General features: G+C 49.7%; 35 protein-coding genes, 1 other RNA gene and 1 pseudogene. 24 read left to right on the top strand and 13 right to left on the bottom strand.

Features of this window, described 5'->3' with window-relative positions; translation table 11 throughout:
• From MJZ26_10035 to MJZ26_10020, 4 genes are all read left to right on the top strand, one after another.
• On the top strand, positions 1–1,165 hold a 1,165-nt coding region (locus tag MJZ26_10035), incomplete at its 5' end, for an iron-containing alcohol dehydrogenase (protein ID MCQ2106118.1).
• A 106-nt stretch (positions 1,166–1,271) separates the two neighbouring features.
• Positions 1,272–2,321 carry an SDR family oxidoreductase gene (locus MJZ26_10030; protein ID MCQ2106117.1) on the top strand — a complete coding sequence of 350 codons (1,050 nt, stop codon included), beginning with the start codon at positions 1,272–1,274 and terminating at the stop codon, positions 2,319–2,321.
• A gap of 335 nt (positions 2,322–2,656) precedes the next feature.
• Positions 2,657–3,016, top strand: a transfer-messenger RNA (tmRNA) gene (ssrA, locus tag MJZ26_10025).
• Positions 3,017–3,118: 102 nt separating this feature from the next.
• A complete protein-coding gene (locus tag MJZ26_10020) occupies positions 3,119–3,514 on the top strand; it encodes a hypothetical protein (protein ID MCQ2106116.1) in 396 nt (131 codons plus the stop codon).
• 259 nt (positions 3,515–3,773) lie between these two features.
• Here the strand turns inward: MJZ26_10020 and ilvN are convergent, their stop codons facing one another.
• Together ilvN and ilvB are read right to left on the bottom strand one after the other, a co-directional pair.
• Positions 3,774–4,268: an acetolactate synthase small subunit gene (ilvN, locus tag MJZ26_10015; protein MCQ2106115.1), complete on the bottom strand. Its 495-nt coding sequence runs from the start codon at positions 4,266–4,268 to the stop codon at positions 3,774–3,776.
• A 20-nt stretch (positions 4,269–4,288) separates the two neighbouring features.
• The gene (gene ilvB / locus MJZ26_10010) at positions 4,289–6,007 is read right to left on the bottom strand and encodes a biosynthetic-type acetolactate synthase large subunit (protein MCQ2106114.1); all 1,719 of its coding nucleotides are present in this window, start codon (positions 6,005–6,007) and stop codon (positions 4,289–4,291) included.
• Positions 6,008–6,353: 346 nt separating this feature from the next.
• Here ilvB and radC point away from each other — a divergent pair, with 346 nt between their 5' ends.
• The 8 genes from radC to MJZ26_09970 all read left to right on the top strand — a co-directional run bounded on the left by radC (position 6,354) and on the right by MJZ26_09970 (position 15,864).
• Complete coding sequence (gene radC, locus MJZ26_10005; protein MCQ2106113.1) at positions 6,354–7,079, top strand: DNA repair protein RadC; 726 nt, start codon at positions 6,354–6,356, stop codon at positions 7,077–7,079.
• Between the two features lie 197 nt (positions 7,080–7,276).
• The gene (locus MJZ26_10000) at positions 7,277–9,916 is read left to right on the top strand and encodes an OmpA family protein (GenBank protein ID MCQ2106112.1); all 2,640 of its coding nucleotides are present in this window, start codon (positions 7,277–7,279) and stop codon (positions 9,914–9,916) included.
• Between the two features lie 111 nt (positions 9,917–10,027).
• Entirely contained in the window at positions 10,028–10,285 is a 258-nt protein-coding gene (locus tag MJZ26_09995; GenBank protein MCQ2106111.1) for a hypothetical protein, read from the top strand.
• 184 nt (positions 10,286–10,469) lie between these two features.
• The gene (locus MJZ26_09990) at positions 10,470–11,282 is read left to right on the top strand and encodes a thymidylate synthase (GenBank protein MCQ2106110.1); all 813 of its coding nucleotides are present in this window, start codon (positions 10,470–10,472) and stop codon (positions 11,280–11,282) included.
• A gap of 110 nt (positions 11,283–11,392) precedes the next feature.
• Positions 11,393–11,881, top strand: coding sequence for a dihydrofolate reductase (locus MJZ26_09985; GenBank protein MCQ2106109.1), 489 nt, complete (start codon positions 11,393–11,395; stop codon positions 11,879–11,881).
• A gap of 26 nt (positions 11,882–11,907) precedes the next feature.
• A complete protein-coding gene (locus tag MJZ26_09980) occupies positions 11,908–13,596 on the top strand; it encodes a GGDEF domain-containing protein (protein MCQ2106108.1) in 1,689 nt (562 codons plus the stop codon).
• Positions 13,597–13,712: 116 nt separating this feature from the next.
• Positions 13,713–15,044 carry an MgtC/SapB family protein gene (locus MJZ26_09975; protein ID MCQ2106107.1) on the top strand — a complete coding sequence of 444 codons (1,332 nt, stop codon included), beginning with the start codon at positions 13,713–13,715 and terminating at the stop codon, positions 15,042–15,044.
• Between the two features lie 79 nt (positions 15,045–15,123).
• Entirely contained in the window at positions 15,124–15,864 is a 741-nt protein-coding gene (locus tag MJZ26_09970) for a hydroxymethylpyrimidine/phosphomethylpyrimidine kinase (protein ID MCQ2106106.1), read from the top strand.
• A gap of 102 nt (positions 15,865–15,966) precedes the next feature.
• Here MJZ26_09970 and typA read toward each other — a convergent pair whose 3' ends face one another.
• Positions 15,967–17,799 carry a translational GTPase TypA gene (gene typA / locus MJZ26_09965; protein ID MCQ2106105.1) on the bottom strand — a complete coding sequence of 611 codons (1,833 nt, stop codon included), beginning with the start codon at positions 17,797–17,799 and terminating at the stop codon, positions 15,967–15,969.
• 214 nt (positions 17,800–18,013) lie between these two features.
• Between typA and MJZ26_09960 the strand changes: the two genes are divergently transcribed.
• Positions 18,014–18,466, top strand: a complete 453-nt coding sequence (locus MJZ26_09960; GenBank protein MCQ2106104.1) for a hypothetical protein — start codon at positions 18,014–18,016, stop codon at positions 18,464–18,466.
• A 107-nt stretch (positions 18,467–18,573) separates the two neighbouring features.
• Here the strand turns inward: MJZ26_09960 and MJZ26_09955 are convergent, their stop codons facing one another.
• The 3 genes and pseudogenes from MJZ26_09955 to MJZ26_09945 form a co-directional block, all read right to left on the bottom strand.
• Positions 18,574–19,806, bottom strand: a complete 1,233-nt coding sequence (locus MJZ26_09955) for a lamin tail domain-containing protein (GenBank protein ID MCQ2106103.1) — start codon at positions 19,804–19,806, stop codon at positions 18,574–18,576.
• Between the two features lie 95 nt (positions 19,807–19,901).
• Positions 19,902–20,180, bottom strand: a complete 279-nt coding sequence (locus MJZ26_09950; GenBank protein MCQ2106102.1) for a hypothetical protein — start codon at positions 20,178–20,180, stop codon at positions 19,902–19,904.
• A 36-nt stretch (positions 20,181–20,216) separates the two neighbouring features.
• Positions 20,217–20,369: pseudogene (locus MJZ26_09945) on the bottom strand (peptide chain release factor).
• On the opposite strand from MJZ26_09945, the gene MJZ26_09940 reads away from it, so the two are divergent.
• From MJZ26_09940 to MJZ26_09915, 6 genes are all read left to right on the top strand, one after another.
• Positions 20,298–21,137 (top strand): hypothetical protein, encoded by an 840-nt coding sequence (locus tag MJZ26_09940; protein ID MCQ2106101.1) that lies wholly within the window; start codon positions 20,298–20,300, stop codon positions 21,135–21,137. The pseudogene MJZ26_09945 and the gene MJZ26_09940 sit on opposite strands and share 72 nt — an antisense overlap.
• Before the next feature lie 144 nt (positions 21,138–21,281).
• The gene (locus MJZ26_09935) at positions 21,282–22,139 is read left to right on the top strand and encodes a hypothetical protein (protein MCQ2106100.1); all 858 of its coding nucleotides are present in this window, start codon (positions 21,282–21,284) and stop codon (positions 22,137–22,139) included.
• An 85-nt stretch (positions 22,140–22,224) separates the two neighbouring features.
• A complete protein-coding gene (locus tag MJZ26_09930; GenBank protein MCQ2106099.1) occupies positions 22,225–26,256 on the top strand; it encodes a C25 family cysteine peptidase in 4,032 nt (1,343 codons plus the stop codon).
• 2 nt (positions 26,257–26,258) lie between these two features.
• Complete coding sequence (locus tag MJZ26_09925; GenBank protein MCQ2106098.1) at positions 26,259–27,167, top strand: hypothetical protein; 909 nt, start codon at positions 26,259–26,261, stop codon at positions 27,165–27,167.
• Positions 27,168–27,492: 325 nt separating this feature from the next.
• A complete protein-coding gene (locus MJZ26_09920) occupies positions 27,493–27,834 on the top strand; it encodes a P-II family nitrogen regulator (GenBank protein MCQ2106097.1) in 342 nt (113 codons plus the stop codon).
• A gap of 15 nt (positions 27,835–27,849) precedes the next feature.
• Positions 27,850–29,259 (top strand): ammonium transporter, encoded by a 1,410-nt coding sequence (locus MJZ26_09915; GenBank protein MCQ2106096.1) that lies wholly within the window; start codon positions 27,850–27,852, stop codon positions 29,257–29,259.
• Positions 29,260–29,407: 148 nt separating this feature from the next.
• Here the strand turns inward: MJZ26_09915 and MJZ26_09910 are convergent, their stop codons facing one another.
• The 3 genes from MJZ26_09910 to MJZ26_09900 are packed head-to-tail and all read right to left on the bottom strand — an operon-like array spanning position 29,408 to position 32,527.
• Complete coding sequence (locus MJZ26_09910; protein ID MCQ2106095.1) at positions 29,408–30,682, bottom strand: hypothetical protein; 1,275 nt, start codon at positions 30,680–30,682, stop codon at positions 29,408–29,410.
• Positions 30,683–30,718: 36 nt separating this feature from the next.
• A complete protein-coding gene (locus tag MJZ26_09905) occupies positions 30,719–31,702 on the bottom strand; it encodes a hypothetical protein (GenBank protein ID MCQ2106094.1) in 984 nt (327 codons plus the stop codon).
• Between the two features lie 9 nt (positions 31,703–31,711).
• Positions 31,712–32,527, bottom strand: a complete 816-nt coding sequence (locus MJZ26_09900) for a TIGR02147 family protein (GenBank protein MCQ2106093.1) — start codon at positions 32,525–32,527, stop codon at positions 31,712–31,714.
• Positions 32,528–32,759: 232 nt separating this feature from the next.
• Between MJZ26_09900 and MJZ26_09895 the strand changes: the two genes are divergently transcribed.
• Positions 32,760–33,845, top strand: coding sequence for a hypothetical protein (locus MJZ26_09895; GenBank protein ID MCQ2106092.1), 1,086 nt, complete (start codon positions 32,760–32,762; stop codon positions 33,843–33,845).
• A 63-nt stretch (positions 33,846–33,908) separates the two neighbouring features.
• On the opposite strand, the gene MJZ26_09890 is transcribed toward MJZ26_09895, so the two are convergent.
• Together MJZ26_09890 and MJZ26_09885 are read right to left on the bottom strand one after the other, a co-directional pair.
• The gene (locus MJZ26_09890) at positions 33,909–34,403 is read right to left on the bottom strand and encodes a hypothetical protein (GenBank protein ID MCQ2106091.1); all 495 of its coding nucleotides are present in this window, start codon (positions 34,401–34,403) and stop codon (positions 33,909–33,911) included.
• A 53-nt stretch (positions 34,404–34,456) separates the two neighbouring features.
• Positions 34,457–34,864, bottom strand: coding sequence for a DMT family transporter (locus tag MJZ26_09885; GenBank protein MCQ2106090.1), 408 nt, complete (start codon positions 34,862–34,864; stop codon positions 34,457–34,459).
• Between the two features lie 140 nt (positions 34,865–35,004).
• Here MJZ26_09885 and MJZ26_09880 point away from each other — a divergent pair, with 140 nt between their 5' ends.
• Complete coding sequence (locus tag MJZ26_09880; GenBank protein ID MCQ2106089.1) at positions 35,005–35,625, top strand: xanthine phosphoribosyltransferase; 621 nt, start codon at positions 35,005–35,007, stop codon at positions 35,623–35,625.
• Positions 35,626–35,707: 82 nt separating this feature from the next.
• Positions 35,708–37,039: a purine permease gene (locus MJZ26_09875; protein MCQ2106088.1), complete on the top strand. Its 1,332-nt coding sequence runs from the start codon at positions 35,708–35,710 to the stop codon at positions 37,037–37,039.
• Between the two features lie 114 nt (positions 37,040–37,153).
• On the opposite strand, the gene MJZ26_09870 is transcribed toward MJZ26_09875, so the two are convergent.
• Positions 37,154–37,723 carry a 6-carboxytetrahydropterin synthase gene (locus tag MJZ26_09870; protein ID MCQ2106087.1) on the bottom strand — a complete coding sequence of 190 codons (570 nt, stop codon included), beginning with the start codon at positions 37,721–37,723 and terminating at the stop codon, positions 37,154–37,156.
• Positions 37,724–38,267: 544 nt separating this feature from the next.
• Here MJZ26_09870 and MJZ26_09865 point away from each other — a divergent pair.
• Entirely contained in the window at positions 38,268–40,406 is a 2,139-nt protein-coding gene (locus MJZ26_09865; protein MCQ2106086.1) for a hypothetical protein, read from the top strand.
• 52 nt (positions 40,407–40,458) lie between these two features.
• Here MJZ26_09865 and MJZ26_09860 read toward each other — a convergent pair whose 3' ends face one another.
• Positions 40,459–40,836, bottom strand: a complete 378-nt coding sequence (locus MJZ26_09860) for a hypothetical protein (GenBank protein ID MCQ2106085.1) — start codon at positions 40,834–40,836, stop codon at positions 40,459–40,461.
• A 40-nt stretch (positions 40,837–40,876) separates the two neighbouring features.
• Between MJZ26_09860 and MJZ26_09855 the strand changes: the two genes are divergently transcribed.
• Positions 40,877–41,581 carry a hypothetical protein gene (locus tag MJZ26_09855; protein MCQ2106084.1) on the top strand — a complete coding sequence of 235 codons (705 nt, stop codon included), beginning with the start codon at positions 40,877–40,879 and terminating at the stop codon, positions 41,579–41,581.
• Positions 41,582–41,679 lie beyond the last annotated feature (98 nt).

The raw sequence follows: 41,679 nt of genomic DNA, 5'->3' as shown, positions 1-41,679 counted from the left end.
TTTCAACTTTTACAGCCCCACGGAATTCGTATTTGGTAAGGACCGCGAAAATGAATGCGGTGCTTTGGTCAAGAAGTATGGTGGTACCAAGGTTCTTGTTCATTTCGGTGGTGGTTCCGCTGTAAAGTCCGGCCTTATCGGTCGCGTGTTGGCTTCCTTGGATGCTGCTGGCGTTCCTCATGTGGAACTGGGCGGCGTTCATCCTAATCCTATTGACACTAAGGTTTACGAAGGTATTGAAATTTGCCGCAAGGAAGGCGTGGATTTCGTTCTCGCTGTAGGTGGCGGTTCCTCTATCGATAGCGCCAAGGCCATTGCCATGGGCGTTCCCTACGAAGGCGACTTCTGGGACTTCTACAGCGGCAAGGCTCCGGCTGCAGCCCTTCCGGTGGCAACCGTCTTGACTATCGCTGCCGCAGGTTCCGAAGGTTCCGGCGACTCTGTGATTACCAAGGTTGACGGCATGCTGAAGCGTGGTGCTGGTAGTGACCTAATTCGCCCCCGTTTCTCTGTGCTTAACCCGGCTCTTACTTGCACTTTGCCGGCTTACCAGACTGCCTGCGGTGTCACCGACATTATGGCACATGTATTTGAACGCTACTTCACCAACACTACTGAAGTGGAAATTACCGACCGTCTTTGCGAAGCTGTCCTCATGACCATGGTGAAGGAAGCTCCTCGTGTCATTGCTGACCCCAACAATTACGAAGCCCGCGCCAACATCATGTGGGCTGGCATGGTGGCTCACAACAACGTCTGCGGTGTAGGTCGCGGCCAGGACTGGAACAGCCACGCCATCGAACATGAACTTAGTGCCAAGTACGACTGCGCCCACGGTGCTGGTCTCGCTGTGATTATGCCTTCCTGGATGGAATACGTGGTGGACCACAATCCCATGCGCTTTGCCCAGATGGCTTCTCGCGTGTTCGGCTGCGCCATGAATTTCGAAAATCCCAAGGCAACAGCCCTCGCTGGCATCAAGGCTTTCCGCAGCTTCCTTAAGAGCATCGGCATGCCCATTAACTTTGCAGAACTGGGCGCCAAGGAAGAAGACATTCCCGAAATGGTGCAGAAGCTGAATCCGGGTGACGGTTGGGGCTTCCAGCCGTTGAAGGCCGCCGACGTCACCAAGATCTACCAGATTGCAGCAAATGCTCGCCTGTAAGGCGAGCAAGTTACAAATTATAAAGTACGAATTATAAGATTGGCAGACTCTTTACTGTGGTTGTAGGTCTAGTAATTCGTACCTCGTAATTCATAATTAGGTATTTATGCGTGCACTTTTTATTGGTGGAACAGGAACCATCAGCATGGCTATTACTCGCCTTGCTGTGGAACAGGGCTGGGAAATCTATTTGCTGAACCGTGGCAATCGCAATGCAGCGGACTTGCCGTCGAGCAGTCTCGCAGATGGTTCTGCCGCGGTCAAGCAGATTATCGCTGATGTTTACGACGAAGCTGATGTGGCATCAAAGATTGCCGACTTGAATTTCGATGTGGTCTGCGATTTTATCGCTTTCCACTACAGCGCGTTGGAACGCGACTACCGACTGTTCAAGAATAAGACCAAGCAGTTCATGTACATCAGTTCCGCCAGCGCCTACCAGAAGCCTCTCTCCGATTACCGCGTGACGGAAGCAACTCCTTTGGTTAATCCCTACTGGGAATACTCCCGCAATAAGATAGCGGGGGAGGAGTTCCTGATGCGCATGTATCGCGAAGAAGGTTTCCCCATTACTATCGTCCGTCCTAGCCACACATACGATGAACGCCGCATCCCGCTGGGCGTCCACGGCAAGAAGGGAAGCTGGCAGGTGGCCAAGCGCATGCTTGAAGGCAAACCTGTCATCATTCACGGTGACGGAACCAGCCTCTGGACCATGACCCACAACAGCGACTTTGCCAAAGGATTTGTTGGCCTTATGGGAAACATTCACGCTATCGGCGAGTCCTTCCAGATCACCAGTGACGAAACGGTTACCTGGAATCAGGTTTACCAGGCAATCGCAAATGTGCTGGGTGTAGAATTGAAGGCCGTTCATGTTGCTTCCGAATTTCTGGCTGCTGCTGGCGATCCGCTGGGCTTTGATTTTACCGGCAGCCTCATTGGAGACAAGGCAAATTCCGTGGTGTTCGACAACTCCAAGCTGAAGAAGGCGGTGCCGGGCTTCAGCGCCACCATCCGCTTCGACCAAGGTATCCGCAGGACCATTGAGAATGTGTTGGCTCATCCGGAACTTCAGGAAGAAGATCCCGAATTTGACGCCTGGTGCGACAAGGTGATCGCTGCGTTGGAACAGGCGAAGAAATTAGTCCCTTAGTTTGGCTTTCGCTACCTCTGTATTTTTTCATTCAGCTGTTATCACGGGATTGTTGTTCCCTTTGGAACTTGTTTTCAGCGCTTGTTAACGTTTTCGTTAACAAACAATGGCGATTATGATTGAAAATGGATGTATTGGTTAACGTTTTCGTTAACAAGCGACAAATAGCCTTATCCTTCTCGAAGTAGTCCGCATGGGAATGAGCGTTTTGTTTGTGGATAAAGCTGTTTGATTATAGATTTTGTCGACAGGCCTGTCTCAACCAGATCACGAGTTGGGGGAGTTGGCGTTTAAGCGAATAGTTTACTATATTTAAAGTCAATCCACTAATTAACGGGGGTGATCTGGTTTCGACAGGGTTACTGAAGTGTTAGTTGCAAGCCGGGGTCTCAGACGAGGGCACCCGTAAAAAAGTCTGAAAAAAAATAAGTGCTGAAGAAAACTACGCACTCGCAGCCTAATTAGCGGCTACGCCGGGCCTCGACTCACTCCCATTGGGTAGTACGTCCGGACGCAATATGGGATAGGTTTCTGTAATACCTGGGTGCAGGGATCGAGATTTACTAGGCTGGTCGAAGTTTGCGCCGACCTTCTTGGGCGTGAATTAGGCGAGATCTCAAATACGAAGGGAAAGCTTGTAGGAATGGACAGGGATGATATCTTGGACAGGGGTTCGACTCCCCTCACCTCCACTGAAAAAAGGCTCCGCATCGCAGCGGGGCCTTTTTTGCTTTTTGTTCAAAATCGTGTTATATTTATACTAAACGATTGGAGAAAAAATGTATTGTAGAGTCTTGATGCGTTTTGTCGGTGTAAGCGATCAGCTAGCCGCCGTCTATGACGCCATTATGGAACAGTATCCCGAAGCAGAACTCCCCAGTGAAGATTGTGGGGATTGGTATTCTGTGGACGACGTGATGATGGACGAGTACGAGTGCCGCTTCGAGGAATTGCCCGAAGGCGAGCTCTTGGCTATGGACGGAAGCATCATGATCGAAGAGGATATGCCCGAGGACTTTTTCTCCGAACTCATGGAACGTTTTGAGAAGGTCTTTGCCGCCTTCAAGTGGTCTAGCCTTGATGTAGGCATTGGCTGCGGTACCAGCGACGGCTGGGGAGAATTCAATCCTGACTATGCCGACAATGGCTCCGACGAGGCAAATGAAATCTCTGAAGCAGTGCTGGGGTTCTAGATTCCAAGCCGAAGTCCCGCTTGCACATCATTCTGAAAAATCCGCATAATTCAGAACGCACCATTATTACGTCATTCTGAACACCGTAGGCGTGAAGAATCCATAGCAGTTCCGTAACTCGTAACTCGTAATTCATAATTACTTAAGCCATAGTCGCGCTGCAATCTGTCGTATGCAAAAAAGCCCCCGGTTCATCACCGAGGGCTTTCTCGTAATTCATACTTCGTAATTCATAATTACTTAAAATCGCGTAGCGATTTTAAGTCTTGTCTTCACCGCGGAGCATGATGACCTTACCGGTGCGGATGTATTCGACGATTTCGAACTTCTGGCACAGGCTCTTCATGGCATCGATCTTATCGGAGTTGCCGGTAATCTGGATGATCATGGAGTTTTCGGTCATGTCAACGGTAACAGCCTTGAAGTGATCGCAGAGCTGCAGGATTTCGGTACGCTGTTCGGGAGCGCAACGAACCTTGATCAAGGCAAGTTCCTTTTCCACCACGTTCATGTTGGTGTGGTCCTTGGCTTGCACAACGTCAACCAGCTTTTCGAGCTGCTTGATGATCTGCATCAGGATTTCGGGATTACCGTGAGCCACGATGTTCATGCGGCTGAAGTTGGGATCAAGCGTGGGGGAAACGACCAGGGAGTCGATGTTGTAACCACGGCGGGAGAACACCAGGGAGATGCGAACGAGCACGCCCGGGCGGTTTGCAACCAACAAACTAATAGAATGTGCGTTATTAATCATTTTTCTAATCTCCTATCCTATTAGGTCGATCCCGTGGGCTTTTCGAGCTGAGCCTTGGGCTGTTCGGTGATCATGGAGGTGAGGGGTGCGCCTGCCGGAATCATGGGGAATACGTTGTCTTCCTTTTCGCATTCGCACCAGATGAGGATCGGGCCGTCCTTATATTCAAGAGCCTTTTGGATGACGCGTTCTGCATCGGCGGCACGCTTGATGCGAAGACCCGGAATGCCGTAGGCTTCTGCCAGCTTGACGAAGTCGGGGTTGCCCTGCATGTCGACGCTAGAGTAGCGCTTGTCGTAGAACAGGTCCTGCCACTGACGGACCATGCCCAGGTACTTGTTGTCCATCACGAAGATCTTGATGGGCAGCTTGTGGATGGCTGCAGTTGCCAATTCGAATTCGGTCATCTGGAAGCCACCGTCACCGCTGAAGCTGCAGACGGGCCAACCGGTAGTGTTACCGAAGGCTGCACCGATTGCAGAGGGAAGGCCGAAGCCCATGGTGCCTGCGCCGCCACTGGAGTGGAGCTGACGGGGATGGTTGGTGTGGAAGAACTGGGCAACCCACATCTGGTGCTGGCCAACGTCGGTAGTAACAATGGCTTCGCCCTTGGTGAGGTCGCTAACGGTCTGCACAATGTGCTGCATACGGAGACCGCCCTGCTTGGGGTAGGTCAGCGGGAAACGCTTCTTCCAGGTCTGGCAGGTCTTGACCCATTCGGCGGTGTCAAGCTTGGAAACGAGAGGCAGGAGCTGTTCAAGAACCAGCTTTGCATCGCCGCACATGAATACATCCGGCTGGAGGACCTTGCCTTCTTCGGCGGGGTCGATGTCGATGTGCATCTTGATAGCGTCCTTGCAGAACACTTCCAGCTTACCGGTAATGCGGTCGTCCCAGCGAGAACCGATGGAGAGAATCAGGTCGCAGTCAAGAACAGCCTTGTTGGCGTACACGGTACCGTGCATACCAAGCATACCGAGGGAAAGGTCGTGATCGGTGGGGAAGGTGCCGAGGCCAAGCAGGGTGCAGGCCACAGGAGCCTGGAGCTTTTCGGCAAGTTCCTTCACCTGGCGAGAAGCGCCGGAAATCATGGCGCCGTGACCCACGAGGAGGAGGGGCTTCTTGGACTTCTTGAGATATTCGGCGGCCTTTTCGACGCTTTCGGTAGAAGCGTAGGTCGGAATCTTGTAGCCCGGCAGATCCATCTGGTCGGTGAACGGAGCGGTGCAGACGCCTGCGGTAACATCCTTCGGGAGGTCGATAAGCACGGGGCCCGGACGGCCAGTACGTGCAATGTGGAAAGCTTCCTTCATGACGCGGGGAAGATCGTTGGGATCCTTCACCAGGTAGGAGTGCTTGACTGCAGCGAAAGTCATACCGCTGGTGTCGCATTCCTGGAAGGCGTCCTTACCCAGGTTGGGAGTGGTGGTCTGTGCGGCCAGCACAACGATGGGGCTGGAATCCATAAGGGCGGTGTAAATGCCGGTAAAGGTGTTGGTTGCGCCCGGGCCGGAGGTCACCAGAGCCACGCCTACCTTGCCAGTCTGACGGGAATAGCCGTCTGCCATGTGGGTTGCGCCCTGTTCGTGACGAGTAAGGACAACTTTAATGTTGGAGTCCAGGATGGCATCGAACATGGGGATGGCTGATCCACCAGGATAGCCGAAAATGGTGTCTACGCCTTCACGCTTGAGGCATTCGATAATCACTTCAGCGCCGTTTAAGGGTTTGTTTGCCATAGTATTTCCTATTAGGATAGTTTTTGTTAAAGTTTCTTTTTGTAAAAATATAGTCAAATTGAATAAAATGGCTAGTGGTAAACGAATTTTTTCTCTAAAAAGTACTGTGTTTTTGGTGAAAATGTGTTTGTGACCACGGAGAACTTGTAAAAATGGATAGAAATTTGCGTAAAATGTGATGAGTTGGTGATTTTTATTTTGAAAAACATGGAATTTTTGTAACAAATGAAAAAGAAAACTCCCCGTTTGACTTCCTTTATGGGGCGAAATTTGGTTGAACTTGTGGACATTTGATGACGAATCAACGTGTATTAGGATAGAAACCCTTATAAAAAAGGAATGAATTATGCCTAATGATCTGTATCCGATTCTTAAAAATTGCCACATTTCGGGAGAACTCCTGCCTCGGGAAAAAATTGAGCGGGATGGAGCATCCTCCATGAGCACCGAGGAACTGCTGGCTTTGATTCTTGGGAGCGGGACTCAGAGCTGCGATGTCTTTGAACTTTCCCGCCGTATCGCCCAGTTCCTGTCTTCAGAAACGACGGTGCCGAGCCTGGATAAGCTGAGGCAAATCCGTGGGCTAGGGAAGGTGAAGGCTTCTCAGATTCTAGCCTGTCTGGAACTTTCCGCCCGTTACATTCTGAGTGACAAGGCTATACCTGTTACTGGCCCGGAAGATATTCTATCCAGGTTGTCTTACCTCAAGTTCGAGGAGCAGGAACACTTGGTGCTTGTAACCCTGAATTCTGCCAATTACGTTATTCGAGTTCACGAACTTACCACGGGGCTTGTAAACCAGACTCCGGTACATCCTAGGGAGGCTTTCGTCAAGGCCATCGAGGATCGTGCGGTATCAGTGATTTTCGCCCACAACCACCCATCGGGATCTACGGCGCCAAGCGAGGAGGACGTCGCCATTACTCGAGTTCTTTGCGCTGCAGGAAAGGTGCTGCAGATTCCTGTGCTGGACCATGTTATTATTGGCAAGCGGGGCTTTACCAGTATTTGCCGGAGTTATCCCCGCATTTTTGAACCTGCGTTTTCTGGTGCTGGTTTTGATGGCTTGTGATGTGATTTTCTCAACACCGAGCTGTGTGTAAAAAAAACAAAACAAAGACCTTTTGCACCCCTTTTGAGGGGCCAAAAGTGTGTGCTACATCTCATTTTTGACATACACAATTCCAAGAGTACCATATGAAAAGTTATATTTTACACGTTAATTAGGGGTACTGTGTTTGGTCTGTACCTCACTTTTAAGGAGACGCTATGAAAAAAGTAGCTATGGGTCTTGCCCTCGCTTTGGCAGCATCTGCCTTTGCATCGCATCCCCAGACAATAAATAAGGAAGGTTTTGTTGGTGTCAACAAGACCCAGTCTGCCCAGTCTCTCGGACATTCAAAGCTGGTGTTCTCCCTTTTGGGTGATGCTACCTTCGGCAATGACATGTTCCCGAATAACGACGTAACTGGTACAGCACTTCACGAAACTTTGTACCCGGGTCAGTCCTACCAGGGCTCTAAGGATGCTCCTATTAACGACTTCCTGGCAGCAAGCGCAAACGTCGGTTTTGCCATCGGTATCTGGCACTACTTCGACGTGGGTGTTACCATTCCCGTCTACTACGATCAGATGAACGCCGAAGACGTTAATGGCCAGGGTGCCATTTCCGGCGTCAAGACCGGCTACATCGGCAACCTCAAGGGTGACTTGAAGATTCGCTTCCCGCTGCCTGAAGACCAGCCCGTGGACATCGCCATCTTCGGTGGTGTTTCTGCCGGTACTGCAAATGCTACCAAGCAGGGCCTCTGGGTCCGCGAACCGGAATACATCAATAAGAATACCGGTGTCGCCATGCCTTACGGTACCAAGAATACTTCCCTCAAGGGTGGTATCGCTCTTACCGCAGACCTGGACAAGATGGACGTGTTCCCGTTCTTGCTGCATGTTAACGGCGGTTACCGCTATGTCATGAACGGCGACTATATGTCTGTGCCGTACATGAGCGCTGCTGCAGAAGTCTATTTCATGGACTTCCTCTCCCTGTTTGTTGAATACTACTGGGATATGCAGACCGACAACTACCAGTACTTCTATCCTGTTTTCACCAACGAAGGTGTCGTTTGGGGCCAGGCCGACAACAAGCTTGACATGAAGCAGTTGACCGGTGCCTTGGTGTTCCATCTGCCTGTTGGTCTCGACATCCATGTGGGTGCTTCCTACTACCTGGGTGGTGGCGAAAACTTCGTCCCGAACGTTCAGGTTCTGGAAAATGCTGACCGCTATGCCGGTTCTGCAGTCGACCAGATTGTTGTAGAAAAGACCCGTGTCAACCCGGAATACACCGTATACGGCGGTATTACCTGGAGCGGCTTCCTGCTGGCTCAGGACCGTGACGGCGACGGCGTGACCGACGACGAAGATAACTGCCCCGATGATTTTGGTCATCGTCTGAACAAGGGTTGCCCGCTGGGTAATCCCGATGCTGACGAAGACGGCGTTTGCGACTCCTGGGTTGCAGAAAAGGGTTTCCAGTCTGAATTTGCCGATGTTTGCGAAGGCATCGACCAGTGCCCCAACGAAGCTGGCGAAGGCGAAGATGGCTGCCCGCTTGACGAACCGGACCCGGATGGTGACGGCGTTTGCGATCCTTGGGTAAGCCAGAAGAAGATGCTCAAGAAGTTCAAGGATGTCTGCGACGGCATTGATGAATGCCCGGCTCAGGCTGGTTCCAAGGCCTTCAATGGTTGCCCGACCAAGCAGCCGGACCCGGATGGTGACGGTATGTGCTCTCCGTGGGTAACTGACGAAGGTGTCATGAACGAATTTGCTGATGTATGTAAGGGCTACGATATGTGTCCGGGTGAAGCTGGTGCTGCCGCTAATAAGGGCTGCCCGTGGGATGATCCGGACTCCGATAACGACGGCCTTTGCGATGAATGGGTGACCCAGAAGAAGATGGGCTTCTACTTCGAAAAGGCTGCTGAAGACGAAGCAATGGCTAAGGAATGGCACATTGAAAAGTCTTGTAAGGGTATCGATAAGTGCCCGACCGAATTCGGTCCTGCAACTAACGAAGGCTGCCCGCTTGGCAACCCGGATACCGACCAGGATGGCTTCTGCGATCCGTGGGTAACCGAAAAGAATATGCTTGATCAGTACGAAGGCATCTGCCAGGGCGTTGACAAGTGCCCGACCGAAGCTGGTGAAGCCTTCGCTCAGGGTTGTCCGATGGAAAATCCGGACCCGGATGGCGACTCCCTCTGCTCTCCGTGGGTAACCAAGCAGAAGATGCTTGAACAGTTCGCTTCTGTCTGCCGTGGCTACGACCGTTGCGAAGACGAAGCTGGTCCTGAATGGAACAAGGGCTGCCCGATGGAAGATGATCCGGACTCCGATAAGGACGGCATCTGCTCTCAGTGGGTATCCGACAAGAAGCTCCAGAAGGAATTCGAAGGCGTATGTACCGGTATCGACCGCTGCCCGGATGTGGCTGGCGACGACGGCTTCGGCTGCCCGAAGAAGGCTGTTGAAAAGCTCGACGGTGTGACCTTCAAGTCCGGTAAGGCAACCTTGGAATCCAACGCTAAGATGGTTCTTAAGGGTGTTGCAAAGAAGCTGAATACTGAAGAGTATAAGGAATACAAGATCGTTATTCAGGGCCATACCGACAATGTTGGTAAGGAAAAGACTAACGAAAAGCTTTCTAAGCAGCGTGCAGAATCTGTGGTGAAGGAACTTGCCAAGAATGGCGTCGACAAGAAGCGTATCAAGGCTATCGGTCTTGGTTCTAGCTGCCCGGTGGAAGACAACTCCACTGAAGAAGGCCGCGAAATGAACCGTCGTATCGAAATGCACTACGCAACTCCTGAAGACGATGGCATGGGCTGTCATAACACTAGCTTCTAAGCCTTAAACCCTTAGGTGTTTCAAAAGCCTCGGACGAAAGTCCGGGGCTTTTTTGATGTCATTTTGAACTTGATTCAAAATAGGCGTTGTTGATTTTGTATCTTTCTTTATATGACTAAGCTCGATGAAATCTTGACAGCTATTGGCGCCTCCAACCATGACCTGGTGGAGATGCTTCCCGAAAACTTAAACCACAAGATGGTGCAGAAGGCCCGCCTGGGCAAGAAGCCTGTGCCTCGCCACACTCAGGATTTGCTGACAGAAGCTCTTAACCGACTTCTTGTAGAAAAGGAAGTGGAAGGAGCCAAGTCCTACAAGCGTATAGAACTGTTTGCAAGTGAACTTAATTCTGTAGACAGTGAGCGGTAGGCTGATTGTACTCTTCACTCTTCACTCTTCACGGTTCATTGCTAATTGTTCACTATGGTAAATTCGCTACGCTCATTTACTAGATGCTAGGCTCAGCAATGTCAGAGCAAGCTCTGCCGCTGCATTCGCCTTACGCATCTTTCATCCTTCATCTTTCATTTTTCATTCTTCACTCTTCACTACCATGCAACAGTATCTAGATCTTCTTCGCGACATTATGGAAAATGGTGTAGACCGTTCTGACCGTACTGGTACCGGTACCCGTTCTGTCTTCGGCCGTCAGTGCCGTTACGACCTTTCCAAGGGATTCCCTTGCCTGACCACAAAGAAACTGCATCTGCGTTCCATTATTCACGAACTGCTGTGGTTCCTGAAAGGCGATACCAACATCAAGTACTTGCACGACAACAAGGTGACCATCTGGGATGAATGGGCCGACGAAAATGGCGACCTTGGCCCGGTCTACGGTCACCAGTGGCGCAGCTGGCCTACTCCCGAGGGTGGCCACATTGACCAGATTAAGAACCTGGTGAATAGCTTGAAGAACAATCCCGATTCCCGCCGCCATCTGGTGTGTGCCTGGAACGTTGCGGAAGTAGACAAGATGGCCCTTCCTCCTTGCCACTGCCTGTTCCAGTTCTACGTGGGTGGCGTTGGCGCCTCCGGCAAGCGTAAGCTTTCTTGCCAGTTGTACCAGCGTAGCGCAGACACCTTCCTGGGTGTACCTTTCAACATTGCTTCCTATGCGCTGTTGACTTTGATGCTTGCTCAGGTTTGCGATTATGAACCGGGAGAATTCATTCACACCTTGGGCGATACCCATCTGTACTCTAACCATTTTGAACAGGTTAATGAACAGTTGAGTCGTACTCCTAGAGCACTCCCCACCATGAAGCTGAATCCGGATGTCAAGGACCTCTTTGACTTCAAGTTTGAGGACTTCGAGCTCGTAGACTACGATCCGTATCCAACTATCAAGGCCCCCATCGCTGTTTAATCAGTGGTCAGTGATGAGCTGTGAGCAATGAGTTAAGATAAGGCGCCTTTGGCGCGATTATATAAACTCAAGGCTCAAAACTCAATACTCATGGCTACTACGAGGTTTTAATGCTTATTTCCGCTATCGTTGCAGTTTCTGAAAATAACGTGATTGGCCGTGACGGTCACTTGCCGTGGCACTTGTCTGCCGATCTTAAACGATTCAAGGCCATTACCACCGGGCATTCCATTGTCCTTGGCCGCAAGAACTACGACGATATTGGTCGCCCGCTGCCGAACCGCGTGAATTATGTTCTGACCCGCAATCCAAGCTTTGAGGCCCCGGGTTGTGTTGTATGCGGTTCCCTGGATGCAGCCATTAAGACGGCGGCGGAAGCTGGCGAAACAGAATGCCTGATCATTGGTGGTGCCGCCGTATACAAGGAAGCGATGCCTCTAGTCAAGAAACTTTATCTGACCAGGGTGCTGGCTCAGGTGGAAGGCGATGTCTTATTCCCGGAGTGGGGCGACGGTTGGCGTAAGGTCAGCGAGGAGTCGTTCCCGGCCGACGAGAAGAATGACTTTGCCACAGTCTTTGAAGTTTGGGAACGAGATTAGCAAAAAAATAGTTTGGGTAAAAAAAGGTGAAAAACGTTAGCAGAAAAATATTGTTTGGGGTGGCGACAGTCCTTGCGATAGCCGTTCTGCTTGCGCTGTTCTTTGGCATCCGTGGCAACGGAATTTCTCCGGCGTCCTATCATCTTGACTCCGGCTGGAATTTGACCTTTGAGGGAAAGACTTCGTCTATTCCTTCGCTTTCAGAATACAAATTACCCCGTAAGATCGCTGTGGGCGACACACTTGTGTTTGAACAGGTTTTGGCAGATACCTTGTGTCCTCATCCGGTGCTTCGATTTAGAACCTATCATTCTGTGGTGGAAGTGGTGGCTGGCGATGAACGCGTCTATTCCTTCGGCGAGAATTACCACGGCGATGGCTTTGTGGGGAGCGGCTTCCACTACGCGTTCTTGAATAGGAATGCTCTTGGTAAAAAACTGACGGTGACGATTGTTCCTCAAGAAAAGGATGCCTTTACAGTAATGCCTGATTTTGATGTGCTTCCTGAAAATGGCGCGCTGACAGACTACAATGCAAATCACATGCTGACGATTATCGTTGGTGTGTTCCTTGTGCTCTTTGGAATTCTTGCTGTGCTGGCAACTTTGGTTCTTGCCTTTTCAGGTGTGGTCCATGTCCATTTTATGATGATCGGTCTTTTGGCCTTGCTACTGGGGCTTTGGTCTTTGTGCTACATGATGGTGCTGCAGCTTTTCTCTGTAGATTTTGCCTTCAATACCATGATTGAGTACACAACCCTGTATTTGGCTCCGATTCCTTTGTGCGCATTCCTTTTGGATATGCGACAGAACTCCATTGGAAAGAATAGAGCTTTGGGACTCAAGATTTTAATGGCTGTTGACTTTGTGTTCTTTGTGGTGGCGAGCCTGTTGCATTGGTTAAATATTGCCCATTATACAAAATGCCTTGGGGTTTTCCATTTGTATGTTTTGATTGGCTTTATTTATTTGGGAAGCCAAACCCTTGGAAAAAAGAAAAAGTTGGATTTGTCCGGGAAGCTTTTGTCATGGGGCGTTTTCATTTTTGCAGTCATTGCGCTTTTGGACTTGATTCGCTATAATGTTTTCCGCAGTTTTCTGTACAGCGTAACCTTCTTGAGCGAAACCTGGATCCCGCTGGGAATTCTTGTATTCGTGATGTTCCTGGTGGCGAGCTACTTGGTAAACCTCCATAAGATTATTACGGACAAGGCAGAAAAGGATGTGCTGGCCGCCATGGTCTATGTGGATAGCCTGACGGGACTTTTTAATCGTGCAAAGTGTCAGCAGATCTTTGACATTTTGGACAAGGTGACTACGGACTATGCCATTGTCAGTATCGACATGAATGGGTTGAAGTTTGTTAATGACCGCTATGGCCATGGCATGGGCGATGAACTGTTGAAGGCCTTTGCCGAGGTGTTCAAGGTTGCCTTTACGGGAGTGGGTACAACAATTCGTATGGGTGGAGATGAGTTCCTTGCTATTGTCCGTGCGGAGCATTTAAGTGACATTGAACCGGCATTGCAACGAATGGAATCTTTGCAAAAGGCTAGCACTGTGGAATTGCCTATTTCGCTGGAGGTTGCCTATGGTGTTGCCTTCCGTAGGGAATGTGGCAATGGCCCTGTGCAGGCAGAAAACGTCTATCATCTGGCTGATGACAGAATGTACGCCCAAAAGTCTGCAATGAAATCAAAACTGGTTCGCCGTTAGGCGACGTTCCGACTTGGAATATAGCCGGGGCGGTTTTTCAAAAAAATAAAGATAGATTGAAAAGACGGTCTTCAAAAAGACCTGTTTTTGGCGTTTTTTCGTTCGGCGGTTTTGATATGTTGGAATTTAGCGTTTTTTATCGTTTGGCTGCGGCCCTGGGCATTGGGCTGATTATCGGCCTGCAGCGTGAACATACCTATTCTGACCAGGCGGACAGGCATCCGGCTGGTGTTCGCACCTTTACCCTGGTGGGGCTTGGTGGAGCCATGTCGGCCTTCCTTTCGGACTTGATGAACGGACCTGCGCCTTTTGTGACTGGCTTTGTTGTAATCGGATTGCTGCTGATGGCAAGCCACATTGCCTTTGGATTGAGCCATCGCGAAGATACTAAGGAAGTTGCACCGCTGAAGGATGTATCGTCGCTTAAGGAAGTATCGTCGCCGGCAATCGCTGGCATTACCACCAGCGTGGCTCTTGTCATCGTGTATCTGCTGGGATCCCTGTGCTGGTACAGTAGGCTACTGGAATCCTGTGTCATTATGGTGGTGATGCTCTGGGTCCTTACCGTCAAGGACCAGCTCCATAGTTTTGCCCAGAAGCTTTCTCGCGAGGATATCCTGGCTACGGTGAAGTTCGCCGTGATTTCTGCTTTGGTGTTGCCGTTCCTGCCGAACCAGGCGTACGGCCCGCCCGGCCTGCAGGTTTTGAACCCCCATACCATCTGGCTTTTTGTGGTGTTCATCTCGGGCATTGGATTTGTTGGCTACGTCCTGATTAAACTGGTGGGGCCGGGCAAGGGCATCTGGCTTACCGGCCTGCTGGGTGGGCTTGCCAGCAGTACCGCACTGACGCTGAACTTGGCGGGTCGCAGCCGCGAGAACGTCGAGTATGCGTCTGAATTCACCATAGGGATTGTTCTTAGCTGGTCGGTGATGTATGTAAGGCTTTACCTGATTTGCATCGCCTTGAGTATGGACTTGGCAAAGCCCTTGGCCATTCCGCTGTTACTGCCGGTGGTGCCCAGCCTTGCCTACGCCTTATTCCTCAAGATTCGTGAAGGCCGCGATCACCGCCCGAAAACCGCAGACTTTTCCAATCCCTTCAAGCTGCTTCCGGCAATCAAGTTCGGTGTGGTCTTTACCTGCGTAATGTTTGTGGCCAACGCCGCCCGAGTGTACCTGGGGGAGGGTGCTCTTCTCGCCTGTAGTTTCCTCGGTGGCGCTGCCGAGATGGATGCCGTGGCCTTCTCTGTCATCGATATGTTCCTTAAGAACGGTCTTGGCTCCCGGGAGTTGGTTCTTGCCTTCTTGCTTGCAAGCCTGGCTAATACTTTGACAAAGGGCGGCCTTGTGGTGTTCCTTGGCGCAAAGTCCATGCGTAGGTCCATTGCTCCCGCGATGATTTTAATCTGCGTTACCACTGCTGCTCTGCTTGGCTTTTACATGTAGCGTAACACAAAATTGCCTACAATAAAATACATCCTATGGAAACTCTTGCCAGAGGGTGTTTTTTATGTATTTTAGAGGCATGAGTGAAATGATTTACGCTTTGACAATCGCTGGCTTTGACGGCAGTGCCGGTGCCGGTTTTATTTCGGATATCAAGACCATGGCTCACTTCGGTGTATACGGCCAGGCCGTATGTACCGCCCTTACAGAACAGAATGAAGACGAGTTCGTTTCTCCGGGGTGGGTCATCTGGGATCGTATCGAGGCCCAACTTGATACTTTGTTCAAAAAGCATACCTTCAAGTACGTAAAGATTGGCCTGGTGGAAAAGGCCAAGATCCTGAAACGTGTGGTGGAGTACATTCGAGAAAAGTCGCCCGACGCCTTCATCATCTGGGACCCCATTGCAAGTGCCAGCGCCGGTTTTCACTTTATGCGTGATGCTGCGGAGTTCTTGCCTGTCATGAAGATGATAGACCTGGTAACGCCTAACGCAGATGAATATAAGTTCCTTGGGCTAGAGGCTGCTCATCAAAGCGGTGAACTGGTCATGGGTAAGGATGTTTCTGTGCTCATGAAGGGTGGCCATACAACGGATGCAGAAGCCATCGATACCCTGTTCCACGAAGGCAATGAATACAAGTTTGCAAGTCCCCGCCTGCCGGGTTGCGGTAAGCATGGCACCGGCTGTGTCTTGAGTTCTGCTATCCTTGCGAACCTTGCCCTGGGCAAGACTCTTCCCGAAGCCTGCCAAATCGGTAAGGACTATATGAATCAGTACTTGCAAAGTGGTGAAGGTCGATTGGGATTTTTGCACTAGTGCAGTTTGATGGAACGAAAAAAGACCCGCTTTGAAAGCGGGCCTTTTTCATAACTGTTTTGAGTGGCGCACGGCTTGCGTCGCGCGGCTCTCGCCTTGTTATTAGTCTTCTTCCACCGGCTTCTTGGAGAGCTGCTTACGCTTGATCGGGTCGAGCTCGGTCTTGCGGAGGCGCAGCACTTCCGGAGTGACTTCGATGCATTCGTCTTCGTTAATGAAGGTGACGCACTCTTCCAAAGTCAGGCGGCGGTACGGAGTCAGCTGGATCATGTCGTCTGCGGACTTGGAACGCATGTTGGTAAGGTGCTTACCCTTGGTAACGTTCACGGTAATATCCACGTCGCGGTTGTGTTCACCAACGATCATGCCCGGATAAACTTCTGCACCCGGTCCGATGATGAGGTAGCCACGGTCTTCCAGGTTGGAAAGAGCGTAGCTTGCAGCTTCGCCCGGTTCCTTGGCAATGAGCACGCCGTTGATACGGGCGGGAATTTCGCCCTTGTACGGTTCGTAACCCTTGAAGATAGACTGGCTGACAGCGTAACCCTTAGAGAGGGACAGGAGCTTGGGACGGATACCGATGAGGCCGCGGGAAGGAACGTTGAATTCCAAGGTGACGCGGTCGTTTTCGTCGGTGGTCATGTTGGTCATTTCGCCCTTGCGGGTCTGGATTTCCTGGATGCAGGCGCCAGAGAATTCGCTGGGGACTTCAACCTTGAATTCTTCAACCGGTTCCAGCAACTTGCCGTTTTCGTCGTTCTGGAAAATCACCTGGGGAGAACCGATGGTGAATTCGTAAAGTTCGCGACGCATGTTTTCCACCAGGATGGTCAGGTGGAGAATACCACGGCCAGAAACCTTGAAGTTGGAAGCGCCGTCGGCCTTTTCCACCAGGAGGGCGGGGTCAGCCATGTGAGCACGTTCCAGACGTTCCTGGAGCTGGTTACCAGTCATGAACTTGCCACCGTACTTACCTGCCAAGGGGGAGGTGTTCACGGTGAACATCATGGAGATGGTGGGCGGGTCGATATGGATACGGGGGAGTTCCTGGGGGTTCTTCGGATCGGACAGGGTATCGCCGATGTCGAAGTTGTCGAAACCTGCCAAAAGAACGATGTCGCCCGGACCGGCTTCTTCAACCGGCTGCGGGGTAAGGCCGTCGTAACGGAGAACCTTCTGGAGACGGACGTTCTTGAACTTGCCGTCAACAGTGGACTGTGCTACGGTGAGACCCGGCTTAAAGAGACCGTTCTGGACGCGGCCCACAGCCAAACGACCGAGGAAGCCGGAGTATTCCAGAGAAGTAATCTGCATCAGCGGTTCTGCGTTCGGATCGCCCTTGGGAGCCGGGATGCGTTCGATGATCTTGTCCATGAGGATGGAGAAGTCGCCATCCGGATCTTCCATTTCTGCCTTGCAGATACCGCGACGGCCGGAACCGAACACCTTGTCGAAGTCCAGCTGTTCTTCAGTAGCGTCAAGTTCGCAGAACAGGTCGAAGACCTTGTCCAGAGCGCCGTGAGGATTGCAACCGTCACGGTCGATCTTGTTCACGACGACGATAGGAATGAGGCCCATCTGAAGAGCCTTCTGGGTCACGAAACGGGTCTGGGCCATAGGACCTTCGAAAGCGTCCACCACCAGAATCACACCGTCAACGGTACCGAGAACGCGTTCCACCTGGCCACCGAAGTCGGCATGCCCCGGGGTATCCACGATGTTCACGCGGTAGCCCTTGTACATCACGTTGGTGTTCTTGGAAAGGATGGTAATGCCGCGTTCGCGTTCCAGGTTGTCGGAGTCCATCACGCGTTCGTTGACTTCTTCACCTTCGTGGAAAGTTCCGCACTGCTTGAGGAGCTGGTCCACCAGGGTAGTTTTACCGTGGTCAACGTGGGCGATGATGGCTACGTTTCTGATTTTAGATTGATCCATAGGGCCTTCTTTTAATAGAGGACTGTTGTATTTTTGCGCGCAAATTTAGAAAAATACCATATATATGGCAAGTTTCCCCAATTAACAATTAACGATGAACAATTAACAATTGTGAATAATCCCGGCGTTGCCGGTTCTAAAAAAGCGCGGAGCGCCAAGTTTTTCATTATTCATTATTCATTGTTCACTGTTCATTTGTTATATTTGTGCTACTATGGCAAAAGAATTTGATAATTTTGACGATGAAGAAATGGACGAATCCGCCAAGGAATTCTTTGACGACGAATCCGAAAGTTCCACTCCGGTTGTCCGTGACTACAGTGACCGCTGCATCCTGATCTGGGAAGAAGACGACACCCGCCGTGAAATTTGTCTTGAAGTCCTTACCGACTTGCTGGTCGGAGCCAACATCAAGGCTGTAAAGACTGAGGCCGAAGCCCAGGAACAGCTTGAAAACGAAGACTGGGATACTTTTGTCGTGGACTTCTATACCGAAGGTGTTTCTGAAAGCGAATTTGTCAAGAATGCCAATAATTATCCGGGTTCTATCCTGGTGGCCATTAACATGGGCCCGTTGACCTTGGCTGAAGAACGTGATCCGGCCCGTACCGAACTTCTCCGCCGTCTGTTCGACGTAGAACGCGCAAATACCCAGATTCACGCATAATAAAATCGGGCAAGCTCTTCGTTTGAGCTAGGCTTCGATTTCCAGATACATTTGAACGACCCCGTCCGCATTTGCGAACGGGGCGTTTTGTTTTGGATGAGGTAAGTCTAGATTTCGCCTGGGGTAGGTGGGGCCAGGGTCCAGGCTGTAGAGTCGGCGCGGTTCTTCCACTGGTCTAGCTTGAGCTGGGCGGAACTGCCGTACTTACTGCTACCGAGGGCCGGTACCACATTGGTGTGCAGGCTGTCTGGTTCGCCGGCGTAGAACAGGGTGTCCAAGGTGATGCCGTCGCACTTGAATACGACGGCGCCCTTGGTTCCTGTCATGTCGGCCCAACCATCGGTATTGATGAACAGGGCTGGAGTCTTCTCGCTGATGGAACTGCCCAGCACCAGCGCCTGGTTCGGCAGGATTTCGCTTACAGTCAGAGGGAATGTCTTGAGGGTGCTGGAGCTGGTCAGCCCGATGGAGCAGTCGTCAAGAATAAGGGTATCCAGGCTGCCGTTGTAGATTTCCACGAACTCGAACTGGCTAGAGTCCTTGGAATCGGGAGCGGGGAATACTTCTGTAATCAGCAGGTCGTCAATCCTGGGCTTGCGGTAACCTGCCGGCAGGGGAAGCGACAGGCTTACGTTCTTGTTGCTGGCGGCGTTCACAGCAAGGGCTACCTGGGTTCTGAGAGAATTTAATGTAAGGTCAGGTACGGGGCTATCTTCTGTCAGCAGGAACTGATCCGTCAACTTATAGATTTCTTTGCCTAGGGCGTCATACAGGATAATTTCTACGTCATAGTTGGCGCCAAGCTTCAGCATGTCGCTCTTGAAAACGCCGCTGCTGGCAGTCTGCTCCATTGGGATGCTGTAGCTGTCCTTGTCAGACGTCAATTTCATAATGCCGGACTTGACTCCCGCATCGTTATTCAGACCAAGGGGAACCTCAATATACACGTATCCTACGATGGCGTGCATCTGGATGTTCAAGTTTACGCTGGTGCCCGCGGTCAGCTTCGTTTCCAGTTCGCCTACCTGCATCAGGGCGCCGTTGGCGTAGATCTTTGCCTTGAAATTCCAGTGGTCTCCGGGGAACAAGTCCATGTTGAACTTGCCGTTGTCGGTGGAATGGACGAAGTGCAAGGTGTCCGTTCCGTAGCAGTCCAATACAAGGCTGTCCAGGAGCGGGGTTTCTGCATAGTTTAAAGCCAGGGCCACATTGGTGGATACGCCCTCTACGGCGTTGATTTTTTCGGAAGATGTCTGGTCGCTGCAGTTCCACAGGCTTGCAGCGCACATCAAGGATACTGCCGAACCAAACAGGGTACGGTATTTCTTAGTAGGACTCATATAAAACCTCCTTGTTCTTGGGGTCCTACTTTATAAACACGGAAGTTTCCGGGAAAAGGACTTGTATTTTCGAAATAAAAAACGGAAAATTTTGTTTACAACTTGAGAGGCTTTTGCCCGTTGCTTTGTCTGTTTCCCTGGAGCTTGGTGGCACAAGCCTTGTCCTGTCTAAGGATTTTTACCAGTGCCGTGGGGGTGAGCCCAAAGGCTTCTGCCGCTTTCTTGGTGTCGCCCCCCTTGCTGCACATAATGTCGAATACGTGGGCCACAAACAGGGGGAAAAGGGCGTTGGAGGGCTGAAGGTGGCCATTGCTTCCTGGAAACTTCATTTCTAGATTTGCGGGTTCCTCTCGGACCTGTAGGGCCAGGGCCATCTGCATTCTATGCAATGCATGTATCTTATTTTCGTGTGCGCTCCTACCTTCACAGGATTTGATTTCTAAATTAAAATCTCGAAGAGTAAGAAGGACTCCCGTATTGGTCTTGTTACGGTGCTGGCCTCCTGGGCCACTTCCCTGGAAACCCTTAAGGTTACAGGCCCGAAGAAGTTCGTCGAGAGTCATTTTAAGGTAGGTATCGCGATGCATGTACTGAAAAATAAAATAGTTCTATGGATTGCTGCAGGCGCCATGGCGTTTTTGGCGGCTTGTGCAGGCTCTGCAGACAAGGCGGATTCCTCTCCCAAGCAAGAATCTGTCCTGGAAGCCACGTTGGGCGCTCCTGCCGAGGTAAAGGACATTAAGCACCAGGATCGAGAACAGGACAAGGTAACCGCCCTGGAAAAGATGTTCCAGGAGTTCCTGGTTGCTGTCCAGAACGATACTCCTGCCGAAGAAATGTACAAGCTGTTGACGGATACTTCTGAATACTGGCTGGATACTCTGGAAGCTCACGCCGTCAGCTATACCGCAGAGGATTTGGATACTTGCCAGTTCTACGAAATCTATTCCATTCTCCTCTATCGTCTTTATGAACGGGAACACCTCTGGGAGGTTTCCGAAGACAAGATGCTTTGGCTGTTCCTTTCCAAGGCCGGAATGTTCCAGCGCTTTACCAGCTTGAAGCTTGGTCCGGTGAAAGTGAAGAACGACCGCGGAAGTGTAGGCCTTGCCAAGAGTCCCGAGGTGCCCATTATGCTTTTCGAATGGGATGATAACGACTGGAAACTGAACCTGGCGGAAACGGTCCCCTTGATTACCAAGGGCATTGAGGCCACCGCTGTCAAGAAGAGCTGGAGCAACAAGAAGTTGGCTCTCTACTGGCTTGACAAGGAATACCACTTGCAGTACAGCCGCCTTGACGACTCGCTTTGCGAACCCATTGGATTCTAGACAATTAACAATGAAAAATGAAAGATGAAGGATGAAGGGTGAAGAATGAAAGATGAAGGATGAAGAATGAAGGATTCGTAATTCATAATTCATAATTCATGATTCGTACCTCGAACCTGGAGCCTCGCGCCTCGAACCTCCAAAATGAAAAATATTTTTGTTTATTTGTTGTTCTTGCTTGTGGCGGTAAGCTTTGCTTTCGCCGCTCCGGAAAAGGCTCGCATTGTAGGTGCCGTTGATTCCAAGGCCCCTTTTTCGGGCGATAGACTTTTTGCCGTGCTGGATTCTGTAGGCGGCACAGGAACCTGGATGGAATGGGATGTAAATGGGGAAAAGGATCCGTCCCTCATGTCTGTACTGGACCCGATGCTGAAGGCAGATAACAAGCCGGAAATGGTCTGGGTTATTGTGGAAAGGGAAAAGCCCTTGGCTGCGGTTCTTCTGCAGAAGGGCCGAGGCGAAGTGATCGCCTTTTACGAACTGGGCAAGCTGGATGCAAAACCGGCCGCCTTGTCTATCAATTCAGTGCTGACTCCGAATGTTGTCTTTAGGGATTACGAACAGGTTTCCCAAACTGAATTTGTCCATCGAGATAAGCGTAACTTGACTGTAAAGGTTACTGACCACGAGATTCGTTTTACATATAAAATAACGGGCGAGGAGCCTCTTCATTTGGATCCTGAATACAAGACCAAGACCTTTGTAGAGAAAAACGCCATTCTCCGTGATTTTGAGGACTATTTCAAGTACGAGTATTCCTTGATGCTGAGGGCCTTTGTGCAGTCTACCCGTGGCATTTTCAGCTGGCAGCCCTGGCATTGGTATATGAGTGAATGGAATTCCAGGTTCATGATGAAAAAGGATGAACTGGAGGCCATTCTTATGCGAGGTTTTGCACCTGAATACTTCACCTTGTTCAAGACGAAAACTGTAAAAGGCGAAACGGTGGAATTTAGGACCAATGGAAGCGGCTATTGCGAGCTTCTGATTACTCGTCCGTAAGCACATTTGCTATTTTGGCAATGTGATTTTTTGCGAAAAAAAGAATTTGTTACTTGGTCTGCTTCTTGGCGGACTGTTTTGTGCGATGCCTGCTTTTGCCTCGAAGGTTATCGAGGATTCTAGAAGCAAGTTCGTATTTCAAGATGTTGTCGTAGATGCGTCGGTGCATGGCTGCGAAGAGGGAACTCCGGGAAGCCGGTTCTTGCCGGAAGGGGCTCACTATGAGGATGAAAACGAAGTCCCCTTCAGATATTATCGCGTCGCCCTGCCGTCCAGTAGTGCGCCACAGGTTTCCGTTGTCGATGAAAAGCTGGTTTCTTTGGGAAAGCCGTTCTGCAAGGATGCACCCCTGAAGTTTCTGCCGGTGGTTGCGTCTACTCCGGAACTTAAGGATGGCCTCTGGTTTACCGATATACGAGTACCTCTTTACGTAAGGAATGGTGTGTCGGTTTCTCTTCGTAAGCAGTTCAAACTGCAGGTTCATTTCAACGGTCAGCCCTCGGGCGTGAATCCCGGCAAGCGTGCCGTCGGTCGTGCGCTGAATCCGGCGGGTGCATCCCGCTTTGGCGTAAACCAGTCCGCGCTTCGCAAGAGCCTGCGTAAGGCCGCCGCCAACGAGACCAAGGACGTGACATTCCTGGCCCGCTTCATCGTGGGCGACAAGAACATGGCCACCTTTAGCGAAGACGGTCTCTACGCAGTGGATTTCAAGACTATCCGTAACGCCATGATGCTGATGCAGCGTCACGAGGAACTGGATGGCATTCCTGTGGATAAGATTTGCCTTTATGGCGCTTCCCCGGATACATTGGCTGATATGGCTCCTGGCGAGGCCGCCCGCAATCCAAACCACCTTTTTGAAATTCCTATCGAGATCAGGGACCATTCTCCCTACAGTCCGCAGGCCGATGGCGTATTCGATGATGGAGACACCCTGATATTCTTCGGTTACGGTTCCAGCTTCTGGAAACGCTGCGATCAAGAAGACTCCACTTTTGAAAATGGCAAGATGGATTATTTCCATTCTTACTCTCCCTATTCCTCTTACCAGCACTTTAATTTCGGTTGGAAGAGCGTGGGGAAGGGGCTCCGCTACACGCAGCCCTTGAAATCTGCTTCTGGTTCCGGGCATGACGTTGAGTGGATGCGCTATGTTCGCGCCGAAAAGGACGCCATCCTGAGAGACACCTACTACGGTAAGGAACTGGATTGGGAATCTGCTACGGGTAAGGAATGGTTCTGGCTGTGGCATGCCCGCACGGATACAACCTATGCCTACCCGTCGGTGTTGAATACTCCTGAAACAGAAAACCTGCCGGGCTTTGTTGAAGGCGGTCGCCAGCATCTTGCTATAACCTTCCATCCCCATCGTTCTGTCTGGGCGGGCCAGGCTGTAAATCCTGATGACCAGATTGTAGACTTGAAATTCTCGGGCTACAGCTACAAGGAACGAATGGCCGGAATTCGATTCCTCTTTGACAGCAACCACAATCACGTGACAGACTTCCAGGCAGCTCTTCTCCCTGGAGGAAATTTCAGGATGGACAATCCTGGCCTGATGGCCAAGGATAATCAGTATACCTTGGTAATGCTGCCCAACGAAAGACAGTTCGACCGTTTCGACGGCTATACTGTAGCCTACCAGTGGACCCCTCAGGTGGATTCATCGGAATGGCTTCTGCCTGGTGCTGTTTCTGGTGTTATCAATGTCCCGGTGCCCTCCAATTCCCTGGTGATGAAATTCGTGAACAGCGTCCCGGTTGGAATTCTGGATGCTGCCGGAGGTGTTGCCAAGGATAGCGTTCGCCTGTCTGATGATGTCCGTTATCTTGCGGTCAAGAAGAACTCCTATCGCAGTGGACTCAAGGTGGAGGCCGAGCCTCTTGCTGTTGATGGCCTGCTACGTGATATAACCAGCCCCAGCTCGAAGCTGGAATACCTGATTATTGCTCCTGCTGAATTTGCGGATGCCGCGGTTGCCCTTGCCGATTTCAGATCTGGCGGTACAGCGGTTTCTTCAATCCCGACTTCAGTTGTAGCTGTGGAAGACATCTACAGGCACTATACTGGCGGCCGCATGTCTCCTGTGGCTATTCGTAATTACCTTGCCTATGTACGTTCTGTCTGCCCCAACTTCAAGTACGCTTTGCTGGCTGGTGCGGGACATTATGACTACAGGGCTTTCAACAGCAAGCTGGGTAAGAACTACATTCCGCCTTTTGAGAAGGAAGACAATGTTACGGAAGATTTCTTCATGGCTTTGGACTCTGGAGAATCCGTACGTTACGGTGTGTATGATTTGGACATTGCCCTTGGACGCTTGCCCGTTGCTTCCAACGTGGAATTCGCAAACTATATCCAGAAGGCTAAGGACTACGAGAAACTTGGCGAGATGGACTATTCTGACTGGCGATCCAATCTTTTGCTTGCTGCCGACGACGCGTACAATAGTGGCTTTGTAGATGGTGCCGGCCATACGGAATACCAGGAGAGGCTGGCCGCGGCTATTGACAGCATGGCTGCCTTGACGGGCTTGCGCTGGCGAATGAAGAAGGTTTACCTTCTGGATTACCAGGAAGATGCTGCAGGACAGAAGAAGGAAGCTGCAACGGACTTACTGAACATCATGGGGCAGGGAGCCCTGTTTACCACTTATTACGGCCATGGTTCCATGACGGACTGGGCTAGCGAAGGCCTGCTGAAGCCTAGCTATCTTTCGAACTTGTCCAACAGGGGCCGAAATACCATTCTTGGCTCCTTCTCCTGTACGGTTGCTCGTTTCGACGAAGGCTCCAAGCGTTCCCTGTCTGAGGAATTCCTTGTGGCAGAAGGGGTGGGCTCCATCGCTTCCATTGGCGCTGTCCGTGAAACCTTTGCCAAGTACAATAACGACTTGGCCACAGCCTTCATGAAGAATGCACTTTTTGATAACGGCTCCTTTATTGGTGATGCGTTGGTAAAGGCTAAGGGCAAGTGGACATCGTCCTTTACCAGGGAAAGGTATAATGGCGAACAGTATGTTCTTCTTGGTGAACCTGTAATCCAAATGCCGAAATCCGATTTGAAGGTAACCTTGGATCAGAAACTTGATACTTTGAAGGCTTTGGATAAGATGACCTTGTCTGGCTCCATTGAAGGAATGCAGGATGGTCGAATCAATCTCATGCTTACAGAAGGCCGCACATCCAAGCCTGTGAATCTGGTTTCTGTGGACCGTGACGTAGATGTGTTCTACGAGGGTTCCCTGATCTACTCCGAAGAAATTCCGGTGAAGAATGGCCGTTTCAATACTGAATTCGTAACGCCTCGCAAGATTTCCTTTGGTGATACAGCTGCTGAATTTTCTGCCTGGGCGTTTTCATCCAGGAACGCTTCCGTGGGGCGTGTTTGGGAAAACGGCTTGATTGTTTCCGGTGTTTCTGCCTATGCGGATTCCATTAAGGATACCGTACCGCCGTCAATCCAGATTCAATCTTGCTACGGTGGCGGTGTTGCAGCATCCTTTAGCGACGGGGAACTGGTCAAGTTACAGTCTCCGGCTTGCTTGCAGGTTATTGTCGAGGATTCCACGGCTCTAGACTATAGAGAACAGGCTGACGAAGGAATCTCCTTTGAAGTGGACGGAATGCAGGAGCCTTTCCATCCCTGGCCTTTCATTGAACAGACATCAAAACGCGCTAAGGTCCGTATGACATTCTCGGCGGACGCCTATCCGGCGGGCCGCTACGTGTTCCGAGTTCGCGCATCCGATGTCCTTGGAAACGCTTGGGTCAAGGTGGTCAACGTGGAAATATCCGATGATATGGAAGCGGGGCTTTCCGACGTATTCAATGTTCCCAATCCCATGGGCAAGAAGGGAACGACCTTCTATTTCAAGAATCTTGCAGTAGACAGACCTTCTAAGGTTGATATCTTCATTTATAACCAGAATGGTCGTCTTGTTCGTGTGTTGAAGAATGCTGAATCCGGTGTGACCCACTGGAATGGTCACGACAACCATGGACGTTTGTTGGCTAACGGCTTGTACCACTATGTGGTTAAAATGGAAGTCCCTGCCGTTGAAAACTTTGGCAAGAAGACATTTAGTAAAAAACAGAAACTTTTGATTTCGAGGTAGTTATGGATTTAAGAGAAAAGCCGGGCAAGATCCAGAAGGTCTTGGAAATTTTACTCCGCATTAGACTGATTTCCATCGTGGTGATGGTGGTTGCTGCGGTGTCTTTTTTGGCTACGAACTGGCAGGGTGTTGCATCTCTTCCCATAGGTGCTTCCGAAGCCCTGGGAATGTGGATGGCAGAAATTGACGGTGCTGCAGGCGCATGGGCTAGTGCCCAGTTCCTGACCGTTGCAGGAATCGCCGCTGTGGTGCTTTTTGCAGTCTTCGGTGGCCTGCGTAGCGGAATTGCGGCTGTGGTTTCCTTTGCGTTGGCTTTCGGTGGCCTTTACATCCTTGGCGGAAACGAAAGCATGCCGGTAACCTTGTTCGGTGCCTTGGCTGTAATTTCCATGGTGGCTATTATCCTGGTGAAGCTTAGCTTTGCCTGTGGCCTTTTCCCCTTCGTTATTTCCTGGCTGTTTTTCACCGGATTGATGGCTGCAATGCCCTCGGCGTTGGAACCATCCTGGCTTGTATGGGCAGTTCTTTCGGCCTTGGGCTTTGCCGGAGCCATGGCCCTCTCTGTTTCTGCTGGCAAGTTGCTGGGTGAGGGCATGCCCCAGGCCGGTGCGTTGGTCAAGTCTGCCAAGCGCATGGTTGTTCCGGTAATGGCTGCTTCCCTGCTGGCGGTTTGCGCCATCGCCTTTGATATGGGTGGTGCGGCTCAGGGCGCCGTCGAAGGTGCTGCTGCTGGCAAGTCTTCCTCCGTCTGGGGAGCCATCTTGTACTTCTTTGTGTTTAATATATGGTTCTTTGCCCTGATGCTTCCCGTAATGTCCTTTGCTCCTTGGGAACGTCTTCGCTCCGGTTCCCGCCGTGTAGAAATGAAGGACAAGAAGAAGAAGGGTACCGCCAAGGGTAAGAAGAAGTAGTTTTACAAAAAATGAAGCTTGTACAAAACTTATCTTATTGCAACTTGGAATAATAAGGGCTGGTTTGTAGAGGATTTTTCTTACAAGAACTTTACGACTTACAAAAATTGTAATTCTAATAGAAATTCTGATTCATAAATTGTAAAGAACAGATTCCTGTAAAGGAGTCCGTTTTTTGTTTTGTGAGGCTTGCTCTAAAATGAAAAATGCAGAATTTTGAAAAAATAAGGCGTTTTTCTGTTTGTCACGTGGGGTCTGAAAAAATTGGCACGGTCTTTGCGTATAGAGTGCGAAAACAAAAATAAACCCTAACAAGGACAAAATCATGAAGCTCATTACAGCTTACATTCAACCCGAAAGGCTTAACAGCGTAAAGCAGTCGCTTTACGAAGCCGAAATCTTCAAAATGTCTGTGACCAACGTTCTCGGCTGCGGTCAGCAGAAGGGACACACTCAGGTTTATCGTGGTGTGGAAACTGAAGTAAACCTGTTGAAGAAGATTTGCATCCGTATCGCAGTGAACGACGAATTCGTAAAGCCCTGCATCGATGCAATCATTGCTGGCGCCCGCTCCGGTAACATCGGTGATGGCAAGATCTTCGTGACTAACCTTGAACAATGTATCCGTATCCGCACTGGTGAAACTGGTCCGGAAGCTATTGGCTAATAAGGAGGTATAAAAATGGCTGATACACTTTCTACTATCGTCGATACCGCCGCTGCCGTAGCTGACACCGTTTCCGCTGCCGCCGCCGCTGTTACTGAAACTGTTGCTGAAGCTGCCGCACCGGTTGTTGCCGCTGTCGAAGCTGCTCCTGCTGCCGCTGCTGAAGCCGCTCCCACCGTGGGCGAAGCAATCTTCATGACCGAAAATATCTGGATCATGATTTCTGCAATGCTGGTGTTCATCATGGGCCTTGGCTTTGCCTGCGTTGAATCCGGTCTTTGTCGCGCAAAGAGCGCATCCAACATCTGCTTTAAGAACGTGGCTGTTCCCGCTATCGGTATTTCCGTGTACGCACTCCTGGGCTTCGGCCTGATGTACCCGGGTGAATTCAACGGTTGGCTCGGTTTCGCCGGCTTCGGCATTGGCGACTGGATGAACCCCGCAAACTTCACTGCCGCCTACAACGGTCACTTCTCCCTGTTCACCGACTGGCTGTTCCAGGCTATGTTTGCCGCTACTGCTGCAACCATCGTCTCCGGTGCTGTTGCTGAACGTATCAAGCTTTCCTCCTTCCTGGTCTTCACCCTGTTCTACGTAGCCTTCGTATATCCCATCGTTGGCTCCTGGGTATGGGGCGGTGGCTGGCTCTCCAACTTCTCCGCTTTCGGTGCTGAAGGCTTCCACGACCTGGCTGGCTCTGAACTGGTTCACTCCGTGGGTGGCTGGGGCGCACTCGCTGGCGTGCTGATTCTCGGACCCCGTATCGGTAAGTACGTAAACGGCAAGGCTCACGCTATTCCGGCTCACAACGTTCCGCTTGCAACCATCGGTGTGTTCATCCTCTGGTTCGGCTGGTGGGGATTCAACGGCGGTTCCGCTCTCTCTGGCAACCCCTTCGATACTTCTCTCATCCTCGTGACCACTAACCTCGCTGCTGTCGCTGGCATCATCACTGCAACCGCAACTTCCTGGATTATCGCAAAGAAGCCCGATGCTACCATGGCTCTCAACGGATGCTTGGCTGGCCTCGTAGCTATCACTGCTCCGGCTGATACCGTTAGCCCGCTCAGCGCCTGGATCATTGGTGCAATCGGTGGTGTGATCGTAGTGCTCGCTGTGTACATGTTCGAAAAGCTCCGCTTGGACGACCCGGTTGGTGCTCTCTCCGTTCACCTTGTAAACGGTATCTGGGGTACTCTCGCTGTAGGTATCTTCGACTACACTGGCCGCTTCAACATCGCAACTCAGGCTCTCGGTGTGGTTGCCTACGCAATCCCCTGCTTCCTGGCCGCTTGCCTCATCTTCATCGTCATCAAGAAGACTATGGGCCTGCGTGTTAGCGAGAAGGAAGAACTCCGCGGTCTCGACCTGAGCGAACACGGTCAAGAATCCTACGGTGGCTTCCAGATCTTCAGCAACACCTAATTTAAAAGCCATAATAAAAACGGCCTCGCACCAAATGGTGCGGGGCTGTTGTTGTTTTCAGAAACAGCTTCGGCTCGGCCATGCAAGAAAATCATAAAGCTTTTCTTGCGCGTCTCTCGCCTTGTGCTGTTTTAAGGAGAGAAGAAGATTAATAAGGTTGTATAGGATTTTCGATGGGGTAGGTGACGTCATTGAAAATGACGTATTTTGCTGTGCGTAAATAGTCGGAATCAACAGGGAAATAGTGGTCGCTGACGCATACGCATTTTGAAACGACGGCTGGAGAGCAGGTTTCGTCAAATTGTTTGTAAGTGGGAGCTATTAAGATGCAACCGTTTTCGTCGCAGCCTTCGTTTCCGGTGGAATTGAAGTGTGCTTCGTGTTCCTTGCATTCCTTGTCGTATCTGATGTACAGTATTTCGCCAACCAATTCCCTAACGAGACCTACATCAATACTGCAGTAGTCGCTGACGTCGGGGATCATGATTTCATGATTACCTTCATCATCTGTGATGATTTTTGCCTTGGGGGATTCTGTGGCGGCCTCTTTTGCTAAAGCGGAACGAACTATGAAATCTTCAGCCTTGCATTCGCCCATCCTGATTTGATTGGGATGCCTGCGATCTTGATCGTCAAAGTCGATAGGCGGAACTGCGCTAGGATTGATATCTATGGGTTCGCCCTTACAAATGTTAACGACCGCACTTCCATATTTTTTCCAGTTGGGATCGGCGTAGTAAATTGAGTTTGGGAAATCAGGGTTTACGGTAGGCTCGATTGAGCAGAGGTGGGTCCCGTTTTCCTCTAGAGAATTGGTTCCGCCTTCGATTTCGCAGTCGGTTTCAAAAGCAGCGATAATCTGCTCGTTACTCGTCGTGAGTTGTTTCTTGATGAAATGACCTGTTGTATCAAACATCTGGAATTCGTAAGGAACGGAAATCTCGTATCGGATAAGATCAACGGAATCGCTTTCGCAGCGAACAGTATTTGTTTCGCCTAACCAGAGATGAATGAGGTCTCCTTTTAACAAGGAATACCTTGATTGGCCGCAGGGCTCCATTCTTTCAAAATCATCTGGAGTAAGGAAACAGTCTATTTCTACAGCGTTGTCTACTCGATCGCTTTTTAAGACGGATTCTATGAATTCTTTTTTGTAAGCTTCGGCTTGCTCTACGCTAACAGTATCAGGACGAGTTAGGCATTGGTCCGATTCGTCTGGAATTTCTGTGCTTGGAACGTTTTGCGGAAGATTGTCCTGGTTGCTTGCATCTGGGTTGACTACTGATGAATCCTTTGCTGTTGAGTCGGTGGTTATCTGTGCTCGAGATGCTTCCGGAGCGGTAGAATTGGAATCCGCTTCAGAGCAGGCAAATATTGCCAGTGTAGATGCTCCACAAAGCAGAGCCTTGATTGTCTTTTTCATGGTTACCTCCATAATCCTTTGGAAAAAATTTATTTGCTAGTAGGCAATTGCCTGAATTGGACCTGTTGTGCAGAAGTTGATGATTTTCTCGGCATATTCAGGCCATGCACTGTCAACGTAGGAAAGATTGACGTTATGGTCGAGGTCTCCATTTTCAAGAACTGAGGCATAGATTATTTCTTCTTCGCACTGGGTTGTCGTGTAGCTTGGAATATCGCCAGTGCTAATTACGGTCTTGTATAATTGTTGTGTACTTTTACACTGGCTAGCGAATTCACGGATGTCGGTGCTGTCGTTGGATGTGAATTCCCTGTCGGCAATTTTACCACCATAGTAGGCTACATCATAGTAGAGGCGTTCTCCGTTGTATCTGTCGCAGTGGATGGATTGTGTGTTGTTGTCGCTTTTGTAACTTAGTGCACCTTGGGATGTGTAGAATTGTATTGAAATCGGGTTTTCTTCTGGAGCGCCGACAATTTCCGTTCCGAGAGTGTCTGTCTTCATTATTATGCAGAGAAGACTGTCAATTACGCCGGTGGAAACGGAAATATTTGTGTCTGGAACATCTATAATCGGGTCAGTGATGGTTGGCTCGTCATCGACTGTTCCTTTACTGCCGGGGTCATCTGCTGCCGATGAATCAAATGGTGTTTCGCTGGGTTGGATGATTACGGGGGCTCCTGTAGAAACGGTGTCGATGATGATGTCGCCCTTGTGTGTTGAACTTACGTAGATAGTGTCTCTGTTGACGATGATGACGTTGAACTGTTCCGTGATTATAGGAATAATGGTGCTGCTGGAAGAACTGTATGGCTGATCAATACTAGAGGAACTGGATGAAACTTCGGAAGTGTCCCTGGGAACGACTGTGGAGCAAGTGTCGATGGATGTTGGGTTGTCTGCAACATTGTTGGTCTGCTCGTCGGTGCCTGCAACATCTGTAGAGCAGGCACTGTAAAGGAGTGCTGCGACAAAAGCGAAGTACGTTGCAATCTGTGTATGGATCTTTGAACTCTTCATATAACTCTCCTAAACCTTTTCTGTCAGCGGGAACAGCTGTAGATTTAAACGGTATACCCGGTCGATGCTTTTGCATTCATTTGCCAAGGTGATAATGCGCTTGCGGCAAATGTCTACCTCCTCCATAATGCGCGTGAGCGTTTCGGCGTCAACCCCCATTGTAACACCGGAAATATTTCGCTCACTCACATCGACCTTGTCTAGGGATTCCTTTGCCAGGTCGGCCATCTCACGATGCATGCTCCTTACGGCTAAAGGAATTGCCTCGCTGGAACTGGTGAGAGCCTTGTCTGTTTGTTGGTAGGCGTTTTCTCCAGATTCCTGCAGTAGACCTAATTTGGTCAACAACGACAACGCGTCTCTAACTTGTTGGGCCGAGTAGTCATGCTTAATCTTTTTTGCAATCTCATTAGGTAATGCGCCGGGCATAAGGGGGGCTAATTCGCGGACGATTGAATTTACAGAGGATTCGTAGTAGACGAAGGTGTCTGCCTCCAAAACGCGGACCTTATGCTCTTTGGCAATGCGGTTCATTTCTGCAAAGATTGCCTTTTTCTTTTCATCGTCCTTAACGTTACCGAATTCCACCAGCAGTTCGAAATAATCGTACTCGAACCCGGTTAATCCCAAGGCGTTTGCGACGCGGGGGAGGCCGACGCGACTCAAGGAGCTTTTACCATCGCAAACCAGCTTGAGGTAGGATGGGGATGAAAAGCCGGCGATCTTTGAAAACTCGCGCCAGGTAAAGGCGGACTTCTTCTTGCGTTCTTCGTAGAAGTCCTGCATGTAGCGGCGGTAATCCTGATATTCGATAATCGGTTTCATTGGTAGATTCTCGTTTTCTTCAGTTATAATATAAGCATTTTTTTGCGATAATCAAATTGAGATGATACAAAATTGCTAAAAATTTAAAAAATTTGAGTTTTTTAGTATGTTGTGGAAAATGAAGTTTATCTAAATGAAACAAAATGTCTTGTAAATGAAACAAAACGAGATTATATTGTTGTCAGAGAACTTGGCCGGATTCACGGTCAAAATATGGTTAGGAGACCCATTTATGAATAAGAATTCATTAGCTCATTTTGCAGCATTGGTTACTGCTGCTTTAGTTGCCGCATGTTCTTCTGATAATTCCGTTTCGTTGGAGGACGCTGATTTGGTGGTGTCGGATTATGGTCAGGTGAAAATGGGGGCCTGTTTGGCTGGCCTGGGGGATGAAATCGTTCTGTATAAGACGGTGTCTTTTGACACCACCGCTCCGGCTGTGATTTATCCTAATAATGGAAGTTACGAAATCATGTTGCCCGCCGTTATGGACTATTGCGCCGTTTACGCTCCCGTAATTACAAAAATGGCAGGCGATACACTGGTGATTTCCTATGATTTTTCGAAAGACTTTGCTGCGACGAATTGCTCCTGCGTTAGCGATCATTATTTTGACGTGGATGAACGTTTTATCGGTGCGAAGTTTGCAAAGTTTGAAAATCAAGTGTTTGAAGTACGTTTTATTGAGAATCCGAAGGTTCTTGATACAATCTCCGACGAAACAGTTGCTGAGGAACGTCAGCCTATGCAGACTTTTCCGGAGAATGTGATCTCAGTGAATGTAATCACGGTGGATTTAGTGGATACCGCTGAGACTTATCTTTATTTTGATGTTCGTCCTTCAGTAACAGGTCCCACGCCGGACTTTAGTGATCTGGTTGAAATCAAGGAACCTTTAACGTATGCTGATACCGTTGAACTTAATGGTCTCGTATGGACAAATTTTAATTTGGATGTACAGGTCTCCTTGACTGATTCTGCTCATCTTAAGCGCTGGTGCTACAATGACGACTCCACCTATTGCGAAAAGTATGGCCGCCTTTATACTCTTGAAGAAGCGTTGCAAGTTTGTCGCAACGGTTGGCATTTGCCGACTTCTGATGAATGGAAGGAGTCTGTCGGCTACGGCTATGATGCCTATGTCAAGTTCTCAGCAAAAGGCTGGGGGCGGGAATATTGGACTTCTACAAGGAATGTACTGAATAATGATTGTGCCACAAGTGTTGAATTTGGCGACAGTTCTGCAGGTGTTGCTTATGTCTGTGAAGATGATGAAAATAGAAGACTGTCTGTTCGCTGTGTAAAGGACTACGAATAGCAGCTTGATAATTAAGGCGTGAGAATCCCCAAAACTTGTTTGGACTTTCGTGGGGTTAAGAATTTATTTAGAGGGGAATTTTGCGATGCCCGCTTTCCATGCTTCCAGGGCTTCGTTGGAGGTGTCTACGCCCCAGTCGGCTTCGTAGCTCTTGCTTTGGCTAAAGATGACGAGACCCTTGATTTTCGGGAATTCCGTGGGCAGGACTTCGAACATGTTTTTGAACCATTCGGCCTTGCTGCCGCCGTGTTCGGTGCAAGAAAATTCTGCCAGGAACATGGGCTTGTCGTAAGCGGAAAGTGCGTCGTAGGCGGGCTTGAAAACTTCGGAGAAGGACTGCCAATGGGACCAGCTCTGTGCGGTTCCCCAGTTGTAGCCGTCTATGGATGTGTAGTCCACATAGTCGTCGCCGGGGTAGGATCCGGTGAGGGTGGCACCAGCGCTGCTGCCGGCGTTGGTTGTCCAGATCCACTTGACGTTGGTTGCGCCTTGGGCGCGGAATCGGTCTTTTGATCGTTTGTCGTTTTGGTGGAACTGCAGCAGTTTATGGTGATGCAAATTGCCACTGCTAAAATAGACTTGAAAAAAAGAAGCTTCATAGTAGATTCATTTTACTTTAGATTGATAAGGCCAAAGCCTGCCAGGCAAACTAGAATGCCTACCACTTTGTTCCAGGTGATGGCTTCGTTATAAAGGCCGTAACCCACGAAAATCAGTATGATAGCGAGAATGGTGGCCTGCACAATCTGTGCGATGCTTACGGGCCAGCCCGCCTTATAGGCAAAGATGAAACCGACTTCAAGCCCTACCACAATAAGCCCAAGAACAATGGGTGCCCAATTTAGTTGCCTAAATTCAGCAAGCAAGCTGCCGGATTTTCCAAGGATGAAATAAAGAACGAGGGATGCAATTGCGCCGACGGTGTAGGTGATGGCGAGAGCTGCAAAGGGGTTCATTCCCTTGGACACAGACTTGGCACAAATCTGATAGATTACGTTGCAGGAAATGATTAGGGCCATGGGCCAAATGTATGCGAACATGGCTGGGAATATAGAAAAGGATTTGTTTTATAAATGGTTTAAAAGCATTTTAAAAAAATGAAATGAGTCGCTTTTGTGGAATTTACTAGTTTTTCGTGGCATAACAATGGAAGGCTACTATGAACTTTCTTGAAGAAAAGATTCTCCGTGACGGCGTCATTAAGGAAGGCAACATCCTTAAGGTGGACAGCTTTTTGAATCATCAGATCGACGTAGATATTATGCGCCAGATGGCCTACGAATTCCAGCGCCGCTATCGTGATGTGGAAATCAACAAGATTCTGACTATTGAAGCCAGCGGCATCGCCATCGCCACACTGCTGGGACATCTTTACGACGTGCCCGTGGTTTTTGCGAAGAAGAGCCAGACCGCCAACAGCACCGACGACAAGTACGTGGCTCAGGCCTACTCCTTTACCCATAAGAAGATGAACAACGTGTTCATTTCAAAGCCTTACATGAAGGCTACCGACAAGGTTCTCATTGTGGATGACTTTTTGGCAGATGGCGCCGCAGCACACGCCTTGATTGACTTGGTTCATCAGGCTGGCGGCTCTGTGGCAGGCCTCGGCATCGCCATCGAGAAGGGACAGCAGAAGGGGGGCCGCACCCTGCGTGAAGAAGGCTACCGCGTGGAATCCATTGCCATCGTTGAATCTATGGATTGGCAAACCCAGACCATCAAGTTTAGGGAGCAGCCGGAACTGCCATTGAAAAACACGAATTTGAAACTGGGGTAAATGCTAGATCCTCGCTTTCGCGAGGATGACGATAAGTACGTCATTCTGAGCGAAGCGAAGAATTCAGTTCTAAGGAATCATTATGAACAATTCATCGGAAAATATTTATCAGTTGGACGGCCGCGTGCCGGTGCTGAAGGCTTTGCCCTTCGGCCTGCAGCATGTGCTGGCCATGTTCGTTGCAAACATCACCCCCATCATGATTCTTGCCGGGGTTGTAAATCTGGATAAGGGGCTGACTGCGGCCCTCGTTCAGAACTGTATGATTATCGCCGGCATCGGCACCCTGGTACAGCTTTTCCCCATCTGGAAAATCGGTTCCAGGTTGCCCATCGTCATGGGCATCAGCTTTACCTTCCTTTCCGTTTCCATCGGCATTGCTACCACCCAGGGCATGGGCACCCTCATGGGCGCCGTGATTGTGGGCGGCATTGTGGAAGGTTTGCTTGGCCTTTGCGCAAAATACTGGCTGAAGCTTATTCCGCATATCGTGGCAGCGACTGTGGTAACGGCTATCGGTTTTTCGTTGTTACCTATCGGCGCAAATTCCTTCGCCGGCGGCCAGGGTTCTGCGGACTTCGGCGCAACACACAACTGGATTGTCGGAAGCGTCACCCTGCTTACCTGCCTGCTTACGCAGGTTTTCGCCAAGGGTTTCCTTCGCTCCCTTTCCGTGCTGGTGGGCCTCGTGGTCGGTTACGTTCTCGCTCTTTGCATGGGCATGGTGGACTTCTCCGGGCTTTCTAACTGCAGCATCGTGGCGCTCCCCAAGATTTTGCCCTTCACTCCGGAATTCCACATCGGACCTATTCTTTCTGTGGTGGCCATCTTCCTGGTTTCTGCAACGGAAACTGTAGGCGATTCCAGCGCTCTCGTAAATGGAGCCCTCAAGCGTCAAATTCACAAATCCGAAATGGGCGGCGCCATCAGTTGCGACGGTTTCGTCAGCACCATCTCCGGTATCTTTGGTTGCACCCCTATCACCTCCTTCAGCCAGAACGTGGGCCTTGCTTCACTTTCCGGCGTGGTAAACCGCTTTACCATCGCCACTGGCGCCATCGTTATGCTCTTGGGCGGCATCTTCCCGCCCATCGGCACATTGCTTACCACCATCCCGCAGGCAGTGCTTGGCGGCTGCACCATCATGATGTTCGGCTCCATTTTGTTTGCAGGTTTTGGCATGATGGCCAAGAGCGGATTTTGCCAGCGCAACATGGTCATCGTGAGCCTCTCCCTCAGCGTGGGCCTTGGCTTTACCCAGGCCGCCGGCATGTTCAAGGAATTCCCGCAAATTTTCCAGACTATCTTCGCAGAAAACTGCGTGGCTGTAGTGTTCCTGCTGGCCGTGATTCTGAACCTGGTTTTGCCCAAGGAAAAAGACGCAGCCAACTCTACCGAAGAAAAGAAAAATTAAGTCATTGAAATCTTGCTCGCTGCACAGGGCGAGAAAATGATTTGGTAAAGGTAAAGGACCTGAGAAATATTCTCAAGCCCTTTTCTGTTTTGCGTCGAGTGGGCGAATCGCGAATTATGCTTTTTCCTTATATCCGCACTTGGGACAAACGCCGTTTTCGTCCAAGGCGATTCCGCAGAGGGGACAGCGCTTGACTGTGCTCGTGACAGGGAATTCCTGGGAGGCGGCGTTCACTCCGCTGGTGAATGTAATCTTTGCGATGTTCAACTTCATTTTCAGAAGGTCGTAGACAATCTTGATCATGCCTTCCACCGTCATGGTCTCCTTCGTCACCACCAGGCGGCAATCCGGGTAAGCCGTGGCCAGCGCCGTCTTGAACGCAGGCCCCTTCATCTTGTTTTGCGGATGTCCGTTCCTGATGCCCTGCTTTTCATAGACATCGAGAATCGCGGGGAGCAGCGGGTCATCTTCACGCAGAATGAGGGCGTGGTCGAAATTCCGCAGAATGTCCCAGGCCGTCTTCTGGATTTCGTTGCAGGGGAACACCATGTTCACTCCCGCATTGATGGAATCCTCCACCTCAATGGTCAGGATACCCGTATGCCCGTGAAGATACTGCGCCTCTCCCTTGAAACCGTAGAAACGGTGGGCGTACTGCAGGCTGAACGTTGTGTAACTTCTCATATTTCCTCCTTGTTCGCATGGCGAACGCTGATGGTTATACCTGCAGTATATCAAACAGAGAGGGGGGAGGACAAGGGGAAAATTTTGTGGTTGCTCTCGACTTTTGGGCGTTCCCCCGGCTCCATCCCTCGCTTGTCATCCCCGCCTCCGAGCGGGGATCTCACCGCCGCCGGGGTCGGGCTGTCGCGTTATCGGCTCGCTCCGCTCCCCGTCCGTTCAGCCTCGCGCTCCAGGCAACTGCACAAGTCAAGGGTCGCGCGAGTTCGATTGACCCAGAGCCGAGTGCAGTGACTATGCTTGCATAGTCATTGCCGAGGCGAAAAGTCAAGGAGCGAAGCTCCCACCGTGGCCGGCTTCCATCCCTAACGCGAATGCAGGATGCAAAATGTTCTATATGTCTCAGGGTGAGGCGTATGGGAAATTTCAAGGCTGCGTTTCTGCAAAAACGACGATTACTTGCATTCTATTTAATAAAGTTTACATTCGGGGGGGGTAAAGGCGTTATAGGAATCTAAATTTATGGGGGAAAATGTTTGGAGTTTTTGTGAAAACGATTAAGAAAATTGGCTTGGTGAGCGCAGTCGCTTTTGCGCTGTTCGCATTTAATGCCTGCGATGGGACTGGATCCAGTAATGGACCTGATGAGTCGAGTGCTTTGAGTAGCTCGGAAGGTTTGATTGCTTCATCTTCCAGTAAAGCAAATTCCTATGTCAGTACCGTGACTAAGTGTCCCGAAGTTACATCTAGATCGCAGTTCTTGAACCCAAACATTAACTATGGAGAATTGGTTGACGAACGCGATGGCCGAGTGTACAAGACCGTCAAGATTGGCAGGCAGACCTGGATGGCGGAAAATTTGAATTACGCGCAAAGTGGTTCACGCTGTGCCGACGAAAAAGATGAAAATTGTGAAATTTACGGAAGATTGTATCGTGTCTGGAATACAATTTGCCCTGAAGGTTGGCATATTCCGTCTCTTGGAGAACTGAAAGAGTTACTCTATGCGTCGGGAAAAAACGACCAAATAGATGGCATTATGCTAAAATCCCGATTTGGCTGGTTAGAAGGCCATAACGGCATAGATACTCTGGGATTTTCTCTTGCACCAGTTTCTAGTCGGAATTGTATTCAGGCAAATCTACTTGCAAGTGGTGAGTATATGTATAACGGCACTTCTGATAATGTCGTTACTATTGGTCGCACAAATCAATACTACACCTATGCAAGTTCCCTTGATCATGGGATGAGCGATAATCAAGTCCGCTGTGTAAAAGATGAAGATGATGGTGAAAGTGGACCTAAAGTGGATCCCAAAGTTTATCCATTTTGGAGTGGAGAAACCAAGGAGGACTTCTTTAATCCAGATGTAGAGTATGATGTACTCACTGATGAACGAGATGGTCAAACATATAGAACCGTAAAAATCGGTGACCAGACTTGGATGGCAGAAAATTTGAACTATGCCTATGTCGCGGATACCCTTTATGAAAAAGACAGGGCATGCCTGTCGATTTCAAATATTTATGACCTTCAGGCAGAACCCGTTCGGACTTGTGATGTTTTTGGACGCCTGTATTCATACGGAGCAGCAATGGATTCTGCAGCTGTTTTCGGTGATGACGGAAAGGGCTGTTCCACAGGTAGCTGCACCCCGAATGAACAGGTTCGAGGTATATGTCCTGAAGGTTGGCGTCTGCCCAGTAACGAAGATTGGAATACTTTGTTTAATACTGCAGGCGGGGCGAGTGTTGCCGGTAAAAAATTGAAGTCCAGGATTGGATGGAATTTCAACGGCAACGGCACCGATGATTACGGCTTTTCAGTGACTCCGTCTGGTACAGATTCTAAGGTTTTGCATTATCATACAGCCTTCTGGGCTTCAAATTCTAAAGCCGAGGGATGGTATTTCAGTTTTAGTAACGATGGCGTGTATTCCGGGACAACAAGAATGATGCACATCCGTTGCTTAAAAGGCTACACTCATGTTGAAGATGTCAGCAAATACATACCCGGTGTTGATACGGCAACCGTGGTACACGGAACATTTACTGATGAAAGAGATGGCCAGGTTTATAAAACCGTAAAAATTGCGGATCAGACCTGGATGGCCGAAAATTTAAGTTACAATTACCAAGTCGGCGACACATTGTCAATGTTCGGTTCTATCGGATATAAGGATATTTCCGACACGGGGAATATTTACGGGCGTTATTATACATGGCCAGCAGCCGTTGATTCTGCTGCAATCTTCAGCGATGGTGGAAGCGGTTGTGGATTTTTTCATACATGCGATTTGCCGGAAAAGGTTCGCGGGGTTTGTCCGGCGGGATGGCATTTGCCAAGCTTAAACGAATGGAAAACACTGTTCTCTGCCTTAAAGTGTTATGCACCTGAAAAGACGCGTTGCGGCCTTTTATTGAAGTCAAAAAGCGACTGGTCGTTTAATGGAAATGGATTTGATTATTACGGTTTTACGATTCTACCGGCAAATCTTGCTGAATGGAACAATAACGTTCTCCGTGAAATTCGTTCTTATGGAATGGGTGCTTATTTTTGGACATCTACTCAAGGTGGCGATGGGGGGGGGGCTTTTGGAATAAGTTTTGGCTCGATAGGTCAAAATGTTGACATGTCGGTTATTCGTAAAACTAATGGATTGTCCATTCGTTGTGTTCAGGACTAAAGCAAGTGTCGTGACTAGCCCTTTTTTTCAAAATCCCCGCGCATAACCACATTTAACAGAGTTTTAATATGAACATTTTCAAAAAAATTACAATCACCAGCGCGGTCGCTTTTGCGCTGTTCGCCTTTAACGCCTGCGGCGACGACTCCAACTCCACCAGCGCATCTGGTGAAAACAGCACACTGAGTTCCGCTGTTGAGGACGATGAATCATCCTCTTCTGTCATTCCCGATCCCGATCGGGAATCTAGCAGTTCCTCCCGAATGTCATCCTCGGCCACGACCGAGAATCTAGACAAGTCTTCTTCTTCCTCCGTTGTCATTCTGGGTTCTTCATCCAGTGTCATCCTGAGCGGAGGCAGCGCCGGAGTCGAAGGATCCAGCAGCAGCTCAGCTAAGTCCAGTTCGTCGGTGAACTCGTCATCAAGCAATAAGCAAAGTAGTAGTTCTGTAGGATCGTCTAGTTCTTCTGTGAAGCGTTCTTCGTCATCAGTCGCTTCGAGTAGTAGCTTCGTAAAACAGGACTATACTAGTCCAAATCTTTCGTATGGTGTATTTGAATATGAACAACGCAAATACAAGTATTTGACTGTGACAGGAAAAGATACTAATAATAAAGCGGCAACAATCGATGTTATGGCGGAAAACTTGAATGTTGGTATAATGATTGATGGTTCTGAGAATCAATCTGACAACTCTAAAGTTGAACGCTATTGCTATGACAATGATACCACAAAATGTGCAAATTACGGTGGACTTTACCAATGGGCAGAAATGATGGGCTTCAACGATAGTTGTAATACCAAGAGTTGTGCTCACTTGATTCAAGAAAACCACCAAGGAATTTGCCCAGATGGTTGGCGTTTGCTTACATACAATGATTTTTATATTGTAGTTCACGCAGATGGAAATGATGCGGGCGTGAAAGGTGTAAGGTCGACCCCTTTTGGGGGGCTTAACTATACAGGGTATAGTTTAATTGCCGCTGGATATAATTGGGCGTATGAGTTCTCGGATGTTAACGATTATACGTATTGGTTTTATCCTGAAGAATCAAAGAATTATGCCGAAGAAGGTGCTGTTGCCGGATCACAGGGGAAATCATCTACGGGAAATTCTCGATCCGATCAATATAAGACATATGGTTTTTCTGTACGGTGTGTAATGAATGAATAATTCAATCGGAGCCTAGACAGAGACTGCTTTGCGTTATACAACCATTGAGGTCGATATGTCTAAAAAAATCAGCAAGGAAAATTTGCTCGTGATGACTG

It is taken from the genome of Fibrobacter sp., from assembly GCA_024398965.1.
Lineage (GTDB): Bacteria > Fibrobacterota > Fibrobacteria > Fibrobacterales > Fibrobacteraceae > Fibrobacter.
This window is presented reverse-complemented; position numbering and strand designations above follow the sequence as displayed.

Coding starts and splice junctions, on each gene's coding strand:
- MJZ26_09995 (MCQ2106111.1), top strand. CDS start 10,028: ATGACTAAGCTCGATGAAATCTTGACAGCTATTGGCGCCTCCAACCAT.
- MJZ26_10020 (MCQ2106116.1), top strand. CDS start 3,119: ATGCGTTTTGTCGGTGTAAGCGATCAGCTAGCCGCCGTCTATGACGCC.
- ilvN (MCQ2106115.1), bottom strand. CDS start 4,268: ATGATTAATAACGCACATTCTATTAGTTTGTTGGTTGCAAACCGCCCG.
- MJZ26_09920 (MCQ2106097.1), top strand. CDS start 27,493: ATGAAGCTCATTACAGCTTACATTCAACCCGAAAGGCTTAACAGCGTA.
- MJZ26_09930 (MCQ2106099.1), top strand. CDS start 22,225: ATGCCTGCTTTTGCCTCGAAGGTTATCGAGGATTCTAGAAGCAAGTTC.
- ilvB (MCQ2106114.1), bottom strand. CDS start 6,007: ATGGCAAACAAACCCTTAAACGGCGCTGAAGTGATTATCGAATGCCTC.
- MJZ26_09960 (MCQ2106104.1), top strand. CDS start 18,014: ATGGCAAAAGAATTTGATAATTTTGACGATGAAGAAATGGACGAATCC.
- MJZ26_09885 (MCQ2106090.1), bottom strand. CDS start 34,864: ATGGCCCTAATCATTTCCTGCAACGTAATCTATCAGATTTGTGCCAAG.
- MJZ26_09935 (MCQ2106100.1), top strand. CDS start 21,282: ATGAAAAATATTTTTGTTTATTTGTTGTTCTTGCTTGTGGCGGTAAGC.
- MJZ26_09875 (MCQ2106088.1), top strand. CDS start 35,708: ATGAACAATTCATCGGAAAATATTTATCAGTTGGACGGCCGCGTGCCG.
- MJZ26_09905 (MCQ2106094.1), bottom strand. CDS start 31,702: ATGAAGAGTTCAAAGATCCATACACAGATTGCAACGTACTTCGCTTTT.
- MJZ26_09925 (MCQ2106098.1), top strand. CDS start 26,259: ATGGATTTAAGAGAAAAGCCGGGCAAGATCCAGAAGGTCTTGGAAATT.
- MJZ26_09950 (MCQ2106102.1), bottom strand. CDS start 20,180: ATGGCCCTGGCCCTACAGGTCCGAGAGGAACCCGCAAATCTAGAAATG.
- MJZ26_10030 (MCQ2106117.1), top strand. CDS start 1,272: ATGCGTGCACTTTTTATTGGTGGAACAGGAACCATCAGCATGGCTATT.
- MJZ26_09915 (MCQ2106096.1), top strand. CDS start 27,850: ATGGCTGATACACTTTCTACTATCGTCGATACCGCCGCTGCCGTAGCT.
- MJZ26_09975 (MCQ2106107.1), top strand. CDS start 13,713: ATGTTGGAATTTAGCGTTTTTTATCGTTTGGCTGCGGCCCTGGGCATT.
- MJZ26_09880 (MCQ2106089.1), top strand. CDS start 35,005: ATGAACTTTCTTGAAGAAAAGATTCTCCGTGACGGCGTCATTAAGGAA.
- MJZ26_09955 (MCQ2106103.1), bottom strand. CDS start 19,806: ATGAGTCCTACTAAGAAATACCGTACCCTGTTTGGTTCGGCAGTATCC.
- radC (MCQ2106113.1), top strand. CDS start 6,354: ATGCCTAATGATCTGTATCCGATTCTTAAAAATTGCCACATTTCGGGA.
- MJZ26_09970 (MCQ2106106.1), top strand. CDS start 15,124: ATGAGTGAAATGATTTACGCTTTGACAATCGCTGGCTTTGACGGCAGT.
- MJZ26_09895 (MCQ2106092.1), top strand. CDS start 32,760: ATGAATAAGAATTCATTAGCTCATTTTGCAGCATTGGTTACTGCTGCT.
- MJZ26_10000 (MCQ2106112.1), top strand. CDS start 7,277: ATGAAAAAAGTAGCTATGGGTCTTGCCCTCGCTTTGGCAGCATCTGCC.
- MJZ26_09985 (MCQ2106109.1), top strand. CDS start 11,393: ATGCTTATTTCCGCTATCGTTGCAGTTTCTGAAAATAACGTGATTGGC.
- MJZ26_09870 (MCQ2106087.1), bottom strand. CDS start 37,723: ATGAGAAGTTACACAACGTTCAGCCTGCAGTACGCCCACCGTTTCTAC.
- MJZ26_09910 (MCQ2106095.1), bottom strand. CDS start 30,682: ATGAAAAAGACAATCAAGGCTCTGCTTTGTGGAGCATCTACACTGGCA.
- MJZ26_09900 (MCQ2106093.1), bottom strand. CDS start 32,527: ATGAAACCGATTATCGAATATCAGGATTACCGCCGCTACATGCAGGAC.
- typA (MCQ2106105.1), bottom strand. CDS start 17,799: ATGGATCAATCTAAAATCAGAAACGTAGCCATCATCGCCCACGTTGAC.
- MJZ26_09990 (MCQ2106110.1), top strand. CDS start 10,470: ATGCAACAGTATCTAGATCTTCTTCGCGACATTATGGAAAATGGTGTA.